Raw genomic sequence first — 56178 nt, forward strand, 5'->3', positions numbered from 1 at the left:
CCGGCCGTTCTTGTTCGTGGGATGGAGCAGGACTAGCCCGCGCCGAGATCCCGGCGCGCCGAGATGGCGGTCACCGTGAAACCGGCCACCACATCCAGCAGCGCCATCACGATCAGAAGGAAGAAGGTCGAGGTCGCAAAGACCGGCACCAGCAAGAACAGCAGGATGCCGATCAGCAACGTCGCCATGGACAGGCCGTGATTAAGCAGCGAGGACGTCCCCGAGCTGGCCGAGCCGATCATCTCGATGAACAGCATCACAAGACCCAGCGTCAGGATCAGGTCGGCCGCCGACACCGCCCAGTCGCCGCTGGGCAGGCCCAGCGTGAACAGCGCATTGGTCAGCATGGACGCGCCTTCAGCGCCGAAGAATGCATCGCTGTACGCCACAAGGGCGTAGACAATCATCGGAATGAGAAGTTTCGGAAAAATCGTGAACATGTTGAGCCCCCCGCTCTGTTGAACTTGCGCTTCAGAGCTGGCGAGCCCCACAGCAACACCTGAACCCGTCGAATCGGCCATGGTCGGCCTCCTATCCCCGTCGCCCGTCCACCACCAGCGCCGGATCAGACCGGAGCCTCTAGATCTCGTCCCAGCCGCCGGGCTGACGCGCACGACTGTTGAGCCACATGATACCTAGCATATCGCTCAAAGAGGCGAAAAGGCGACCCAGATTGGTATATTTCGATTGTCCCGCCATGCGTGGCCTGTGGCCCACATCCCGAAACGCCACATGAAAGCCTTCGCGCTTCATGAGGGCGGGGAGGAAACGGTGCTGATGATCAAAGAAGGGTAGCATCAGATAAGCGTCGCGGCGGAAGGCCTTGAGCCCGCAGCCGGTATCATCGGCATCGTCATTGAGCAGCGCCTTGCGCACGCCATTGCCAATGCGCGAGGCCGTCTTCTTCCACTCGCTGTCCTGACGTCCGACCCGGCGACCCGCCACCATGCCCGTGGTGTCCGGCTCTTCGACCAGAGCATCGACCAGGGTGGGAATGTCGGCAGGCGGGTTCTGGCCATCCCCGTCCAGCATGCACACGATCGGCGCCCTGGCGGCCAGCACGCCCGTGCGGATGGCGCGCGACTGCCCGGCATTCTTGCGATGCGCGACAATGCGCAAAGTCGGAATGGCGTCCTTGGCCTCGATGAGTTCCGACAAGGTGCCATCGGTGCTGGCGTCATTGACCAGCACGATTTCGTGAGAACGGTCCTTCAGCACGCCATAGATTTCTTCGGCAAGGCGTGCAGCATTGCCCGCCTCATTGTGCATGGGGGCGATAATGCTCAGCTCGGGGCGGGAATCGGTCATGAAACGCTACGTCTTGGACGGTCTTGCTTGAAGAATAGCTCGCCGCGTTTCATACCGATTATTGAGACAGACGCACGATCTTTTTCTGTTTTCGAGCGCCCGGGCCGTTCATGTCACTGCAAGACCGCCTGATAAACACCGAACGGGCCAGCCTGTTCATCGCCTTGCTGGCGCTCCTTGCGAGCCTGGCGAGCGTCTTCACCTTGCCGGTCCTGGACCGCGATGAAGCGCGCTTCGCCCAGGCCAGCGCGCAGATGGTTGAAACCGGCGATATCATCGATATCCGCTTCCAGGATCAGCCCCGGCACAAGAAACCCATCGGCATCTACTGGCTGCAGAGCCTGACGGTGGCCGCGACCACAGGACCCGAAGCGCGCGAGATCTGGGCCTATCGCCTGCCGTCCGTGCTCGGCGCCATGCTGGCTGCGCTCAGCGCCTTCTGGATCGGACGCCGTCTCTATGATCACCGCACGGGCGTGTTCGCAGGCGCGCTGGTGTCTGTCACGCTTCTGCTCGCCAGTGAGGGCGGCATCGCCAAGACCGACGCCATGCTGTGCGCGATGACCGGGCTGAGCGTTCTGTCCCTCATCGAGGTCTGGCTGGCGGAGACCGCCGCCAAGCGCCGCAAATGGGCGGTATTGATGTGGGTGTTTGTCGCGCTCGCCGCCCTGATCAAGGGCCCGGTCACGCCGCTGATGATGGGGCTGGCCGTTTTGGCGCTGTGCGCCATCGAACGGCGGGTGATCTGGCTGAAGGTCTTTTTCTACTGGCCTGGGCCGGTGCTGGCGGCGCTGATCATTCTGCCCTGGCTTGTGGGCGTCCAGATGGTTTCGGGCGGCAGCTTTCTGTCCGAAGCGCTGGGCGGGGACATGGCGCCGAAGGTCACATCCGGTCATGAAGGCCATGGCGCGCCGCCGGGCAGCCACCTCTTGCTGCTGCCCATCCTGTTCCTTCCCGCCATTGTCAGCCTGCCCGCCGGTCTGGCGAGCCTGATCCGGGACTGGCGCGAACAAACCCCGGGCGCACAGGCGTCACGCCTGCTGGTCGCTTTCATCGCGCCGGCCTGGCTTGTGGTCGAGCTTCTGCCGACCAAGCTGCCGCACTACCCCCTGCCCATCTATCCCGCACTCGCGGTGGTCGCCGGATTGGGCTTTGTGCGCTGGGGACGCGTGGAGCGGCGCTGGCGGCTTCTGGGGCTGGGCCTGCTGGCGCTGGGCGTCATCGCCGCCGCAGCGGTGCTCATTGCGCTGGGCTGGCGGTTCAATGGCGCGCTCTGGGCGGCGTATCTCGCCACCGGCCTTATGGCGCTGGGCGGTCTCGCCGCCACCTTCGCGCTCTATATGCGCCGATATGATCTGGCGCTGATCGCGCTCGTCGTGCTGGGGCTGAGCTGGCACGGCCTGGGACGCGGCGTGGTGGCGCCGTCGGCGGCCATCCTGTTCCCGTCCAACCCCGCCGCGGTGGAGATCGCCGATTTGCGCACGCAGGCGCCGGATGCGCGCCTGATCTCGACCTATACCGAACCGAGCTTTGTCTTCCTGACCCGAGGCGAGGTGGAGTTGCGCGACGCGGACGCCATCGCTGCACAACTGGCGGCGGGAGACCTCGATTTCTCCGCCCCGCGCCTTTACGTGTTTGATCTGAGCCGCTGGAGCGACCATGCGGCGCAAACCCTTCGTCCACTGGTCCAGCGCGCCTGCGCGGTGCGTCTTGTGGACGGGTTCAACTATTCACGCGGTGACGACACCATCCTGCTCATCGCCGCGACCGGCTGTGGATCAACCACAGCGGAGACTCCAGGGAGTACGCCATGAGCCGCCCGATCGAGATTGTGGAAGTCGGTCCCCGCGACGGATTGCAGAACGACCCGGTCCTGCTGGACACCTCGGTGAAGCTTGAATTCATCGAGCGGCTCATCGAGACCGGCGTCAAACGCATGGAAGCGGCGAGCTTCGTCAATCCCAAGGCCGTGCCGAAAATGGCGGATTCCATCGAGGTGATGGCGCAGGTCCCGCGCGATCGCGGCGTGTCCTTCATCGGATTGGCGCTCAATGAGCGCGGCATGCGCCAGGCGATCGAGTCCCGCTGTGACGAGATCAATTATGTGATGGTCGCCTCTGAGGGCTTTGGCAAACGCAATCAGAACGCCACGCCGCAGGATACCGCCGATCTGCTGGACCGGATCGCCGTGCTGGCTCACGACGCCGCCATCCCGCTGTCCGCCACCATCTCGGTCGCCTTTGGCGATCCGTTCGACGGCGAAGTGGACCCGGTCATTCTGGGCGAGCTGGCGGGACGCGCCGCAGCCGCCGGCGCAACCGAAATCGCCCTGGGCGACACCATCGGCGTGGCGACGCCCTGGCAGGTGGAGAAGGCGGTCGAGATCGCGCGCGAGGCCGCGCCGAAAGCGCGCCTGCGCCTGCATTTTCACAACACCCGCAACACCGCCATCGCCAATGTCTTCGCGGCGGTCGAAGCGGGCGTGGATGTCATCGACGCTTCAGCGGGCGGCATTGGCGGCTGCCCGTTCGCACCCAGGGCGACGGGCAATGTGGCCACAGAAGACGTGGTCTACATGCTCGAGCGTGGCGGGTTCAGCACCGGCATTGATCTGGACAAGATGATCGAGACCGCGCACTGGCTGGAAACGGTGGCGCTCCAGCACCCGATCGAATCCGCCCTGTCCAAGGCCGGTCCGTTTCCACCGCGCTGAGTTCAGGGCGAACCGCCGCACCAGATCGTCCGAACGAGGGAACTTCCTCCCCATCGCCTCGTTGCATGGGCTCGACTTACTTCGAGACGAGGCCTGAAAGATGGACACCAACAGCAATTATTGGCGCTTCGCCGCCATGATCGGGACATCGACCCTGATCATGTTCGCACTCATGTATTTCAATACTTTCGCGTTCGAACATGTGCGCTGGAGCGAGACTCGCTTTTACATGACCTTCGTAATGGGCGCAGCCATGGCCGTGGTCATGCTGTCTTTCATGCTGGGCATGTACAAGAACACGAAAATCAATCTGGGCATTTATGCCGGGAGCGCCGTGGTGTTCATCCTCGCGCTGTTTCTGGTGCGGTCACAGGTCACCGTTGGGGACCAGTCCTACATGAAGGCCATGATCCCGCATCATTCCATCGCCGTCATGACCAGTGAACGAGCGGGCATCGAGGACGCCCGCGTGCGCACGCTCGCCAATGAGATCATTGAAGCCCAGCGTCGTGAGATCAAGGAGATGGAATGGTTGATCCGCGACATCGCCGAGAACGGCGCGGCGACAACCCAGGCCGAAGCTCAATCCCGTCCCGTACCCGACTTTGAAGGCCGCCTGGACCCTGAAGCACCCGCGGGTTCAGACGTGCGCTAACTCCTAGCTAGCCGTACTTTTCACAGCTCGGAGGCCGGCCATTTGCCGGCCGTCCGGGCCTGGATCTGGAACAGCACTGAACGCATCACGGCGCCCAGAAGGAAAACCGGCCCCAGGATAAATCCCTGCAACGGACCGATAATGCCGCCATGCAGGGTGAAATACCGGGCCAGTCCCAGCGCCTTGAAGATTTCGACCTTGATCTGGCTGATCTTGGAGGTGGAGCCCACATGGGCGATCTCCACACGAGGCTCGAAAATCACCTCGCCGCCCGCATCCCGCGCCCGCTTGCAGATATCGATATCCTCCACATGGAGGAAATAGCCCTCATCAAACCCGTCCAGCCGCTCGAAGCCGCGACGGGTCATCAACATGGCGGCGCCGGACACGGTGGGCATTTCAACCGGTTGGGACGGCAATGGTTCGTGTTCGCGATGGAATTTGCAAGACAGGCCCAGAAAGCCGGTCAGCGCAGACCCCAGCGTCAGCGCGCCCCGACGTCCGCCGCGTTGTTCCTTGCCATCGGGGCCAATCAGACGGGCGCCGACAATGGCGGGCTCGTCCCGGCCCTGCACGGTCTTGAGCATGCGACTGGCGTCGCCCGGCTTGAGCACCGCATCGGGGTTGAGGAACAGGAGCGCTTCTCCACGCGCCGATTGCGCGCCGATATTGCAGCCTTTGGAGAAGCCCAGATTGCCGCCCGTATGCACTAGACGCAGCTTGGCGTCATGGCGGGCGCGCTGTTCGAGCTGCTCGATCATTTCGGGCGGGTTGTCGTGATTGACGAGCACCAGCTCGTCCACGTCCGGCGCGGCGAGGACGGAATCCACGCACTCGAGCAGGACGTCACCCGTGCGATACGTCACGATGACGGCTGAAATTCCTGATCGGACTGGTTGATCCACGTCCGTTCCCCCGCTCACTCATCCCCCGGCGCACGTTCCGCCGGAAGAATGTAGCCCTGTTTGTCGCGCGCCGGCCCCTCGCGTAGCGCCCAGACTTTCCACCACGCCGCATTCGGGCGAGGCGGAGGCGCCGGATCATAGCCCCAGGTGCCGCCGGGACGACATCGCAAGACGCGACCGGCCGCCAGCCAGGAGCCCCGCCACAAGCCTTGCTCGCTGACGCAGCCGACTGCGTAATGCGAACAACTGGGCTGGTGACGGCACCGCACGCCTAACGCGTAAAGGACCGGAGACAATCCGATCTGGTAAGCGCGGAGCAGTACCAGTCCTACGCGAGTCGGCAAACGTGATATTCCAGCTCGTTCGCACATTAGAGGCTCAGTTTCACACACGATCAATCCAAAACTGGGGCCCGCAGCCGAGCCGAGGCTCAATTGCGGGCCAGCGCCGCCTCGAAAGCCTCCGTCGCCGCATCAAAGGCCAGCATGATCGAGCCATGACGCTGACGATAGGATGCAGCGGGTTGAAGCGTCTTTAGGGCCGAAAAACGACCATTCGGCGCCGCGCCGCCATCCTTCAGCATAGCCTTAAGCGCCTCTCGCGTCGCGCGAATTTCTTCAAGGTCCGCGCCGATCGCCGATCGCGCGAGCACGCTGGCGCTCGCCTGGCCCAGCGCGCAGGCCTTCACCTCGAGCCCCAAGTCGGAAATCCGGCCCGCTTCAACCCTGAGATCCAGCGTCAGTTCTGACCCGCAAATCCGCGACACCTTGTGAGCGCTGGCGTCCGGCGCGGAGAGACGACCGATATGCGGAATATCGGCCGCCAGCTCCAACAGGTCATGGGAGTAGATCTCGCTCATGATCGCTATGTCCGCACTCGGCGGGACGAAATCAAGACGTCAGTCCTTCAGCCGCCAGGTGGCGCCTTCCGGCCCGTCATCCACCTGGACATTCTTGGCGTTGAGCACATCGCGAATGGCGTCCGCCTTGGCAAAGTCCTTGGCCTGACGCGCCGCGAGCCGTTCGGCCAGCAACTGGTCGATCTCGGCGCGCAGGGCCTCATCCACCTGGTCCAGACCGAACCAGGCGTCCGGATCCTGATCGAACAGGCCCAGAAGACGGCCCGCCGCCAGAAGCTCGCCCTTGGCCTGGGCCTGCTCGGCTTCGGATTGCGCCTTGTTGGCGCGCCCCGTGATCTCGAACAGGGCCGCCAGGGCCTTGGGCGTGTTCAGGTCATCCAGCAGCGCGTTCAGCACCGCTTCGGGCACGTCGGAGCTTGTCGCCTCGACCGCGTTCAGACGCCGCAAGACGCCATAGATCCGGTCCATGGACCGCTGGGTGTTTTCCAGCAACTTGGCGTTCCAGTCGAGCGGAGCACGGTAATGACCGGTCATCAGTGCATAGCGGATGACCTCGCCCTTGATGCCTTTCTGCAGAAGGTCATTGGGTTTGATCACATTGCCAAGCGATTTGGACATCTTCTCGGACGCCATCGACAGGAAGCCATTGTGCAGCCAGTAGTTCGCCAATGGCGCGCCGGCATGGGCGCAGACCGACTGCGCGACTTCGTTTTCATGGTGCGGAAAGACGAGATCGCCGCCGCCGCCATGGATGTCGATGGTTTCTCCGAGCGTCGCCTCGATCATGGCCGAGCACTCAAGGTGCCAGCCCGGACGGCCATTGCCGAACGGCGCTTCCCATTCAGGCTCGCCCGGCTTTGACGGCTTCCACAGCACGAAATCGGCGGGATCCTTCTTGTACGGGGCCACTTCCACGCGCGCGCCCGCAATCATGTCGTCGAGCGAGCGTCCGGACAGCTTGCCGTATTTGTCGTAGCTGCTGACCGAGAACAGCACATGGCCTTCGGCGGCATAGGCGAAGCCGTCCGCCATCAACCGTTCGATCATAGCCATCATCTGGGGCATGTGCGCGGTCGCCGCCGGCTCGAGCGAAGGCGGGGTGATGTTCAGCGCCGCGCTGTCCTCGCGATAAATCCGGGCGTATTTGTCGGTGATCACGGAAATATCAACACCGGCGTCCGCGGCCGCCTTGTTGATCTTGTCATCCACGTCCGTGATGTTGCGCGCATAGACCACATGCTCCGCGCCATAGACGTGACGCAGAAGCCGGAACAAGACGTCAAAGGCCACCGGCGGGCGGAAATTGCCAATATGGGCTTCGGAATAGACCGTCGGGCCACACACATACATCGTCACCCGGTCGGCATCGATCGGAACGAAGTCGCGCTTTTCACGCGCAGCAGTGTCATACAGTTTCAGGACGGTCATTAAAGCGTTTCCAAAGTCTGAGCGCAGCGCAGGGATTTGCGTTGCACCATGGCGCCGGTCTACAACGTCGTCCGCTTGGGAAAAAGACTTGTTACGGCATTGGACATTTCAAAGCCTGAAACTACCTAAGCGCAGGACGCGGTGAAAAACCGCATCCCGGAGGAAAACATCTAGACCCGGCGCGCGCCGACGGCTTTCCCGTCCCGCCCTGCTGGATCCGGAAACCGGTACTTCGTCGTTCTGTTCTTTTGGCAGGACGGCGCCCGTCAACGAAAGGATCCGCCATTCATGGACGCCATGACTGACAAAGAAACCCTGGCCAACCTCCCTGAGGACGCCATCGTTCGCCCGACCCGTGAAGAAGCTGAAGAAGCGGTGCGCACCCTGTTGCGCTGGGCCGGCGACGACCCCCGCCGTGAAGGCTTGCTGGAAACGCCCAAGCGCGTCGTGAACGCCTATAACGACTGGTTCCGCGGCTATGACGAAGACCCGAACAAGATTCTTGGCAAGCGCTTCGAGGATGTTCAGGGCTATGACGACATGGTCATGCTGACCAATATCGATGTGGAGAGCCATTGCGAGCACCACATGGCGCCGATCCTGGGTACGGCCTGCGTGGCCTATCTGCCCGACCGCGCCGTTGTCGGCATCTCCAAGATCGCCAAGGTGGTCGAGGCCTTCTCCAAGCGTCTGCAGACCCAGGAGACCATGACCGCCCAGATCGCCGATGCGATCGAGGAAGCGATGAGCCCGCTGGGCGTCGCCATCTTCGTGGACGCCAAGCACCAGTGCATGACCACCCGCGGCGTGCACCATCCCAACGTCTCCACGATCACCACCATGTTCCGCGGCGAGTTCAAGGCGAACGCCGAACTGCGCCAGCGCTTCATGAATCTGTGTGAGCAGTCCAAGCGCTAGGCGCGGACTGATCCGCAATCAGGCGAAAGCCCGGGAGTTCCGCTCCCGGGCTTTTTTCTGTGTCACAGGCTGGCGCCGAGGGCGTGTGCGCGTCTCAGAGCCGCCTTTATGGACGCCTGATGTCTCGCATCGGCGAATTCCTGGTACTCCACGCCCACATGCTCGAAACGGTCCGCGCCCAGATAGCCCGACACCGCCTTCACATGGCCCACCAGATGGCCCTGGCCGTCCCGCACGCCGCCCGGCTCGAACCCGAACTCGCCCCAGGCCGTGGCCAGGACAAGCGTCTTGCCCGACAGGACCGGTTCCAGCGGGAAGTCGCCCCGCGCCAGATCGAAGGTGAAGGTCTGGTCCTTGCGCACCACGCTATCCACCCAGGCCTTCAGCCCCGCCGGCATGCCGTAATTGTACATCGGCGCGGTGATCAGGATGATCTGCGCCTGACGCAGTTCGGCGATGGCCTCATCGCTCGGCGCCAGAAGCTGCGTCTGCTCAGCGCTCCGGTCATCCTCGGGGGTGAAGGCGGCCGCCACCCAGTCGGACGTGATGATCGGCGGCGGGTTCACGCCCACATCGCGCTCGGTCAGTTCAAGCGTAGGATGGGTTTGCCTCAGCGACTCCATGAAGGCGTCGCCGACCTGTCGGCTCAAGGAGCCGGTTTTGCGCACGCTCGAATCCACTCTCAGGACATGCATATTTCTCACCTCTTTAAGGGTCGGGATTGAAAGAGGCTTATGAATGTCCCCATATCAGGCTGACGCGCCATAGAGATGACTTCACCTGGAGATGAGATTTTCTCATGCCCTCACAGACCTCGCACCGAGCCTTGCGCGGCTTTGAAGCCGCCGCCCGTCATCAAACTCTGGCGCGCGCCGCCGACGAGCTGGGGGTCACCTCGACCGCTTTGTCTCATGCCATCAAGGGGTTGGAAGCCCAGCTTGGCGTGCCCTTGCTGGTCCGGTCCTCGCGCGGCGTGACCGCCACCGCAGCGGGTGAACAACTGGCTCGCCGTCTCGCCGGCGCTTTCGCGGAGGTAGACGCGGCCCTGTCCGACCTCAAACCGCAATCAGGCCGTCTCACCCTGGCCGTCACGCCCGCCTTCGCCAGCCTGTGGCTGGCGCCCCGGCTGGCCCAGTTCGAAGCAGAGCTGCCCGATCTCAGCCTGCGGATCGAGACCTCCCATGCGCCTGTGGACCTCAAGCGCGCCACGCAGATTGACCTTGCCATCCGCTATGGCCCCGCCAGCGCGACTGACGATGTTCTGGTGGAGGACGCCTTTGGCGCCTTCGCCACCCCCGCGATCCGGGACAAGGCGCTGGCGGGGCGCAGCGTGGAAGTGCTCAGCCCGCGATGGCGCATGCCCATAGGCGAAGCGCCCAGCTGGCGAGACCTGTCAGAACAGGCGGGGGCCTCGTTCAAGGTGGCCCATGAACGCGTCTTCGAGGATGAACAATACGCGGTTCAGTGCGCGCTGGCGGGTCAGGGCGTCCTTCTGGGCAGCCCGCATCTGCTCAGCCTTCTGATCCAGAGACACTTGCTGGTTCCGGTGGGCCCCGTGGCCCGGCTGGACGGCCCGGCCTACAAGATTGTCGGACGCGAAGAGGCGCTGCAATCGGGCAAGGTTCGCAAGTTCCTGGGCTGGCTCAGACCCCAATTTCAGGGCTGATCACGAAAAAGGCCCGGCTGATTGAGCCGGGCCTTTCCGCAGTCCGATGTCGCCTGTCTAGCGCGCAGCCCGGAAAGCCGTGCACTCAAAGCAGGTGGCGTAGATGCCGTTGGGATCGTTCATCATGTTGATGGTCTCGATCTCGTCCTGGGCGTCACGCGCCATGTCACCCAGCAGGCCCGAGCCCAGAAGCCCTTCGCCGAACATGGCGGTGCGGGCGCTCTGACCGAACATTTCCAGGAACTGGGCGAACGGATCCACCTCGTCGCGGAATTCGATGACGCGATAATCGCCCTCTTCAAGGCCTGCGCGGGCCACCGCTGCCTGGATGGCTTCATCATAGCCGCCAAGCTGGTCCACAAGACCGCGGTCAAACGCCTGCTGGCCGGTCCAGATCCGGCCCTGGGCCACGGCATCCACCTCGTCGCGGGTCATGTTGCGCGATTCCGCCACGATGGAGAGGAAGCGCTCATAGCCGGCCTCGATGGAGGACTGGATCATGGTGTCCCAGGCATCGGTCACACCGCCGGTGGGAGACGGCTGACGCGCCGTTTCGGTCAGGGCGATGCCGTCTTCAAAGACGCCCACTTCGGCCAGGCTGTCCTCAAAGGTCGGGATGAAGCCGAAAATGCCGATCGAGCCAGTGATGGTGGTCGGCTCGGCCCAGATCTCGTGCGCCGGAGTGGCGATCCAGTAGCCGCCCGACGCCGCCACGCCCGCCATGGAGGCGATGACGATCTTGCCTTCCAGGCGCGCCATTTCCAGCTCTTCGCGGATCAGTTCGGACGCGAACGCCGAACCGCCGCCAGAGTCGATGCGCAGCACGATGGCGCGGACATCATCATCCAGGCGCGCCCGACGGATCAGCTCGGCATGCTGGTCGCCGCCCACGACGCCGCCATCGCCATTGCCGTCGACAATGCCGCCCACAGCCTTGATGACCACGATCTTGTCGGTCGGCAGCAGGTTGAACTCGCGATTGGCCTCGACATAGTCGAAGAAATCGCTGGCTTCGAAGCCCAGCGAGTCTTCCCCGTCATCACGACCAAAACGCTCTTCGAGCATGTCGCGATAATGGCCGCGACCGATCACCTGGTCGACCAGACCCGCATTGAGCGACACCGCAGCGGAATCGCCGTTTTGCGCCAGCATCAGTTCGGGCAACTGGTCCGCATAGTTCTGCAGGGCGCCGTCGGACAGACCGCGCGCAGCCTCGACGCTGTCCTGATAGGCGTCCCAGATATCGCCAAATACATAGCGATTGGCTTCCGCCGCCGGCTCGGACATCTCATCGCCCAGATAGGGCTCGAGCGCCGACTTGAACGTGCCCACGCGATAGACGTTGAGGGTCACTTCCAGACGGTCCAGCAAGGAGCGGAAGAAGGTGCGATACACGGCATAGCCGTTCACCGTCGCCCCGCCCATGTCGTGCAAGTAGATCTGGCTGGCGTGCGAGGCCAGGAAATAGCCGGTCATGGAGAAGTTGTCGCCATAGACGATGATCTCCTTGCCGGCGTCCCGGAAGGCGTCCATCTCGTTTGCGATCTGGTGCAGCGCGGCCGGATAGCCGCCGCCAAAGCGCTCGAGGTTCATCACGATGGTGGTGACATCGTCATCCTCGGTCGCCCGGCGGAAACCCTCGACCACATCGCGCAGCAGGACTTCCTCGCCCGGGCCGCCGCCCAGCAGCGACGCCGTGAAGGCGTCATTGGGAGAGATCGTGGTGGGCTCTTCCACCACCGGCCCCTCCGGCGAGAACACCAGAACGCCGCTATCGGCCATCTCGAACTCGTCGCTCGAGAACAGCCCGCCAATGAAGACGATGAGCAGGAACAGGATCAGGACGATCCCGAACAGGCGCAAGATTCCGTGCTGGAACGCGCCGATATAGCGCCAGATCCGCGCTACGATGTTTTCGTCAGACGACATGGAAACCCCTGTATTTCACCCCCGAGTGGACCGTTAAGGTGGCCCACCCGTCCAGCCCTGTCTAGGCGAGACCGTCTTAAAAGACCGCAATCCTGAACGCGATCAGCTGACCCGTTCCACCTTTGCCACAGGACCGCCCCGGGCCGGCGTGACCCGCCAGCGACTGTCGAGACCGACATCAAACGCGGTATCCTTGATGGTGGAGACCGAAACGAAGTCCGCTATCGCTTCGTCCGGCGTCAGCGTCAGCAGCACATAGCCCTTGGCGTAGACGCTGTGGTGAAGGATGTGCGGATTGGTCTGCACCGTCATCTGGCCGAAGTCGACGCTGGGCGCATTGACGAATTCATAGTCGGACGGGCTGGTCACCGAGGTGACGCCGAACTCCACCCCGACGCGGTCGCCCGCTTCGGTCTGAAGGTCCACCGTCCAGAAATTATGGCTGTCGCCGGTCAGTACGATGAAGTCGGCATTGGCGGCGCGCGCCGCTTCGAACAAGCGTTCACGCTCGGCGGGGAAGCCATCCCAGGTGTCCAGCGTCATGGGCACGCCAAAGCGAGTTTGCTGGGCGAACTCCCAGACGTCACCGCCCACCATGCGCATCCCCCAGCGCAACCAGAGCGGCGGCTCCTTAGTGTAATCGGGCGCGGTGGCCGATCCCATCAGCACCTGGTTGGCGAAGATGCGCCAGGGTTTGCCCGCCGCTGCGGACTGTTCGAGCGTGCGAACGACAAAATCGAACTGTTCAGCGCCGAGCAAGGTCCGGTCCTCGCCGCCCACGCGCAGCTCAAGCCAGTTGCGCACCGTCTCCTGGATCTGCGGATCGTCCGGATCGGAATCGAGCGGCACCGGGAAATCCTCCAGCGTCATCTCATCCGAGCGCGCCAGCAAACGGCTTTCCAGGAAGATGAGCGTCGCCAGATCCCCGATCTCGAGCGCGCCATACCGCGCCCGGCGGTCCTGGGGCTCGCGCACCGGCAGCCAGCCATAATAGGCGCGCAGTGCGGCATCGACCCGGTCTGACCAGGCGCCCTCCCCCTGATCGGGGTCGTGGTTTTCTGCGCCGGTGAGGTGGGCGTTGTTGGCGGTCTCGTGATCATCCCAGATCGTCAGCCAGGGAGCGGCGGCCTTGAGCGCCTTCAGATCCGGGTCGGCCCCATACTGGGCGTAGCGGGTGACGTAATCTTCGTAGGTGACGATCTCATGGGGCGGCTCGACCACCCGGCCCAGGCGTTCATCGTCATCCATGGCGTAACCGCCGCGGCCATATTCATAGATGTAGTCGCCCAGATGCAGGACGAGGTCGATATCCCCCCGCTCGGCCGCTGCGCGATAGGCGTTGAAAAAGCCCGCCGGATAATTCGAACAGGAAAACGCCGCGATATTGAAGCGATCGACGGCGCCGTCAGGCAGGGTGCGCGTGCGCCCGGTCTCGCTGACCGCATCGCCGAAAGAGAAGCGGTACCAGTAATCCCGCCCCGGCTGCAGGCCGTCCGCCAGCAATTTGAACGGGGTCATGTCATTGACCGTCACGGCGGCGGGCGCCGCTTCCGCCGCGAGCACGATCGAGGTGAAGCTCTCATCCTCGGCCAGCTCGACGCGCACGGGCGCATCCAAGGTCTCAGACGTCACAGCGGTCCACAGCATGACCGAACCCTGGTCCGGGTCCCCGCTGGCGACGCCGTGCTTGAAGGGACCATCCGCAGGCGGGCGCGCTTCAAAGCGCGGCTCTTCCCGACTGCAGGCCGAAGCGGCGAGGCCCAGACCCGCGGCGCCGGCGAGCGCCGCCCGACGCGTCAGCTTGAATGGCTCTGACATGACATCCCCCTGTTAAGCGCCCGCTTGGTACGAGCTTGCAAAAAGTAGTGACGAAACAAGAAGGCCGGCGCAAGGCCCCTCTCCCCGCGCCGGCCACAGCCCCGTCCCCCCGGACGGTTCTTGAAACGCCTGCCCTAGAAGCTGGCGCCGATGCGGACGCCATAGGTCAGCGGCGCACCCGCGATGAAGGTCGGCAGACCGAAACCGGCGCCGGTATTGCCGGCATCGATCAGGTATTCCTCATCGAGAAGGTTGTTGCCGTAGACCTCGGCGTAATAGCGCGCGGACGGATCGTCATAACGCAGACGCGCCCGCACGAGGCCGTAGGCGTCCTGACGCACGCCCACAAAGCGGTCATTGTCATTGTCGGTATAGACATGGGACTGCCAGGAATAGCTCGGCAGGACCGACACAACGCCCCAGGGCTGGTTAATGGCTTCCCAGCGCGCGCCCAGCGAGAAGGCGTGTTCCGGCGCATAGCGGAAACGATTGCCGCCCAGCTCCTGCTCGACACCGTTCGAGGTCTCGTCAAACTTGGCGAGGTTGTACGAATAGGTCGTCATCAGATCGAGCGTCTCGGTAATGCGGAAATCCCCTTGAAGCTCCAGACCGCGTTGGGTGGCGGAGCCGGAATTCTGCGGCACGAAGGTGCTGGTCAGCGGATCAAACACCGAGGTGCGGAAGTTGTCGTACTTGGATTCATAGATCGAGGCGGTCAGGGTGCCGTTGTCGAGCGTGAAGAACGCGCCCGCCTCGATGGAGTCCACGATCTCCGCCGGAGACGTGCTGAAGAAGCTCGGATCATTGGAGTCGATCGAGATCAGGTCCGGGCTGCGGCCACGCGCATAGCTGACCCAGGCATTGACCCGGTCATTGAGCTCGTAAGCGGCGTTCACGCGATAGGTCCAGTCGTCAAAGTCTGCGCTGGAGCTCAGCTCGGCGCCGTTCGGCGAGCTGGTCAGGATCAGGGCCGGACCGAAGGTGACGCGGTTCGGACCCATGCTTGTGCCGCCATAACCGGAGGCATTCTTGCTTTCGTCCGTGTAACGCACACCCGCGGTCACGGTCAGACGATCAGTGATGTCGTAGGACGCGTCCGCGAAGACATCGATCGCCTCGGTCGAACCGGAGTTTGCGGCTTCTTCGGTGTAGTTCGGGCGCAGCGGCACGAAGCCCATGCCCTGGGACAGGGCTGCGATGGAGAACGGGAACGGGTTGGCGAGATCGGTCAGCGCCGACGCCGGCACGCCCAGCGCGCCCGCAATGGCGTTCACATCGCCGAACTGGCCCAGACGCACGAAGAGGGCCTGGGTGACGGCCTCGTTGTAGATCGCCGGAATGCGCTGGGTGTTGGCTTCGTAGAAATAGGTAACGCCGCCGAAAGCCGTGAACCGGCCGCCATTATCATAGCTCAGGCGCATTTCATGGCTGGTCTGACGACCCGTCGCGTCCTCGCCGAAATTCAGGGCCTCAAAGCCGATGCCGAGCGGGTCAAAGATCTCGACCGAGTCATATTCGCGATAGCCGGTGACGGTGGACAGGTTCCACGCCGGGTTGAGGTCCCAGCTGGTCAGCGCCGTGATGCCCCAGACGGTGCGGTCAAGGCCCAGGCCCTGGTCGTTTTCAAAGCCGTCGATCACACGCAGATCGGCCGCCGTATAGGGCGAGGTGTCGCCGCCCTGCGGCGCGATCACGCCGGACTTGAACGAGGTGCCCGGCCCGCTGTCTTCCTGCCAGTTGGCGATCAGGTCGAAGTTGAAGAAGCTGGTCGGCTCACCGGAGAAGACCACACGGCCCGCCAGCACGTCGCGGCCTTGCAGGTCGTCGCCATCGCCCAGATTGTCGATATAGCCGTCGCGCACCCGGTTCACGCCGGAGACGCGCAGGCCGTAATTGTCGGAGATGGCGTAGTTCACATGGCCGCCGATTTCATGGGCGCCGTAATTGCCCAGGCCGGCGAAGACGCTGGCGGAATTCTCGAAGGCCGCTTTGTTCTGGATGATGTTGATGCCGCCGATCAGCGCGCCGCGGCCAAACAGGGTCGGTTGCGGGCCCTTGGCGACTTCCAGGCGTTCGATGTCAAAGAGCTCGACATAGGAGCCGCGTGAGCGGGAGATCGACAGGCCGTCCTGGAACATGGCCACGCGCGCTTCGGCGGTGGACACGCCGCTGTCGGTGGTGATGCCGCGCAGGGAGTAACCGGTATTGTTCGGGCTCTGCTCCTGGATGACCAGGCCCGGCGTGAACAGGGCCATGTCTTCCATGTTGCGGATGTCGAGACGCTCGATCAGCTCTTCGTTGAACGCCGCCACATTGATCGGAACATCGGCCAGCAACTGTTCGCGGAACTGGGTGGTCACCGTGATCACGTCGGCAGCCTGGTCGTTCACATCGGTTTGCGCGAAGGCGGTCGAGGCGGGCGCGATTGCGAGAACTGCAGCGCACGCGGTCAAGCGAGCTTTGAACGTCATTGTAAGGACCCCTGAACTTGTTACATAGCGCACGTCAGTGGTGCGCAGACCGGCTGCTGGTAGGGGCCAAGTGTGACGCTTCGCTAACAGGTCGGATAAAGTATGGTTACAGTTCGGCTTAATACAGATGACGTCACCCAAAAGCCACGACATATGCATATACGAATAGGCGTATTCATTTGGAAATGAACAACAAGACCTCACGAGAACAGACCGCGTCCTCCGCCGATGCAGGCGAACGTCTGGATCGCTGGATGGCGGCGCTCTGGGAGGATTTGTCCCGCTCGCGTTGCAAGGCGCTGGTCGAGCAAGGCTGCCTGTTTCTGGATGACGCGCCCCTGACCGATCCCTCCGCCAAGGTGCGCGAAGGCGGCGTCTATCGGCTGGATGTGCCCGCCCCGGTCGAAGCCACGCCCAAGCCCGAGGATATCCCGCTCGACGTGCTCTTCGAGGATGACCAGCTGATCGTCGTCAACAAGCCCGCCGGCATGGCGGTGCACCCGGCGGCGGGCAACTGGACCGGCACCCTGGTGCATGCGCTTCTGTTTCATTGCGCAGGATCCCTGTCGGGCATTGGCGGGGTGGAGCGCCCCGGCATCGTGCATCGCCTGGACAAGGACACGTCCGGCGTCATGGTCGCGGCCAAGACCGACAAGGCGCATCAGGGCCTGTCCGAGCAATTCGCCGCCCATACGGTCGAACGCGCCTATCTCGCCTTCACCCGCTCGGCCCCCAAACCGCGGACCGGCCGGATCGAGACACGGCTGGCGCGCTCCAGCCATGACCGCAAGAAGATGGCGGTGATCGACACGCCCGGATCGGAAGCGGGCAAGCACGCCATCACCAATTACGAAACGCTTGCGACCTTTGGTCAGGAGCCTGGCAAGTCAGTGGGCCATCCCATGAGCGCGCTGGTGCGCTGTCGGCTGGAAACCGGGCGCACCCACCAGATCCGGGTCCACATGGCCCATATCGGCTGCCCGCTTCTGGGCGATCCGGTCTATGGCCGGGGCCGTTCAACCCCGCTGGCGCGGCTGGACAATGGCAAGGACTTCAAGGATTTCCGGCGTCAGGCCCTGCATGCCGCCGTACTGGGCTTTGAGCATCCCGTGACCGGCGAGCCGGTTCGGTTCGAGACCGAGCTGCCCAAGGACATGCAGCGCCTGCAAGGGTTTCTCGAGCGGCTCTAGCCCGCCATGTTCCGAGCCCGCACCGCCGCTTTGGACCAGCGCCTTGCCCACAGGATGAACACGCCCGCCGTCGCGAACATCATCAGGCCGTAGATGGCGGCGGGCATGGCGTAGTCGATATCGCCCAGAAGCGAACTCGCCACGACAATCGCCAGAGTGGCGTTCTGCAGGCCGCATTCCAGCGTCAACGCCACGCGCTGGCGCATCTTGAACGCCAGCCAGCTCGAGACGACGAACGCCACCGCCATGGCGGCCACATTCAGCGCCAGCGACACAGCCCCCGCTTCGGTCAGGCGCCGCAGCGTCTCGGCGATGCCTTCATTCAGGACCGTAGCGATGACCACGGCGGTGAAGACGAGCCCCGACATGAATCGTGAATGGCGCTCCAGCGCCAGGGCCGGTCCCGGAGCCAGCTTGCGCAGGACCATGCCCAATCCGACCGGGATGACTGTCAGCGCGAAAATCACCACGCCGGTGGACACCATGCCCACTTCAGGCGCGTCCGGCCCCATGAACAGGGCCAGCGCCACCATCAGAACCACGGGCACGGTCACCACCGACGCCAGTGAGGTGATCGCGGTCAAGGACACCGACAATGCCACATCGCCGCGCGCCATATGTGTCAGCAGGTTGGAGGTCGTCCCGCCCGGACAGGCCGCCAGCAGCACAACGCCCACTTTCACGATGGGCGGAATGGGCAGAAAGGAAACCAGCGCAATCGCGATCAGGGGCAGGGAAATGAACTGCAAGGCCGTGCCGACCAGAAAGGCCTTGGGCTGCAGCGCGATGCGTTTGAAATCCGCCGGCGTCAGCCCCACCCCGAGCGTGAACATGATGAACGCCAAAGCGAGCGGCAGCAGAACTTGAGCAAACACAGTATCCATGGGCCGCAGGTTAGCCGCCTCGCTGTTGCAGCGATAGGCACAAAACCTTCAAGGTTTTAACAGCATAACTAGCCCAACATGAGCGGCTCGTCCCATACGAAAAGGGCGGCGCCAAATAGCGCCGCCCGTATTGTCGCAAACGCGCCCTGAACGTCAGAAGTTGGCGCGCAGGCCGACCCAGAAGCTGGATTCTTCGCGAGTCGCGCGGTTGGTGCGCACGCCATCGGAGCCGAAATTGACGTTGCGCCCCACAATGGACAGGTTCACATCCTCGTTCACCTGGTAATCGGCCCTGAAGGACAGGGCCAGATAGGCGCTGATATCGCTGTCCGGCGCAGTTCCATTGACGATCACATAACGGTCTGGATAGGTCACCTCGTCCACATAATTCGCGAAGACGCCCAAGCGCAGGTCGTCACGCTCCCAATGCAGGCGCGCATTGACTTTATGGTTGGGTGTTGACTCTTCAAAGCCCGTGTACCGGTTTCGCTGAGTCTGCAGGCCCTCTCCATAATCACGCTCGATGGTGATGCCCACCAGATCATCATTGACGCTCTGATAGGTATAATTCAGGCCCCATTGCAGGTCGAACGGCGCATCGCCCTGCAATTCGAGCTCCATGCCCCAGGCGCTGGATTCGCCCACATTCTCGAACCGGGTCGAGGCGAACGGTGCTTCAGGCGGCAACAGCGTGGCGTGATAAGACAGGAAGGTCTTCAGATCCTCGGACGACTGATAGAACACGCCAAGGCGCATATCCGCCAGGCTTCCCAGTGCCCGATCCCAACCCAGCTCATAGTTTTGTACGATGGTGGGCTCCAACAGTGGATTGCCCGCGTCCAGGATAGACGGGTTGTCAGGATCGCCCGTGAGCTGGGTCAGACCAAATTCAGACAGGGACGGGGTCTGAACTCCGCGCGAAGCATTGGCGCGGAACAGGCCGCGTTCGCCTGCATTCCACACCAAGCCAACATTGTAGCTGACTTCGGTGATCGTACGATCGAAATCCTCGGCGGTGAACCAGTAGATGTCATCCACCTCGCCGGTGCGCTCAAGCTCCAGATTGTCCAGGCGGACCGCCGCAGTCGATCGCAGGTTGGGCGTGATGGCCCGGTCCCACATGGCCGACACTGAGAAGACGTCGTACTGGGTGTCGCCATTGCGCGGATCAGGCGAGGAAGCGAGCGTATTGTTGCGATACTCGCCGCTAAGCCGGAACGTATTCTTGGTGCCAACCGTGAACAGGTTCTGCAGTTGGAACACCGTCACGGTATTTTCGGACGGGACGATGAATTCGGGATCGGCCACCGCGAATGACGAGCCCACAGACGTCAGCTTGCCGCTGTTTTGATAAAGTGATGCGCTGATCAAACCCCAGTCGGTGTCGCGCTCCAGGCGGACCCGGGCCGATGACAGACGATAGCGCGCATCAGCGGTGTAGAAATTGGGCTGCATGTCGAGTTGATTGACATGGGAGTGCGTGAACTCCATCAGGCCTGTCGTCTTGGCGTCAAACTGGAAATAGACCGAGCCCGCCAGCTGGATATCTTCCGCCGCATCATAGGAAATCGTCGAGAAGAAATCATCCGTGGTTTCGTACTGTTCGGTGTAGTCGGTTTCCTTTTCCTGCCCCACGCCGGCGCTGAGCCGCAAGGCGACCCGGTCATTGCGATTAAAGCTGAAGACCGCACCCACCTCGTCCGTGCCGTTGAAATCGGTGTTCACGCTGACGTCAAAACCGGTGGGCTGCTGGAGCGGGTTCTTGGTGATGATGTTCACCACGCCCGACACGGCGTTGAAGCCGTAGAGCGCGCTTTGCGGCCCGCGGATGAGCTCGATTTGCTGAATCTCATCAAGCTGAACCGGCAAGGTGCGCCAGGCCGTATAGCCAAAATGATCCAGATAAACCTGGCGACCGTCCACCAGCACCAGAAGGCGCGGAGACAGTGGCTGGTTGTAGCCGCGAATACCGACATCCTGGGCGCCTGCTGTCCAGCGCACCATGTCCACGCCGGCATAATGACGAAGAATGCCCGGCAGGTCGCGCTCGGGCAGTCGCTGGATATCATCCTGGGTGATGATGACCATGGAGGCCGGCACTTCAGAAGCACGCTGAGGCTTGCCGGTTGCGGAGTTGGTGACCGGCTCGCCGAACAGCTCGCTCATCACGTCGTAATTGAGGGTCTGGGCTTGGGCGCCGCTGCACATTGCGCTGGCGAACAGAACCCCGGCGGTGGTTTTCAAGGTTTTGCGAAACATTGAGATTAGTCCTTTGAAGGGGGTTCGGATCAGATCCGTTCAATCATCATGGAAAAGGCGCTGGTGAAGCTGACTGAAGCACTGCTGGCCGCGCTCTCATTGACGACGATGCGTACAGATGGATTGCTTTGCAGGCTCATGACGCATTGTCCGCTTTGTACGCACACCATGTCGGAGGATACGGTCAGCACGCCATTGCTGGCGGCGGTGCTGGAAATGCCCGCATCGCCTGCACTGAGACCGCCCAGCAAGATCGCCGCGTCCGCGCCCGCTAATCCGCCGGACACATCGCTCAGCGGCACCATCCTCGGCACCATGGTGATGTCTCGTGCGCTATATCCACCAGACATGGCCGCGTTGAGCGCATCCGCCTCGGCTTGTCCGGCATCATCATAAATCAAGGCGACGACGCGCTCGCCGGACTGACTGCCTTCAATAAAGCTCAAGGCACGCCCTACTATGGCGAGGTCGCGTTCAGACATTTGGGCGAAGGCCGCCTCGCCCCACACGAAGGAAAACACTGCAAGGCTTGCAGCTATCGCATTGCGCATCTCATCGCTCTCCTGGCTTCGCGGCGCATCAAATACGCCGCTGCGCTGCCCCATGCCGGAGCCTTTCGCCGAACGGATACGATGAATTGAGTTAATGAATATCTGTATTACTGCGCGAGCCCCCCTACAGCGAGCTTGCTCAGGATTCGTTCAATCCCTGCGCTTCTCACAGCGTCAGTCAGTCAGTCAGATTGCGACAGGCGTGTCTAAAGTCTGCCTGCAACGCCTCACACGCCCAGCGCCAGCACCCAGTCGTCATAGATGCGGCCGCCCACATCGAACTGGCGCGTACCGATGGTTTCAAACCCCATCCGCTCATAAAAGGCGAGCGCGCGGGTATTGCCCTGATAGACGCCCAGCAGCAGACGCGACATGGCGTTGGCGCGGGCATGCTCTGCCGCCTGTTCGACAAAACGTCGCCCCAGGCCAGAGCGATGCAGGCTCGCCAGCACATAGATGCGTTTGATCTCGAGATCGGTCGCCTGGGTCTCCACCGGCAGATCGGGCGGGGTGAGATGCAGATAACCCACCGGCGCCGCGCCCGGCTCCATTTCGGCCAGCCAGAGGGCGTGACCGGGCGTCTTGAGCGCCTGTGCATAGACCGAAGGCGTGTGGCGCTCGGCGCAATGGCGAATGATCGCGCCGCCATCCACAACGCCGGAATAGCTTTCCAGAAACGTCGCCGCGCCCACCAGGGCGAGCGACTCCTGATCGCCCGAACGGGCCTGTCTGACAGAGATGCTCATGCCTCCCTTTTCGCCAAGCTTTGGCGCGAGGGCAATCGTGCAGTAAACTCGATGCGCATCGTGGTGCGGTCCGTCATATATGCATGTACAGCCCTCGCGCCATGATCCGGGATCTGGAGAATCTGACCGGCCCCCTTTATGGAGCCAGAAGGAACCGTCATGAAACTGCAGACCAAGGGCGACAGCGCGGTTCGTGACCGCTTGATCATGCGCGCGGCTGTGCTTGGCGCAATATGCGGCGGCGCTGTCGCCATTCTCTGGCTGGCCCTGACATAGCGCCTGACACAATAACGCACGCCCGGACGGGCTTTCGCGCCAGGGCAATACATTGTTTCCGTTCCACGCCTTAATCCAGGCGCCGTTTTCTGGTTTATTTCAGGGGCTGACAGATTGTGTTTCAGCTTCACTGGCTTGTGACCCCTACCAATCTGCAAATCGGCTACCTAAATGAACGCGGCGCTGGTCATCCCGTCAGCGCCAAGGGCTCACTGGGGAGTGACACGCATGGCAAATATGAAAACGGCGCTGACCATGTCGCCCGAAGCCGGTCTGTCGCGATATCTCGCGGAGATCCGGAAATTCCCCATGCTGGAAAAAGATCAGGAGTTCATGCTGGCCAAGCGCTGGCAGGAGCATGAGGATTCTGACGCCGCACACCAGCTTGTCACTTCGCACCTGCGCCTGGTCGCCAAGATCGCCATGGGCTATCGCGGCTATGGCCTGCCGATCGCCGAGGTGATCAGCGAAGGCAATGTGGGCCTGATGCAGGCGGTCAAGAAATTCGATCCCGACAAGGGCTTCCGCCTTGCGACCTACGCCATGTGGTGGATCCGCGCCTCGATCCAGGAATACATCCTGCGGTCCTGGTCGCTCGTGAAGATGGGGACCACCGCGGCCCAGAAGAAGCTGTTCTTCAATCTGCGTCGGATGAAGAGCCAGATGCGCGCCCTGGAAGAAGGCGATCTGCGCCCTGACCAGGTCGAGGAAATCGCCACCAAGCTGGGTGTGACCGACGATGATGTCGTCTCCATGAACCGGCGCCTGTCCGGCCCCGACGCCTCGCTGAACGCGCCCATGCGCGCCGATGGCGAAGCGGAATGGCAGGACTGGCTCGCCGATGACGACGCCGATGACGCCGAGGACGAGCTGGCGGAATCCGATGAATTCTCCATGCGCATGACGCTCCTTCAGGAAGCCATGGGCGCGCTCAACGAGCGGGAGCAGAACATCATCCAGGAACGCCGCCTGACCGAAGAGCCGAAAACGCTCGAGGATCTGGCGCAGGTCTATGGCGTCAGCCGCGAACGCATCCGCCAGATTGAGGTGCGCGCCTTTGAAAAGCTGCAGAACGAGATGAAGCGGCTGGCCGACGAACGCGGACTGATGCCGGCTTAGGCCGGCGCGTCAGCGTCTTCTCCGGTAATGGCTTGCACGGCCTTGGCGCGCACGACGCCCAGGGTCAAACATAGCTGTGCGCCATAATAGGTCGACCAGACGATCACGCCGCCCCAATCCAGACCATTGTCAAAGACCAGCACGTCGCGGAACCAGCGCATGGCGATGACCGAGTCCGACACGACGAACAGCAAGGCGCCAATGACGATGAGGTTGGGTCCCTTCACCAGGCCCGCGGCCATGGCCATGACCAGGATGATCCCCAGATAGACGCTGGCCGGAACAAGCAGCCCGCCCATGCCGCCATTGATCCAAAGCCACAGCGCCACGCCGTAAACGAACAGACCGCCCGCCAGCACCAGGCCTTCGCGCTTGAGACCGCCGCGCAGGACCATCAGGGCGAAAATGGCGATATAGGTCAGGTGCGCCGCGCCAAAGAAGCCGATCCCGGCTTCCAGCTGGGGCGCGCTCATGGCGAGGGCGTAATCGCCGCCCGCCGACAAGAACAGGGCGACCGCCAGGATCGGGGCGCGCTTGAGCAGTGCAAACACGCCCAGAAGGATGATCCCCAGCGCCTTGGTCAGCGCCAGCCCCGGCATGGAGGCCGTGGTCAGGTCAAGGCCGAGATAGACGACGGCCGCCGCCACGGACACCCACAGATAGACAGGCGCCGCCCAGTCGGGAAACAGCGGTTCAGTGCGGGCATAACGGTCAGAGACAGGGTCGGTCATCGAAGATCTCGTCACAAAGGGGCGCCAATGAGGTCAAAGGCGTGCCGCGTTCCCGCGCGACCGTCAAGTCATGCAGCAGCTTTACAGGCTCAAGGGTTTGTCTACCCGGGTCCAATATGCTTGTTGTCCGCCACTTGCCCGGAGCCTGACGCATGATCCTGACCGCCTTCGCCGCCCTGTCCCTCACCGCCTCACCGGCGGAAGGCCTTGAACCGCCTTTCCAGGAGTTGCTTGCGGCGGCGGCAGCGGAAAACGACGAGGCGGTTTTCGTGAGCGCCGTCAATCTGTTGGCCCTGACTCAATCGGCCGAGCGCATCGCCGCCGGAGCGGGCCGCCTGTCTGATCGTCACGCCATACTGGCGCGCCGGGCGCTGGGCCTGCCCGTGGCGCCCGTAACGCCTGTCCCGCCGCCAGCCATGGTGGCGGTGGACGCCGAGCTTCAAGACGCTGCCGAAGAGAACGCGTTGACCTCTTCGGTCGAGCCGTTCTGGATCGCCGCGCCAACCTCCGCCGTTCTGCTATTGACCCAGGCGGAATCCGATCTTTGGGCCGGCAAGGTCCGGCTCGGTGTGCGTGCGGACAGTGGCGACACGGATCGGCTCGATTACACGCTGGGTCTGGATGCGGAACGCGAGCTTGTCGGCTGGGGCTTTGAAACCAGTGTGATCTATTCCTATTCCGAAGTGGATGACAATGTGGGTCGGGACGAGCTGATCCTGAAGGCGCGCGGCGAGCGCGAAGCGGGCGAGCGCTGGACCCTGTTCACCAATACCGAATGGGAGCGCGACCAGGTTTCAGGCTTTGACTGGACCGGCTTCATGGGCATCGGAGCGGGCTATCGCGCCCTGCAGCGCGACAAGGCGGAATGGACCATCCGGGCCGCCCCAGGGGTGCGCTATATCAGCGAGGTCGGAAACGGAGTCTATTACGAGGGCGCATTCGACCTCTTGTCCGATGTGGAAGTGCAGTTGAGCGAGACCATGCGGCTGGAAGCCGAAACCCGCCTGCTGGCCTCCAACAGCGCTCGCGCGGATCAGCTGTTCAAGCTGAACACTGATCTGGGCGATCTGTGGTCCCTGGAAGTGCGGTACCGCTATCGCTATGAGTTCGATCCCGAACCGGGCTTTGAGGCCGGTGACAGCCGCACCGACCTCGCCCTGGTCCGGGAATTCTAGACGCCAGGCTCTACTTCTTGACCGGCTCGGGTTTACCCGGCTTGCCCGGCCCCTGCGGACGCAAGCCGCCATTGCCGATCCGGCCGGCCGCAAAGTCCGCCACCATGGGCGCCCAGCGGTCCGAACGCGCCGCGATATAGATGAACGGGCCGTCCGGGTTGGACCGGAAATTGGAGTCGGTGGCCACCACACGCCATTCGCCATTACGTTCGATCATGAACGGTGATCCGGAATCTCCGCGCGTGGTGTCGCAATTGTGGGCCATGGTGTTGTCGCCGAAGACTTCCACGATCCGGCAATCGAGATTGCCTGACAGATTGCTTCCGGTATCCCAGGAATAACCCGCCTGACGGATGGGCGCACGCAATGCGGCCTGCGCGCCCTCAAGATCAACCAGCGCCTCGTAGCCTACATGGCCCAGCTCCGCGCCCAGCGGCTGATCGATGCGCAACATGGCCCAGTCGGTGCCGTCGCGATCATCGCCGGCGCTGAACGCCGCTTCATCCCACTCCGGGTCCATCAGATAATCCACCACGCGCGCAGTGCGCGGCCCGCCGGGCAGATTGTCGCCCGTATGGAACACGCCAGACGCATCGATGCGATCATTCTCGGAAACACAGTGCGCCGCCGTCACCAGGACGGCCTCGTCGATCAAGGTGGCGGTGCAGGTGCCGCCCGCGTCAAACTCGATATAGCCCACGACCGACCACGGGAAGACGCCGGTATCCATGAGCACCCGGTCATCATGACCGAAATAATGGTCCTGGATGGTCATGGGACGTTCCCGCCCCACGCAATCGGCGCGATCGGTGCGATCTTCACAGGCGCCGTTGCCCACGCCCGGCTCTTCGCAGACGCCGTTGAACGCGGTGTCGCACCGGTCATTGCGAAAGCGCAGCTCGATGAGCGCGCCGCAATCGGTGCGGTCGGTCGCCTGGGTGCATGCGCCTGTCCCGAAACCGGGTTCGTCACACTCGCCATCATTGGCCCATTGGCATGAATCGTCCTCGACCCCGGCCATCAGACGCCAGCAGTCAGAATGATCCGTGCCCGCCAGACACGCTCCCGTGCCCAGCCCCGGCTCGTCACATTCATTGTCATTGGCGTAGCGGCAGCTGTCATCGCCCGCAACGGCCCCTGCGCCCGTGGCCGGACGCGCGCCGGGCTTGGTCACCTGGTGCAGCAGGTTCTGATAATCGCGGCTGGTGAAGCCTTCATCCGCGCCGTTGGGCCAGCTCAATTCCTGGGCGCTCGCAGCGCCAGACAGCATCACAAGCGCGCTCGCAGCGGCCAATATGGATTTAAACATCTAATCCCCAATCACTTTTCGGCGCATGCCCCTTGCGCCGATCCCGTTCAATATCGTTCATCTGGTTGAATAGAACATGAAAGCCTAACCCAGCATGTGTTCAGATGCGATGCGTCACTCTCGTCCTCATCAGGCCAGAAGGCCAAGGATGAAGGAGAGAGAGAATGCATGTCTTCGCAAAACTGGCTGCAGCCGCCGCCTTCGCCGGACTGGCCGCAACCGCCCTGCCCGCCAACGCTCAGGCGAGCGATCTGACCATATCGGTCAGCGCGTCAACCGCGACGCCCCAGAGCCAGGGCTATCGCCGCGGCTATGAGCCCCATCATCGTGGACATCGCTGGAATGGCCCAGAAGGTCATTTCGTCGTCTATGCCCGCGCCTGCCCGGACCTGCGGGAAGACCGCCGCGACCGTCGTCGCAATACCGGCTGGCGAGACCGTCGCGAAGACCGTCGTGACCGGCGGGTGATCGACTGCCCTGACCGCGCCTGGGATTACATCCCGAGCCGCCGTGAACTGCGCGCGGGCCGCACTGGCGAGCGCCTGCGTCCGGACCGCGCCTATCTCGATCGCCGCACGGGTGGATATTACGTCGAGACCCGCTGGGGCGCTGTTCCGGTCCAGGTCGTCCACGGTCGCCGGTGGCATGACCGCCACGGCCGCGGGCATGGCCGGGGACACAGACGCGACCATTACGGTTATGGCCGTCACTAGGCCAGGCTAGAGCCGGATCACGCCTTCCAGATAGCGCAAGGCGGATCCGACCAGCAGGACCCGGCCCGTGGATCCGGCGCGCACTTCCAGCGCGCCGGAACGCGGGCCGACCTGTCGCGCCTTGAGCGCGGTTTTCTCCAGCTTCTGGAACCAGTAGGGCGCCAGGGTGCAATGGGCCGAGCCGGTGACCGGGTCCTCGTCCACGCCGCTGGCCGGGCCAAAGAAGCGCGAGACGAAATCGGACGCGCGGCCCGGAGCGGTGGCGATGATATTGGTCCGGGTCGCCTCCAGCGCCTTGATGTCCGGATCCAGCCCCACGACCGTGGCTTCATCGGCGAACACCAGCATCTGATAGCGATTGCCGTGCACGCGCTCGATTTCGTAAACCGCTTCGGGCGCGCCCCCGCCCATCGCCTCGACCACCGCCGCATCGGCCTTGCCCGGCTCGTAGCCGATCACCGGGAAATCCATCTGATAGCGCCCATCTTCCAGCCGAGAGACCTTGAGAAGGCCCGACAGGGTGTGAAAACGCGCTTCGGGTCCGATCACGCGCCCGGTCTCAAACAGCCAGGCGGCGGATGCCAGCGTGGCGTGCCCGCACAACTCCACTTCCAGCCCTGGCGTGAACCAACGCAGGGACCATTGGTCCTTCTCGCCCATGGGTTTGAGATAGGCGGTCTCTGACAGATTGTTCGATTGCGCAACGCCCAGCAGGTCCGCGTCCGGCAGGTCGCGATGCAGCATCATGACGCCCGCCGGATTGCCGGTGTGCGGCTTGGCGCCATCGGGAAAGGCGTGAATCTCGGCGTAGGGAAATTCCATCAGTTCTCCACCCTGTAGCGTTGCAGGAAGCGGCCATCGAGCCAGCGCTTCAGCGTCAGGGCCGGTTTGCCCTGATAGGCCAGCTCCCCATAGCGGGCGAGACCGGTGCCGTCACCCACATCCAGGATCGAAAGCCAGCGCGATTGCGGGGTATAGCGGCGTCGCGCCGTGCGTCCGCCCGCTGCATTGATCAGGTTCTGGATCAGGATGGGCGCGGCGCGCACTCCGAACACGCCCAGCTTGGGCCGGGGGTGATCGAGCATGCGGGCGCAATCGCCCACCGCGAACACCGTCCCATCCCCGGTCCAGGACAGGTCCTCATTGACCGGCAAACCCTCTTCGCCCGCATCGAGCCCCTCGGGCAGGTTGGCGCTCAAGCCGGTTGCGGCGACCAGAATGTCGACCGGCGCAATCTTGCGCTGACCGAAATGGATCAGCCCCATCGACAGGTCCTCGACGCGTTGGGGCACGTATTCAACGCCGCAGCGGGCCATGGCGTCCCGGGCCAGATCGCGCGCCTTGTCCGGCCAGCCCGGCAACAGCGTCGTTCCGGCCAGGATCATTTGCGGCTGCGCGCCTAACCGGCGCTGCAGACTGGCCAGCGACAGGGCGATCTCGAGCCCGGTGGCGCCCGCGCCGGCCACCGCCAGGCGCAAACGACCGCCTGCGGTCTCCACGGTGGCGCGCAGTGCAGCCAGCGCACTGACCGGTTTTGCCGGGATGGCGCCCGCCTTCAGAAGGGGTGTTTCGGAGATATGGCTGCCGGTATTGAGCGACAGCACATCATAGGACAACTCCAGCCCGTCCTCGAGGCGGAGCGTTTTCGTCTTCGGCTCCACCGTGCGCACCCGCTGGCGCACATGCAGGAAGGGCCCTGCCATCTCGGCCGGGTTCAGTCGCGCCGCATCCGGCGCCAGGGCGCCCGAGAGCACGCCCGTCGCTGCGCCCGAATACCAGAAAGCGCCCGGATCAATCAGGATCAGCGACAGCCCGGCATTGGCGAAACGCTGCGACTGCCGCAGCGCCTCCATATGGGCATGTCCCGCCCCGACAAGGACGACCTGACGGGTCACGGCGCCGGAACCTCGGCGTAGACGGCGAGGAAATCCGCAAATTCCTGGGGGCGCCGCGTCCGGGCGGTGCGCCAGTCATAGGCGCCGCCGGGATTGATCACCCGGCCATCCGCATCGGCGATGATGATGGCGGGCGCGCCCTCCACCGTCTGCAGCCCATACCCCGCCGCCAGGTCGAGATTCTTGTCATACCGCCCCACATCAATCAGCACGATCTCGTAGCGCTCGGAGAGAAAGTCCTGCAGCTGCGGCGCGGCCAGCACGCTGGCGAAGCGTCGGGCATCGGGGCACCAGTCCGCGCCGAACACGGCCAGCACCCGTTTGCCGTTCCGGGCCGCGTACTCCGCATTGCCCAACGCGCCTTTGGCGTCCGGTGCGGACGCGTAGGGCGTTTCAAGATCGGCGATTGCGATGTCTTCGGGCAGATAAGGACGGTTCATGGCGGCGCTCCGGCGTGTGTCATCTCTTCAGCGGGAAACTGCGCCCTTCCGGCCCAAAGGTCCAGATGACGGACCGCGACGCGTCATCACGCCTGTGTCAGGCGGAAAACATCAGCTCAATCGTCCGCCCTCGCTTGCCCGCAGCGCGCTCGGTCCGCTACCACCACGTCCAGAGACGACGCATTGCCCGCCCGCCGCTGGTCTTCACGCCGGCATCGGGCCATATAGGGCTTTAGAGACGAAGAAGGATATGCACGCATGGCGGCGAAAGAGACCGGCCTCAGCTTCTCCTGGGAAGATCCGCTTCACCTTCAGCAAATGCTGAGCGAAGAGGAGCGCATGATCGCCGACAGCGCGCGCAGCTATTGCCGCGAAAAGCTGCTGCCGCGCGTGGTCGGCGCCTATCGCGAGGAAAGCTTCGACCGCAACATCATGACCGAGATGGGCGAGATGGGCCTTCTCGGCGCAACGGTGGCCGAGGAATACGGCGGCGCGGGCCTGTCCCATGTGGCCTATGGCCTGATCGCCCGCGAGGTCGAAGCCATCGATTCCGGTTATCGCTCGGCGATGAGCGTGCAGTCCTCCCTCGTCATGTATCCGATCGAGGCCTTCGGCACCGAGGAGCAGAAGAAGAAATACCTGCCCAAGCTCGCCACCGGCGAATATGTGGGCTGTTTCGGCCTGACCGAACCCGATGGCGGTTCGGATCCGGGCGCCATGCGCACCACCGCCAAGAAGGTCGATGGCGGTTATGTGCTCAATGGCGCGAAGATGTGGATCACCAACTCGCCGATCTCGGACCTTGCGGTGGTCTGGGCCAAGCTCGACGGCGAGATCCGCGGCTTCATCGTCGACAAGGGAACCGAGGGCTTTGACTGCCCCAAGATCGAAGGCAAGCTGTCGCTGCGCGCCTCGATCACCGGCTCCATCTCGCTCAATGACGCCTTCGTGCCCGAAGAGAACCTGCTGCCGCATGTCAAAGGTCTGCGCGGTCCGTTCTCCTGCCTGAACAAGGCGCGTTACGGCATCGCCTGGGGGGCCATGGGCGCGGCGGAATTCTGCCTGCACGCCGCCCGCGAGTATGCGATGGATCGCGTAGTGTTCGGCAAGCCGATCGCAGGCACCCAGCTGGTGCAGAAGAAGCTCGCCGACATGCAGACCGAGATTGCGCTCGGCTATCAGGGCGCGCTGGCGCTCGGCCGCATGCTCGATCAGGGCGCCTGGGTGCCCGAGGCCATCTCGATGATGAAGCGCAACAATTGCGGCAAGGCCCTGGCCATCGCACGAGAGGCGCGCGACATCCATGGCGGCAATGGCATCGCCGAGGAATACCACATCCTGCGCCACGCCATTAATCTTGAGACCGTGAACACCTATGAAGGCACCCATGACGTGCACGCCCTGATCCTGGGCCGCGCCATGACCGGGCTGCAAGCCTTCGCCTGATCGTCTCCGCAGGCGTAGAACAAAAAACCCCGGCGCCAAGGCGCCGGGGTTTTTTTATCGGGTCTGTCGCCGTGGAAGAGCGCGTTAGCGCGTTTCCCAGTACGGACGCCGTGCCGTCAGGTTCAACGCCAGCGGGTCAGGCCGTGTCAGCCGACCGGTGGCGAAAAGTACGGCCAGAGTCAGCGCCATGCCGACCAGGGCCAGTAGGCTGGTCACTTCTGCAGACGCCAGACGCGGCGCCAGAAGAGCGAAAGCCAACCAGGCGGCAATCAGACCCACACCAACAAGATGAGACATGTGGACCTCCTGTGTTGCTCACCGTTATAAAAGTGTCACCTTTTAAGGCGAGCGTCAAGTTTTTTGACAGGATACGGATAATTTTTTTGATCCGGGGACAATCCGCCTCACCCCTAATTTCTTGACGATTCACCATATTCAGGCGCAAACAACGCTTCGGGCAGTCTACAGTTTCGGGGCAGTTTGATGCACGCAGAACAGATTTATATCTCACGTCACGGCGCCACCGCGTCGCTGGTGCTCAACCGGCCCGCCAAGCACAATGCGCTCACCGAAGCGATGTGGCGCGAAATCCCCGACTTGCTGGCCGAAGCCGAGGCCGATCGCGACATCCAGGTCCTGATTGTCCGGGGCAAGGGCGGCGCTTTTGCGGCGGGCGCGGACATTTCCGAGTTCGAGGATGTCTACGCCACAGAAGAACGCGCGCAGGCCTATTCGCGCGCCATCGGTGAGGCGCTGGACGGCCTGGCCCGCTTTCCCAAGCCCACGCTCGCCAGCATTGAAGGCGCGTGCGTGGGCGGCGGCTGCGCGCTGGCGCTGGCGTGCGATCTGCGCTTCGCCGCCCAGGGCGCGCGCTTTGGCGTCACCCCCGCCAAGCTGGGCCTGGTCTATCCGTTCAACGACATGCGTCGCCTGGTGAGCACGGTGGGCGCGTCAGCGGCGAAGGATCTGGTGTTCACCGCGCGCCTGATCGATGCCGAGACCGCGCTCCAGATCGGCCTGATCAACCGGTTGATGCCCCAGGGCGTCTTGTCCCAGGCGGTGGAGGAGTACGTTCATCACATCACCCAGACCTCCAGCCATACTGCGTCCGTCACCAAACAGATGATCGCGCTGATCGAGGCGGGGCAGGACGAGGATGATGAAGCGACCCGCCAGCTGTTCCTGAACGCCTTTTCCGGCGAACATTTCCAGGAAGGCTACCGGGCCTTTCTCGAGAAGCGCCGACCGAACTTTCCCAAGCCCTGAGAGCCCGTGTTGCTCTGCACCATGCAGGCGCATCTCGCATTCCGTGTCGCAAGGACTATGTTAGCCGCGTCTTTTCAAGGCGGGAGGATCCTGTGTCCGACATTTCAGGCGAACAACCGGTTTCCAGCGCACCGCGCTACATGACGCTGGCGGAAACCCTGCGCGCCGGCATAGCGGCGGGCAATCCGGCCGTGGGCGAATTGCTGCCGACCGAGCATGCCCTGACCGAGCAGTACAGCGTCTCCCGTCACACCGTGCGCGAAGCGCTGCGCATGCTCGCGGAAGCCGGACTGATCGCCCGCCGCCGCGGCGCCGGCACGGTCGTAGTCGCTTCCGAAGCCCGCGCCGGCTTCGCCCAGCGCCTGGGCGGGGTGGACGACCTGATGCAGTACACCCGCACGGCGCGACTCAAACCCCTGCGCCAGCATGTGGGGCCGCTGGACCCGGCTGTCGCGCGCGCTTTCGGCGTCGCACCGGGCGGGGATTACCTGCACGTGCATGGCCTGCGCGGCCAACCCGATCGCGCGCCCGTGGCCCTGACCGACATGTATATCCGCTCGGACCTCGCGCCGCCCGTGGATGTGTTCGTCGAGCTCAATGGCGGGGTGACCGAGTGGATGGCCACCGAGCGCGGCGCGCCGACCGCGCGGATCGAACAGACCATTGCGGGCGGCCTTTTGACCGATAGCGAAGCAGATGTGCTGGATGCCGAGCCCGGCTCCGCCGTGCTGCGAACCATGCGGCGCTATTACGACAAGGGCGGGCGCATCATCGCCCTGTCCGACACGGTGCATCCCGCGGACCGGTTCACCTATGAAATGACCATGCAGCGCGAAGCGGACTGATCATTCCGCAGCCCGGTCTTCGGGCGTGTCGCACAGCATGTCATCGAGAATGTCGCGCGTGTCCTCACCCAGCTTGGGCGCCCGGCAGCTGGGCGCATACGCCCCGTTTATGCGGACCGGATCGCGGACCATTTTCAGCCCTCCGGGCTTGTCGGGATGGGACACGGTTTCGATCATCGCCCGGGCCTGAGGCGCGCCCAGCGCGCCCGACATGGAATTGACCGGCGCGACCGGCGTGACCCCGCCCAGCCGTTTCATCCACTCCGCCGTCGTGCGTTGGGACAGGAAGGCGTCGAGTTCTTCCTGCAGCCTTTCCCGGTTCGCCTTGCGGGCCGCCATGTCGGCATAGGCCGGATTGGCCAAGAGGTCCTCACGTCCGAGCGCGCGGCAGAAGGCGCCCCAGAATTTGGGCGCCTGACACATCACGAATAGCCAGCCATCCGCTGTTCGGAACATCTGACTGGGCGCGACAGACGGGTGCGCCGAGCGTTCATGGCGCTCAGCGCATTTGCCCTCGTTGAGATACCAGGTGGCCGGATAGGAGAGCTGATGCAGGGCCACGTCATACAAGGACACGTCCACATCACAGCCGCGCCCGGAACGGCGAGCGCCCAGAACGGCCGAGACAAGGCCTAGCGCCATCATGGTCCCGCCCATATAGTCGACCATCGACATGCCGAAGCGGGTGGGCGGCGCGTCAGGCTCGCCCGTCATCGCCATCAGGCCCGCTTCCGCCTGCATCAGATGATCATAGCCCGGCCAGTGCGCCCGCTCCCCCTCACGGCCATAGGCGGACAGGTGAGCGCAGACAATATCAGGCTTGATCTGGCCCAGATGTGCGAAATCCACCTTCAGCGCGGCGGGCAGATCGCCCCGCAGATTGTTGGCGCAGGCATCCGCCGTGGACAGCAGACGCTCGAAAATCCGGCGATCGCCGCGATCCTTGAGGTCCAGCGCCATCGAGCGCTTGCCCCGATTGAAGGTCTGATAGAACTCACTGTCATACTCGCCCAGGAAATAGGGGCCGGCGCTGCGGCTGCTATCGCCGCCTGCGGAGGGATTTTCGATCTTGATGACGTCAGCGCCAAGCGAAGCGAGCAATTGCGTGCCATAGGGCCCCGCACCGTTTTGCTCGATGGTGAGAATCCTTAAACCGCTCAGAGGCTGATGCATCGAAGACCCACAGCTCAGTTTCCACTTTCCGCAATTGTTAACGAAAAGACAGACTCTCTCAAGGCGGCATGCGACTTTAGCGTGAACATCTCGGAAACCACACGCACCGACAGCGACTTACTCCAACCGCTCTACTGGACACAGGGTCGCATTCCCCCTGCCATCACCGCCTGACATTCTGGTCCTGCAGACCCATTGAGGGAGGAGACCGCGATGAACCACAAACACAGAAAAACCCTGCACGCCCTGTTCGCTCATCCCGAACCGGCCAATCTGTCACCCACCGATGTCGAGCATGTGCTGACCGATCTGGGCGCCGAGATCAGCGAGCGCTCGGGCGCGAAATTCGCGGTGAGCCTGAACGGGCACACGGCCAATTTCCATCATGCCGGCCATTCTCTGCCCAAGGATGAAGTGCGCCAGCTGCGCAGCTTCCTTCAGACGGCGGGCGTGGAGCCGGAGCGCGATTATCCGCTCTGAAGACAGGCGGACAGGGCCGGATCAGTCGCCCAGCAAACGGCGCGGCCCCGGCCCCTGGGCGCCCAACCGGTCCTGCGGATTGTAAAGCTGACAGGTTTCCAGGGACAGACAGCCGCAGCCAATGCAGCCCTCCAGGCGTGAGCGGATCCGCTCGAGCTCTGAAATGCGCGCATCCACCCGGGCGCGGATGCCGCCTGAAATACGCGACCAGTCCGCCTTTGTCGGTGTTCGCCCGTCGGGCAGGCGCTGCAGGATCGCGCCGATCTCTTCAAGGCTGAGCCCCAATTGCTGGGCGATCAGGATGAAAGAGACCCGCCGGATATCCGCGCGGGCGAACCGGCGCTGGCCGGCATTCGTACGATAGGCGTGGATCAGTCCTGCATCCGCGTAATAGCGGATCGCGGATACCGGCACGCCGGTGCGCGCGGACAGCTCTCCAATCTTCAGAAGTTTCGTCCTCATCGCCATTACATTGATACTTCTCGATTTAATTTCCTTGATCTCAAGTTAGCTTGAGAAAGTAGGCTTGCCAATATCAGACCTAGATCGTTGGAGCCTGCCCATGACCGCCGCCCTTGATTTCGCCCTGTCGAGCCCCCGCAACTGGCATGCTGAACGCGCCCTGTCCCAGGCCGCCGGCAGCGTTCTGAAAGTGCGGGGAGACTATTCCGGCCTCGACGCCGCCTTGCAGCGCCTTGAGGAGGTCTCGGTCGTCCAGACCAACGGGTTCTACAATCACGCCCCCATGGTGGTTGAAGCCCTGTGCGCCATGGGTCAGGGCGATGAGGCCCAGGCCTGGCTTGATCAGGCCGAGGCGCGCTTCACCCCGGCAGAAAGGCGGATGGGGGATCTCGATCCGGACGACTGGTCGTCCTGGATAGGCGTGAAAACCCGGGACGCGGACTGGCGGGCCTTCTTCAGGGCCGAGCTTGAGACCCGGCCCTGGCGCGAAGTGCTGAGCCTGTGGACCCATCGGCTGGCCGACGGCTTTTCCACCTCGGCCTGTCACGCCGTGCTTCAGACCGCGCACATGGCGCGCGCCCTTCATTCCGACATCACGCCGACAAGGCTTCGCGCGCTGGCGAATGCGCTTGCCGCCTGGGCGGATCGTTACACGCCCCTGCCCGTCGAAGCGGCGCCGAACCAGGGCGTGCTGGATTTCCATGCAACGCTGAGCTGGATCACGCCGCTGCCCGAGGCACAAGCGCCCGGAGAAGGCGCGATCACGGCCGGTTACGCTCAGCTCGTCCATGCCGACGATTTCGCCGAAGTGACCAGCCTTGTGGACCTGTCCGGGGAGCTCGACGCCCGGTTTGACGCCCTGATGGAAGAGATGACGCGTGTCTTCCTGGCGCATGCGCGCACACCCTACACAATGATCGTCTTCACCCATGCGGTGACGGCGACGGCGGCGGCCAGAACCTTGTCCCATCATGTGCCCGACGCGGTTGGCCGCAGACTGCTGTTCCGCGCATTCGAGCATGGCGCCGCCCTTGTGGCCGCCTTCTCTCCGCTGGCCCGTCAAAGCCCCGAGCCGATCAGGGCGCTGCCGCCCACTCATCCCGCCCATCGCGCCGTCCAGCATGGCGATGATCATGTCATCAAGCTGACCGAAGCGTTGTTGAGCGCCTACCGGGCAAACCAGACCCCCGTCTATCTGGACGCCATCGCCCGGACCTTTGCGGTTCTGCCCGCTGCAGATCAGGGCTGATCTGTCCCGCCGACTTGGCGAAAACGAACAGGAAGGGGATAAGGGCGGTATGGCCGCCGTCCTCAGCCCCCTCCTGACCCTTGCGCTGTTAGGCGCGCTGACCACCCTGTCGGTGATTGATGCGCGACGCTTCATCCTGCCCGATCGGATCACGCTGCCCTTGATCGCGGGCGGCGTGGTGGCGGCGGCGCTGCTGGGCGGCATCGTCTGGCTGCACGCCCTGGGCGGCATTGTGGGCTATTCCGCCCTCGTCCTGATCGAGAAGAGCTATGAACGCGCGCGCGGACGGCCTGGTCTCGGGCGCGGCGACGCCAAGCTGTTTGCGGCCGGCGGCACCTGGTGCGGCGCGCTGGCCCTGCCTGCGATCTTGCTGTTTTCCAGCCTGGCGGCCCTGATCTTCGCCCTGACGCTGAAATACGTCTTCCGCAAGGATGTCACCGGCGACAGCATGATCGCCTTCGGCCCCTTCCTCGCCTTCGGGATCGGTCTGGTCTGGGTGCTGCAGCGGACAGGCCTGTCCGGCCCCGCCGGCTTCTAGAACCGTCCCGGCGCGACGCGGTTCGCCCCGTCTCGGCACGAATATACCCCGCCCAGGGGCCTGACGGTCTCTGCCCCGTCAATCGCGCGGGTGCGCAACAGCACATTCTCAAGACGCGGGCCCGAGCCCGTCTCCTCGCCCACATCCCCGGTCAGGGTGAACACCAGATTGGCGGGCTGGTCGAGATAGACGCGGCGAAAGCTTTCGCCCTGCACAAAGGCCCCTGGCTGCGGCGTCACGCCCAGCTCATGGATGGCGCCCTGATGCAGGATCAGGACGCGACCGGCGCGATCATTCTCGAACAGGACAAACGGATGAGTTTCGCCCCGTCCGAACAGGAAGATGCCGCACTGCCCATCGGGCAGGCTCTGCGGCGGCAGGCTGTCGACGCGTTCGGACACATTGCGCGCCTGCTCGATAAGCCGGGTGCGCTCGGGCGTGCTTGTCGCACAGGCGCTGACGCCCAGGGCGCAGGCTGAAACCAGTAACCAACGCAAGCTCATCGCCCTTCCCTCATCTCGCTGTCAGCGATCCATTGCGCGCCATCCGCCCGGAAGCCCAGAACGGACAGGATGCGACCGCCCTCCGGGTCACGTGGAGTGGCGACAATCCGATAGCGCGGCGTCGCCGCCTCAAGCGCAATCATGCCTTCCAGCGCCAGAGCCGGGCTCTGCCCCGACACATTCAGCGCCAGATCCTCTCCCGCGCAATACAGTGTCATATCCAGGATCGGCAGATCCACATCATAACGCGCGCCGGCATCCGCGAGGGCCGGGCTCATGACCGCGCCCTCGGCGCTGAGGCAGCGCCCCTGCCGGTCAAGGCGAACCGTAACATCATCCAGCCGCGCGATGCTGCCTGAGGGCAGCGGCAAGCCTTGCAGCATCGGCAGCAGGGAGACCGAAACAATCCCCTCCGCCCCTTCGATCCGGATTTCATCGCCGACGCTCTGAACGCGTGCGCTGAGTTGAACATCCGGGTCCGTAACGGTCATCGCCAGCGCCGGTCGGGCCGAGAGCACGGAGAGCGGCTCAAGCGCCGTCTCCACATGCGTCATCACATGCGTCCCAGCCTGCACGCGCAGGGCTTCGCCCCGCCACACGCTGCCCTGAACCCGGCCCGCTTCGATCCCGGCCGGCGCCAGCGCGTCATAAACCAGTCGCGCCGGGGCCGTGATGATCAGCCCTGATACAAGCGCCGCGCCGAAACCCAGACCCAGAAGTAGACGCATCAGCTCGCCCCTCCGGCGCGCGACAGGGTCAGCTGGGCGCGAACCCGCGCATCGCTTTCCCGGTCCACACTGACACGAACGGCGCTGACGCCATGCTCACGCGACAAGGTGTTCAGCCAGCCCATCATGGCATCTGCATCCGCCTGCTCCAGCCAGACGCCCAGACGCCCGTCCTCCAGCGGTTGGACCCGGCTGATCGACAAGCCCCGCTCTCGCGCGGTCCGGTCCGCCAGCGTCCGCAAGGGCTCCTGGTCTGCGACATTGACCGCACCTTCCGACAGGGCGCGATACCGGGCGGCCTGAACCAGGATCGTTTCATAGCCTTCGGCCGCACTGGCATAGCGCTGGACCGCCTCGGAGCGCCAGTTCAGGGCCGGCGCCAGCACGCCGAACCAGAGCACCGTCAGGGACAGCAGGACGGCCAGACCCGCCAGAAGCGCCTGTTCGCGCGGCGTGCGCGCCAGAAAGGCGGTGCGGATCGGCGTGAAGATCGCGCTCTTGCTCATGGCAGCCTCACCGTAAACTCACCCGCGACGCCGGCCGCGCTTTGCCGCGCGCCGCCATCGTCCAGCACGGCGCCCTGCTCTTCAGCGGCGCTGCGCAACCGTTCAAAATCGCCAAAGCCCGAATAGAGCGCCGTCACCGACAACTCGCCCCGGCTGGCGTCATAGCGCAGGGAGTCCACCCGAACCCCCTCCACATCCGCCACGATCTGCGACAGGACCGAGGCCAGGGGCAGAAAGCCCGTTCCGCCCACGCCGCCGCCGCTGACGCCATTGAGCGCCTGGCGCATCTGGGCGCTGACATTGACGATGCGCGCTTCAGGGAACAGCACGCGAAACTCTGCGTCCTGCGCGGCTTCAAAACGCGCCGCCCGGTCCTCGAGATACGCCGCCTGCCCCATCATCAGGGCGGACGCACCCAGCACCGCCGCCAGCCCGAGCCCGGCCGCCCAGCGCCAGGGCGCCAGAATCCCGGACCAATCGACCTTGGCTGCAAACGTATCGCCAAGGATTACCGGCAAGACCTCCAGGGCATCCACCGGCAAGGCCGCCGCAGCGATCCGCAGATCCGGCGTCTCGATGCGTTTGACCGCAATGGGGGTATCCGCCGGCGCCAGCGGGCCGGGATCAAGCTCCGCACTGATCAGCACGCGCCGCGGCTGCACACGCTGCCCCAGACCGGCCAGGACCGGGGTCAGCAGATGCGGTTCGATCGCGCCACACACCGGATCGGCCAGCGCCGCGTCCAGGTCACGCGCGGCGTCAGGCGTTTCGGTCTTCGCGCCCAGATCCCCGGCTCGGGTCTGGAACACCACACGATCGCCGTAGCCCATTACCGTCAGATCACCGCCATGGCCGGTGAGCACCAACCCGTCCGGCAAGGTATGAAGCTCAGCCACATCGAGCCCGGACAGCAGGGTGCGCCAGCGTCCGAGCAGCGAACGGTCCACAGCCGCGACCCAGCGCGCGCCATCCACGCCGACCGGTCCCAGGCTCACCTCCACATCCTCGAGCGGTTGAGCGATCTGGTCCTCGATCAGAAAGGGCGCCGCGCGGCGCGCATCGCGTTCGGACTGGCCCGGCACCGGAAGGCGGCGCATGAACACGTCTTCGGACGGCAGCACCATGACGGCGTGCGCGATGACAGTATCGGTCGGCGTTTGCACGCTGGCGCCAGACGCGATCTCGCCTTCGGCGACTACGGAGCCGTCCCGGACCACGCTCCACAGCACCGTCTGGTCGCTCCTGGCCGAACCGGGCGGCTGAAGGATCAGCACGTCAGTCATCAAAAGGCTCCAAAGCGCTGGCTGCGACGGCGCAAATCCCCGCCTTCATTCCATTCAACCAGCTGCGTCATCTGAAACTGGGTCTCGGCGAGCCGCACGCTCACCTCCATCTCGAACCATCGGCTGCGCAAGGCAAGCCGCGTCTTCTCCGCATCGGTCAATTCCAGCGCGGCGATCAACGGATCCGCCCACACCGCTTCCAGCGTCTCATACCCGGCAGGGGGCCGCCGGAAAAGCACTGTCTCCGCGTCACGCAGATCAAGATCGTCATCCAGCAGGGCGGACAATAGAAGGCCCTGGTCGAGCGACAGAGTGTTAAGGTTCAAGGGCGGCTGTTCCGGCGTGGGCAGAACGCACAGATAGGGCGCGTACACCTCATACAATGCGGGCGTCATCACCGGCAGGGCGCGCAATTCCTCAAGCTCAGAAAACGGCTGGTTGGCGGCCCGGTAAGGCGGGTCATAGGCGCCATAGGTGCGGTCTTCCGCGCCTGCCGGTTCAGCCGACAGATCCGCATCAATCCAGTCAGTGATTTGCGCCAGCAGGGCCTCGGCCTCCGCGCGCGGCACGCCGATGTCCGAGGACAGGCGCACGAACGCCTGCCGCAGAAAGCGGGTTTCAGAGGCCTGCGCCTCGCTCTCCAGCGGATCGTCCACATCACTGTCCGCTTCAACCAGCGCATTGATGTTCAGGCAATTATTGCGGTCATGGATCTCGCCCACCACCTGACCCGCCTCAAGCGGAAACACGACCGGCCCCGCCAGCCACAGCTCGTCAGACCGCATCACCGAGCGCCCCGGCGCGCCGGCGTTCAGGAACGCCGCCTCGGCCAGGTCCCGCGCCCCGCGCGCCATCCAGACCGCCTGTGTGCGCTGATCGATCTGGCCAGTGCGGAAGGCCGCAAAGCGCGTCACATCCATCAGCTGCACCGCTACCGCCGCCATCAGGGCGACCAGCAGCAGCGCCGCAATCAGCGCCGTGCCGCGTTCTGAGGTCCGCGCGCTCATCGTCCCACCTCTGCGGTTGGCGACAGCGCCACATGCTCCATCTCTCCCAGAGACGCCTGGACATAGGACAGGCGCACGGCGCGCGGGGGCTGCCCCGCCGCTTCGCCATTGCGACCCGGACGCACCTCGACAGCCCCGCTCCAGACGCCGGTCATCAGCGCCTCGATCTGCAAGTCGGTGACATTGTCGGCAATCAGCTGACGCACGGGCGCGGCGCCCTGCGCCAGATCCGGATACAGGCTCGCCTCCCGCCACAGGCGGACGCCGTCATAGATCCAGGCGACGCGCTGAAGCCCCGAGCGCGGCTGCAGGCCGCCGGGATTGGCCCAGCCCGTACGCGTCAGCACCAGGATTTCTCGCGGTTCGTCCTCGCGCGCCGGGTTGAGCGGATCGGCGCCCCTTGCGTCCAGCGCGAACACCCGTTGATCGGTCAAGCCATCTTCATCGCGCACCGGACGCAACACCATCTGGCCCACATCCTCGGTGAGAAGCGCCTGGACCCTTTGGATGGCGGCGAGCTCGGCCATCACCGCCTCAGACGTTTCTTTCGACCGCAGGGCCGTGGTGAGCAGCCCCACGCTGATCGAACTGATCAGGGCGAAGACCATGACCGCCGCCATGACCTCGACCAATGAGAACCCGGCCTCTTGACGCCGCATCATGACGTCCTCCGCAGGGTATCCAGCGTGTACAGAACCGTCTCGGCATCGGGGTCGGAGATCACCAGCCGCACGCGGACAAGGTTGGGCTGGCCCGCGTCATCCACCTCCAGAGCCCAGTCAAAGCGCTGTCCGCCCAGCGCATACTCGCCGCGCTGATCGCGCATCGCGCCGGCGCCCGCATTCAGGATTTCCTCGCTCAGAAGGTTTTGCGCCGCGATCTGCGCCAGCGTCATCTCGCGCGCCAGCGTTGCGGATCGCGCCGACGTGCTCAGCGCATTCATCAGCGCCACGCCGGCGAGCGCCAGAATGGCGAGCGCCGCCAGCATCTCGATCAGGGAAAAGCCGTCCTGCCGCCGCGCAATCATGACGGCGTCTCCGCCTGCGGATCGACCAGGGTCAAACGCCCCGCCCCGTTACGCGCAATCTGACGCACAGCCTCCGGTCCGCGCAGCTCATAGGCGAACGGTTGATCAAAACCGGTGGGATCAAACCAGACTTCCGGGCCGTTCAGCGTCTCACCTGAGTCCTCAAGCGAGGTTTCACTTCGCTGAGCAATGGCGCCTGACTGCACGCTCAGGAACAGGTCCCGATCCTCAAAACGGTGGGCGTCAAAGGCGGGATGGTCCGTGCGCACGCGCCAGGCGCCCTCCTCGAAGCGATAGAACTGATAACCGCGGCCATCAAACCGCGCGCCGAACCCCACATGCTGTCCGGAGACCAGAGCCTCCTGCCGCGCTTCATTGAGCACGCGCACGAGCGCTTCGCCCTCGACCTGGGCCGGGGAATCCTCGGGCTGGAGCATGACCACGGCCACGCCCGTCACCAGCGCGATGATCGCCAGCGCCGCCAGCGTCTCGATCAGCGAGACGCCGGCCTGAGAGGATCGGGACGAAAGAGGCATTAGTCCTGTTCGGCGTTCCAGTTGCCAATATCGGCGTCTTCGCCCTCGCCGCCTTCGCGGCCATCCGCGCCCAGCGTCCAGACGTCGAACCGGCCATGCTCACCCGGATAGAGGTAGAGGAAGTCATTACCCCAGGGATCGGTGGGCAGATTGTTGATGAACCCACCTTCGGGGAAGCGCGTCGCCAGTCGGGCGTCAGAGGGCGGGGTGACCAGTGCGTCCAGCCCTTCATCGGTGCTGGGATAACGGCCCATGCGCAGGCGGTAGGTTTCCAGCGCCTGTTCAAGCTGGCTGATCTGGGTCTGGGCCGTGGAGGAATTGGCCTGGCCCAGCATGGGCAGCACATTGATCGTGATGATGGTGGCCAGAAGCCCGATGATCACCACGACCACCATGACCTCCACGAGCGACAGCCCGGCTTCCTCATCCTCGAGACGGCGCGCGTCATGTTTTTTGAGCAGCATGTCTCAGTCTCCTTGCTGGCCGCGCTATCCCAGCGCAGCAGTGTTCAATTGCAGGATCGGCAGCAGGATCGACAGCACGATCCCGACCACGATCACGGCCATGGCGATGATGATGCCCGGCTCCAGCAGGCTCAGACCCACCGTGATGGCGCCATCGACCTCGGCCTCCATATGCTCGGCGGAGCGCTGGAACATCTCAGCAAGCCGGCCCGAGCGTTCGCCTGCGGCCACCATGTAGACCATCAACGGCGGGAACCAGCGCGCCTGACGCAACGCATCGGCCAAACCCTTGCCGGTTTCGACCTGCTCGATCACCCCGCCCAGCATCGCCTGGAAGGGCAGATTGTCGGACGCCCGCCGCGAGGCGCGCAGGGCTTCGGGCAGCACCGCGCCCGCATTGATCAGGATCGCCATGGTGCGTGCAAAGCGCGCCGCCTCGACCTTGCGCGCGAACCCGCCCAGACCCGGCGCCTTGAGCTGACTGGTCTGGACCGCGCGTTTGACCGGCTCGCGCCGGATCAGCACCGAATACAGCAGACCTGCGCCGAGCAGTGCGGCGAGCAGGATCGGCCAGCTGGCCTGAAGCCCGTTCGACAGACCGATCATTACCCGCGTGATCATCGGCAGGGTCATGTTCATGGTGTCAAACTGCTCGGCGATCTTCGGAACGATGGCCACCAGCAGCACGCAGACCACCAGAAGCGCGACCCCGCCCAGCACGCTGGGATAGATCAGCGCCGCGCCGACCCGGCGTTTCAGCGCGCCCGCCTTTTCAAGGTAATCCGCCAGTCGGTCGAGCACCTGTCCGAGACCGCCCGCGCTTTCACCCGCCGCGACCATGGCGCGGTAGACGCCGGGAAAGCTGTCCGGGTACGCGGCCATGGCCTCTGACAGGCGTTCGCCCTCGGTGACTTTCTCGCGCACGCCCATCAGCACGCGCCCGACCTGGGCCTTGTCCGCCTGACCACCCACGAGCCCCACCGCTTCCTCAACGGGCATGCCCGCATCGATCAGCGTGGCGAGCTGGCGCGTGACGCCCGCCAGGTCGTCTTCGGACAGGCCCTTGGGCTTGAACAGGTTAGCGACCGGATTCGCGCCCGCGCCTTTTTCACTGGCGCGCGACACAGACAGGGGCGCCAGCCGGCGGCGGCGCAATTCCTTGCGCGCGGCGGCTTCGCTATCGGCGGACAGAAGACCCCTGGTGCGCTTGCCCGCCGCGTCGAGGGCTTCGTACTCAAACGCCGCCATCGCGCTCGCCATCCTCGCGACAGACCCGCATCACTTCAGCCAGCGATGTCTCGCCCGCTTTCGCCAGCTCCACGCCCGAGCGCCAGAGCGTATTGCGCTGCGAGAAGGCATGGCGGGCGATCTCGCTCTCGCGCGCATCCTCGTGGATCATCGAGGCGACGGCGTCATCCACCACCAACAGCTCATAGACGCCGCGGCGGCCCTGATAGCCCGACCCGCCACAGCTGTCGCAGCCCTTGGGTTTGTACAGAAGCGCGGTTTCGCCCGGCTCCAGCTCCAGCATGCGCTGCTCGCCCGCATCGGGCTCATAGGCCTCCTTGCAGGACGGGCACAGACGCCGCACCAGACGTTGGGCCACCACCGCCTTGATCGTCGTCGCCAGCAGATAGCTTTCAACGCCCATATCCCGAAGACGGGTGACCGCAGCAGCGGCGGAATTGGTGTGCACGGTAGACAGAACGAGGTGGCCAGTCAGCGAGGCCTGCACCGCAATCTCGGCGGTCTCCACATCCCGGATCTCGCCGACCATGACCACATCGGGGTCCTGACGCAGAATGGCGCGCAGCCCCGCCGCGAAGGTCATGCCGACCTTGGTGTTCACCTGGGTCTGGCCCACGCCCTCGACCGCATACTCCACCGGGTCTTCCACGGTGAGGATATTGCGGGTCTGGTCGTTCAGGAGATTGAGCCCGGCATAGAGCGTAGTGGTCTTGCCCGCGCCCGTCGGACCGGTCACCAGCACCACGCCATTGGGCTGGCTCAGCACCTTGCGGAAGTCTTCAAGCTGGCGCGGCGACATGCCCAGCTGGTCCAGCGTGAAGCGCGCGCTTTCCTTGTCCAGTAGACGCAATACGACGCGCTCGCCATAGCGCGACGGGAGGGTTGAGACCCGCACATCCACGCCCTTGCCCGCCAGCGTCAGGGTCAGTCGCCCATCCTGGGGGATGCGCTTTTCAGCGATGTCGAGCCGGGCCATCACCTTGATGCGGCTGGTCAGCGGCGGCGCGAGCCGCCCGCTCAACGACACCATTTCACGCAGAACGCCATCCACGCGTAGCCGCACGGACACCCGGTCCTCGAACGGTTCGACGTGAATATCGGACGCGCCCGAACGCACAGCCTCGGCGATCAGCCCGTTGATCAGGCGGATGATCGGCGCGTCGGATGCGCTATCGAGAAGATCCGCGGTCTTGGGGATGTCGTTGATGATGTCTGACAGGCTCTCGCCGGCCTCGTCCTCGGCGCTGTCGGACATGGAATGCGCCAGCCCGTCAAAGGCGTAGATCTCCGACAGGGCGCGATCAAAGGCGCGCGCATCCAGTGTGCGCACCTCGCACGCCTGTCCCGCCGCCCGGCGCGCTTCCACCAGCGCCAGCGCATCCGCATCCTCGCGCAGAAGGAAGACCGGAGCCTCTCCGGTCTGAAGCGCGACCCCGCGTTCGCGCGCAAAGGCGTAATTGAGCGGCTTCAAGGCTTACTCCCGGCCTGCATCATCACCCGGCAGGGGGCCGCTGAACGGCTGCTGGCCGCGCATCATCATGTCGACAATGGATTCCAGGCTGGAATTGCCGCCCGTGGCCTCGCGCTGCTGGCCCACGGCGTAATCATAGCTCATGCGGGTGACGTCGCGCATGCTCGCCGCATCCCGCACAATGGTCGGACGGATGAACACCATCAGATTGCGGCGCGTGGTCGAACGGCTGTCATTGCGGAACAGACGGCCCGCGCCCGGAATGCGGCTGAGCCCCGGCACGCCGCTTTCCGCTTCCTGCTCATCGGTCTCGATCAGACCGCCCAGCACGATGATCTCGCCATCATCGGCCAGCACCGTCGTCTCGATCTTGCGCTGATTGGTGATCAGCTCGACGAAATCCGCGCTCACGGGGCCGGCCACGGACGACACTTCCTGGCGGATCTGAAGGCGGATGGCGTCGCCGTCATTGATCTGCGGGCGCACATAGAGCTGCACGCCGACGCTTTCGCGTTCGATCTGGCGGAAGGGATTGGAATTGTTCGAGCCCAGCGATTCCCCGGTGGTGATCGGGATTTCCTGACCCACCATCAGATTGGCTTCCTCGTTATCGAGAACCATCAGCTGGGGCTTGGACAGGACATTGGAATCCGTGTCGCTGTCGAGCGCATTGACGATGACGCCGAACAGCGAGCCGTCATTGAACTCGCCGCCGAAACCGAACGCGCCGCCGCGGGCGTTCACCAGCGAGGACAGCGCCAGATTGCGCAGGTTCACATCCGTGCTGTTGGTCGCTTCACCATCCGAATTCAACCCGCCGGTGAGAAGCGCGCCGGTCAGCGCGAGCAGGTCCGGCTGGCGCGAGGAGCCATAGCGGGTATAGGCGAACGGCGTCGTGTCATCGCCATCGCCCGCCAGCAGGAACTGAACGCCCAGATCACGCGCGGTCTGGTCGGAGATTTCCACCACGATGGCTTCCACCTGCACCTGCGGGCGGCGCACATCCAGGCGGGCGATCACCTGTTCGAGCTCGCGCAGTACATCGGGATCGGCGTTCATGATGATGGAATTGGTCGCCGGGTGATGGGCGATGGAGACCGGGCGGCCCGCGCTCTCAGGACCGCTCATCGCCTCGGCGAATTGCTGCAGGATCGGCAGCAGATCGTCGCCCTGGGCATGGTTGAGCGCCACCACACGGAAGGTCTGGGTCGAGGCGCTGACCGCATCAATGCGGCGCACCAGCGAGATCATCTCGCCAATCGCGGACGGTTCGCCGCGCAGCAAGAGGGCGTTGGACGCGGGCACCGCAGCGACGGTGACATTGGACGGCGCCTGATCCTCCCCGCCCTGATTGCGATCGCGCAGGCGGGCGATGACAGAGGCCATTTCTTCGGCCGGCAGGTTCTCCAGCGTCAGCATCTCGACCGTGGAGGTGTCCCGATCCGCTTCGCGCAAGGCGTCTTCGATGGCGCGAATATTGGACGCGAAATCGACGATCACCACGAGATTGCCGGACTCGACCGGGTTCACCGCGCCCGACGGGCTGAGCATGGGCGTGACAGCCCGGACGGCTGAACGCGCCGAGGTATTGTTCAGGCGATAGACGCGCGTCAGGAAGACATCGCCATCGCGCGTCGCCGACTGCATGGGCGCGCCCGCACGGGCGCCTTCGGCCTGGGGCACGATCTGGAACACGCCCGGCGCGGTCTGCACCGCCGTATAGCCGTTCACGCGCAAGGTGGAGAGAAAGACCTGGAACACCTCTTCATCGGTCAGCGGCGCTTCGGACACGATGGTCACCAGCCCGCGCACCTCAGGGTCCAGCACAAAGGTGAAACCCGTCATCAGGGCGATATCGTCGATCACCGCGCCGATCTCGGCATTGCGATAGTTCAGCGTCTGACCGCCATTGGACTGGGCGAAGGCCGCGCCGATCAACAAGGTCGGAGCCAGGGCGAGAACGAGGATGCGAGACAGCAAGGTCACGGTGCTTACTCCTGTCGGGCGGCGTCAGCCGCGGACGGTGTGAGGGTCAGGCGTTGGCCATCGCGTTCGATGCTCAGGCGATACGCGCCAGAGCTCGAAAGGGCCCGGGCCAGCGCATCAGGCGCGCTGACCGGCGTATCATTGAGCGCCAGGATGAGATCGCCCGGCTCCAGCCCGAAGCGGGCGAGCCAGGTGCGATCGGCGTCCGAGCCGATATCGAACCCGACCAGCGCGCCGTCGCGCAGGCGCGGGCCCAGATCTAGTTCGTCAATCAGCTGGTCGATCTGCGGCGAAGCCGGCGTGTTGGCCTGGGGCGCCGGTGCGGTGCTGGCGACCTGGCGCGCCTGACGGCGTTCGCGGTCGCGCAGATAGAGCGACTCGCGCGCGCCGCGGCGGTTGATTTCGATCCGGTCGGGATGGATGGCCTCGACCGTGATGCCGGGCGCGATCTCGTCACCGACGCGAACAATGCGCTGGCGGCCGTTTTCGGCATCAATGATGGCGGATCCGTTTTGTGCGCCTGCGCCCACGCGGACACCGCGCAGGGCGATATTGAGCCGGCTCTCCGGCGCGGCCTCTTCGGTTTGAACAGCCTGGCCGGCCCGGTTCGCGAACAGGCCGGTGGGCGGCGCCGCCCCCAGGCTCGCATCGCGGCTGGACACGCTTGCAGCCGCGCGCGGCGGATCGATCCGCACATCCAGCGCCGCCGCGCCGAACAGGCCAAACCAGATCGCCCGGGCAATGACCCAGCCCAGCACGATGACCGCTGTCACCGCACACGCCAGCGCCAGTGCACGGTTCACGCGCATCAGGGGGGCGGTTGCAGTGGAGGAAAGCGTGCGGGTCATGGCTCTTGGGGGTCGCCTAGGTCCAAGCGGGCGGACTGTAACGGTAGTTATCACACAATGAGAAGCAGAAAGGCGGACTTTCCCGGAAGAAAGCCCGCCTGCCTGTTTCGAACTGAACCCGGCCCTAGAAGGACTTCTTCAGGCTGATCGAGAACGTGGTCCCCAGATCATAGGATTCATAGATGCGTTCTTCGCCATAGGCTTCCTGGTAGGAGTGATACTCCTCGCCCAGAATGTTGCGGATGGCGAAACGCAGGTCGAGTTCACCGGCGCGCGGGACGTCGATGGTGCGGTTGTGCACCAGGTCCAGCGTGAGCGGCGGCTCTTCGATCACTTCAGGGAAGTACGAAGAGCTTTCCACATTCGGCGTGTTCGGGTTGTCGACCGACACGTTGAACTGAATGGTGCGGACCCGGTCGCTGTTCCAGTTCAGCAAAAGCGCGGTGCGGGTGCCCGTGCTCTTGGCTTCCCAGCCCAGTTGCAGGTTCACGATGTGGTCGGACTGACCGTTCAGGCGCTGGCCGTCCACAATGCGCGAGAACGCCGCCACTTCGTTCGGCACCACCACATCGGTGGAGCCGCCCGCCGGAACGCCGGCCGCGATCACGGTATCGGTCTGATCCACCGAGATCTCGGACTGGCTGTAGGTATAGTTCGTGTTCACGAACACCTCGGCGTCGCTCCAGAAGCCGTCATCGCCGAAGGTGTCGGCCATGTCGAAGGTCTTCTCGAACTCGATCTCGAAGCCCCAGATGTCCGCTTCGGGCGCATTGAGATAGGAATTCACCGGCTCTTCCGCAGCGTTGAAGAGATATTCAACGATCGGGTTTTCCAGCTCTTTGTAGAAGACGCCGGCGGTCACGAACTGATTGCGGCCGAAATACCATTCCAGGCGCGCGTCATAGTTGGTGATCTCGGTGTCCACCAGGTACGGGTTGCCCACGAAACGCTGGTCGAGCTCGGTGTCGGTGAACAGGGCAAAGCCCAGTTCGCGGAATTGCGGGCGGGTGATGGTTTCAGAGTAACCGAAACGCGCCTGCAGGTTATCCGCGAAGGTCCAGGTCAGCGTCGCCGCCGGCAGGATGTAATCCTCTTCGGTGGTCACTTCGGTGAACTGGCCGCGATTGTCCAGGTTGAAGGTGCGGGTGGACAGTTCGCCATTTTCCCAGCGTGCGCCAAGCGCAGCGCGCAGGAAGGGCGTGATCTCCACGTCGGTGGCGATATAGGCGCCCTCGACATCGAGCTCGCCGTCATAGGCGTCAGCCGCGCCCGACGCGCCGCGTTCGCGGATCTGCCAGGTGCCGCCTTCGGACGGAACGCCGATATTGGGATCCGCAAAGATGTAGTCCACGCGCGAGGAGCGGAATTCATCAGACGACGAGCCCGAGAAGGCCATGTCGCGGCTGAACGCCGAACGATCACGGGTGTTGGACGCGTAACCGGCTTTCCATTCCCAGGACAGGCCCAGCGCGTCCACCGGCAGGGTGAAGTCGATGCCGTAATCGGTGACTTCTTCATCCACGCGGCTGAACGAGATGTTGTTGCCGCGGGTGTCCGGACGCAGAACCAGACGATCGGTCCCGTTCACATTGGAGAACTCGTAACGCGCGCGACGCTGGTTCGGCGCATTGCGCGACGCATCGGAGAACGCGGCGCGCCAGGTGGCTTCAAGGCCGCCCAGATCTTCGAACATGTGATCGCCGGAGAGCTGGTAGGTGTAAACCTGACGCTCGAAGAAGGCGGTCTGGTCGTCGCGGAAATCCTCGTCCTCGGACGGCAGCAGATTGCCGAACTCGGTGCGGGTTTCCTTGTCGGTGGAGCGCAGAACCAGAGACAGAAGCTGGATCTCATGGTCACCAAACTCCACGCCCAGGCCCACAAGGCCGTTCAGCGCGATATTGTTGGTGGTTTCCATGAAATCGTACTCGGTGTTCTGAGTAACGGTCTCACCCGAAGACACGGAGCTGGACGCGGTGATATCCCCGCGCGCGCCATCCTTGGTCTGCCATTCATTGTCAAAGCCGACAGAGGCCAGAAGGCCCAGCGAGAAATTGTCGAACTCGAAACGCTGGCCGCCAGCCACCTCGACGCCCCAATCGGGCTCGATATCGCCTTCCTGGACAACCCACAGCTTGGAGTTTTCCAGCGAACGTCCGAACGCGCCCAGGGTCTCATCGGTCCAGACCGTGTTGTCGGCGCCCACACGCGTGGTCTCGAAGATGGTCTTGAAGGCGTCATCCACCTGACGGGTGTTGTCGCCAAAGCCCCAACGGTCATTGGAACCGCCATCGTGCAGCAGGCCGGTGTTCAGGCTGGTCTCGGTGTCCGCAGCTGCGCTGAGGCCCACTTCAAAGAAACCTTCAGCCGGCAGGGCCGAGGTCTCGATGGCCACGAGGCCGCCGCCGAACTCACCCGGGAATTGCGGCGAGAAGGTTTTCTGGACCAGCACGTTGGACACGACGCTGGTCGGGAACAGGTCCAGCGGCGCCGCGCGCAGCAGGGGTTCCGGCGACGCCAGCGGCGAACCGTTTAGAAGCGTGTTGGAGTAACGCTCGTTCAGACCCCGCACGACCGGGAAACGGCCGTCCGAGATGGTGATGCCGGAAACACGGCCCAGCGCGTCAGCAACGCTGGAATCCCCGGTGAGCACGAAATCGTCCGCGGACAGGAAGCTGGCCACCTCGGAGGTGGCGCGCTTGTCGTCCGGCACATATTGGTAACGAACCACCACGACGTCTTCTGCTTGCGAGGCGGCGGTCGCCTCCTGAGCCGAAGCCACCGTCAAAGGCGCCACGCAGACGCCAGACAGCAGAGCCGCGGTGAACGCGATGCGATTGTTGAGCATCATATTCCCCATTTCAAAACTTGCTTAGGAGAGGCCGCCCCGCAGCCCTGCGGAGCGGCCGTCCATCGGCTCTGGATTAGTTCGGTGCGCCGGCCGGCAGCAGGGTCCAGCCTTTGAAGCGCTCGTCAGATGCGTTCTCCACGGCGCCGATATAGGTGACGCTGTCGAAGAAGGCGCGGCGGTTGGCGTCCACCAGGGCGTCGGTGGTCGGGTCGATGACGGTCACAGCCTGTTCGGCGGAGCCCGGCACGAAGACCTGGGTGACGGTGGTGGAGCCGGCCACGTTGTTCACATTGGCGGTATACGGCGCGACGCCGTTGAAGAAGTCCTCTTCAGAGAAGCCGTCGCTGTCGCCAGAGAAGTCGGTGGCGCAATCGAAGAAGGTCGAGCGCAGGGTCAGTTCGCCAGCGGCGGCCTGGTTGTGGCTCGAATTGTCGTCCACATCGAGGCAGGCCTCATCGGGGAAGCCGATCACGATGCCGTTCATCAGATCGCCTGCGGTGCCCTCACGTAGCAGCATGCCGGTGTCCTGGGAGCCAACGAGGGTGAAGTTGGAGATGGTCGGGTTCGAACGCGGAGCGCGATCATCGTCATCTTCAAAGTTGTCGAACTCGAAGCCCTGGTCGCCGGAGCGGGAGCCGTCCAGATCGCCTTGGACCACCAGCACGAACTGGGCGTTGCCCGTCCAGCCATCGGTGTAATCCATGGAGTCGTCGCCGATCTGGGTCAGCAGCAGGTTCTTCACGTTCACGGTGCCGCCGAAGAATTCGACGCCATCGTCAAAGTTGTTGTGGACCTGGACATACTCGACCGTGGTGCCGTTGCCGACGCCCTGGAAGGCGATGCCGTTCAGCTCGTTGTCCGCGGTCACCTCAGCGCCAGCGTACTGGACGCGGGTGTAGCGGATGGAGCCGGAGCTGTCAGACGCGTCTGCGCCGCCGAACAGGCCCGAAGAGCCTTCGCCCGCCTTTTCGCAATCCACGGTGCCGCCGACAGCCGCCGGATCGTCACAGGCGTTGATCGGAGCGCGACCATTGATGATCAGGCCGCCCCATTCGGCGTTGTTGCCGGTGTTGTAGCCGCGATCATTGCCGGCAGCCGCCGCCAGGATGTCCGCACGCGAGGTCATGATGACCGGCGCGCCGCGCGAACCGTTCGATTGCAGTTGCGAGCCGCGGGACACGACCAGGTAGTCTGCAGTCGAACGACCGAACACGGTCACGCCCGGATCGATGGTCAGGGTCGCTTCCAGCGCATTGGCGTTCGGGTTGGCCGCGTCAGCGCCCGCATCGATGCCGACGAAGACGGCGCCGACGAGCTCATAGAGCGGGCCAGCGACCAGACGAACGTCGCGGTCGATGGTGCCGGTGATGCGGCAGACGAACTGGCCGCCAATGGATTCGCCGGAGTCCACCGTGCCGGTCGGGCATTCGGTGACTTCCGGGAACAGGCCGAAGGTCCAGCCGGTGGCCCAGGAGTTACCCGCGGATTCGTTCGGCGAGAAGGCGCCGATGTAATCCACGCTGTCAAAGAAGGCGCGGCGATCCGCGTCGACCAGCGCAGCGGTCGTCGGGTCGGTCGCGGTCACGCCCTGCTCGTTGGAACCCGGGAAGAAGGTGCCGACCAGCGAGGACGAGCCCTCAACATTGTTCTGGTTCGCGGTGTAAGGCGCGACGCCGTTGAAGAAGTCTTCTTCCGAGAAGGACGGGGTGTCGTCCTGGCGGAAATTGGCGTTGGTGCACGAGAAGAAGGTGGAGTTCAGCGTCAACTCACCGGCGCCCGCCTGGGCGTGGGAAGAGCTGTCGTCGATGTCCAGGCAAGCCTCATCGGGGAAGCCGGTGACGATGCCGTTCATCAGGTCGCCCGCGGTGCCCTCACGCAGCAGCATGCCGGTGTCCTGGGTGCCGATCAGGGTGAAGTTGGAGATGGTCGGGTTCGAACGCGGCTGACGGTCATCGTCATCTTCAAAGTTGTCGAACTCGAAGCCCTGGTCGCCGGAGCGGGAGCCGTCCAGCGCGCCCTGCTGGACCAGCACGAACTGGGCGTTGCCCGTCCAGCCGTCGGTGTAGTCCATGGAGTCGTCGCCGATCTGGGTCAGGACCAGGTGCTTGACGTTCACCGTGCCGCCGAAGAATTCGACGCCGTCGTCAAAGTTGTTGTGGACCTGGACGTAATCGACCTCGGTGCCCGAACCGACGCCCTGGAAGGCGATGCCGTTCAGTTCGTTGTCGGCGGTCACTTCCGCGCCCGCATAACGCACCTGCATGTAGTTCAGACGACCGGAGTTGTCGGTGGCGCTGTTGCCGCCGAACAGGCCCGAATTGCCCTCGCCCGCCTTTTCACAATCGGCTGCGCCGCCAATGGCCGCCGGATCGTCACAGGCATTGATCGGTGCGCGACCATTGATGATCAGGCCGCCCCATTCAGCGTTGGCTCCGTCGTCAAAACCGCGCGGGCTGTCAGACAGGGTGGCTTCCAGGTCGTCAGCCGAGGTGAAGACGACCGGGTTGAACTGCTCGCCGTCCACGATCAGCTGGGAGCCGCGCGCCACGGTGAGATAGTCAGCGGTGCTGCCGCCGACCACGGACGCGCCTGCGCCGATGGTCAGGCTGACCGAAGTGGAGCCGGTCAGCGGGTTGGCGGCGTCGCCGCCCGCGTCCGTGCCCACAGAGACCTGACCGTTCAGGAAGTAGATTGCGCCTTGGCCAGCCGTAGCGGACGCGCCCGGAAGGACGGTGTCAGCCAGGAGCGTGCCGGAGGTCTGACACGCGGTCAGTTCAACGCTGCCCAGGGTCTGGGTGATGGACGAGAAACCCGTCGGGCAACCACCGGCCGGACGCGCATCAACCGTCGTGGAGGGCGGGGTCGGGTTGGTCGGATTGGTCGGAGACGGCGGCGTCGGCAGCTGGCCTTCGCCCGGCGAGGAAATGGACGAATCCGAACACGCGGCGATCACGGCGCAAGAGACGCCCGCCAGCAGCAGCTTGAACTTGGACATTTGAACTTTCATCAGAGTACCCCCCGAGGGACTTTAAGTGGCGCAACACTTCAGGCACGCCGCACTGGCCGATGGCGCAGGCGGTCGCTCGGGGCGTGAAAAGACAGCATGTTTGTAACGCCGGGTTTTCAGAACCGTGACGAAGACGTGACACGGGAAAACAGACCCGTTTCGCGCCGCTTCGAAAGGGATGGTTAACCTTTACCCGAAGCCGGATTCGCTAGCTCTGACAGGGGTCCAGCACTGGTGTTGCGTTTGTGCACACCCGGTATTTGTTATTGTGAAACTTGAGTGACACAGGCCGCGCCCAACGAAAACGGCGCGAAATCACCCCTGAGAGGCGTAGCGCATCTCGAACAGGGGCCGGAATTGTGACAGATCATGGCCCGCGCGACTCGCCAGCTCGATGACCTCGTCCGCCGGCAAGTCAGCCGCGCTGGCCAGCGCCCACCCCAGAAGCGAGCGGGCGCCTGAGCGGCAAAAGCCCAGAACCTTGCCGGTCGCACGGGCGGTCAGCGCATGGATGCGCTCCACATCATCAAGCGCGATCTCGGCGCCATGCATGGGCGCGTGAAGATAGTCGAGCCCGGCGGCCCTAGCCGCCGCCTCAATGTCTGCCGAACCGGGCTGGTCCGGCGCTTCCCCGTCGGGGCGGTTGTTGATGAGCGCCACAAAGCCGGCCTCAGCCAGCGCTGTCACATCTTCAGGCCTGATCTGACCGGAAATGGAAAACTGCGCAGTGACCTGGACCGGCGTCATCAACTTCTCTCCTAGAGCGCGTCGAAGGGGATTTTCAGATAGCGCACGCCATTATCCTCGGCGGGCGGCAATTCACCGGCGCGCATGTTCACCTGTACGCTCGGCAGGATCAGATTGGGCATGTCGAGCGTGGCGTCACGCCGTTCGCGCATGGCGACAAAGCTGTCTTCATCAATGCCGCCGCCCACATGGATATTGCTGGCGCGTTCCTCGGCCACCGTGCTTTCCCAGGCGTACTCGTCCCGCCCCGGCGCCTTGTAGTCATGGCACATGAACAGACGCGTCGCGTCCGGCAGGGCGAAGAGTTTCTGGATGGACCGATAAAGGGTCCGTGCATCGCCGCCGGGGAAGTCACAGCGGGCGGTGCCGAAATCGGGCATGAACAGCGTATCGCCCACAAAGGCGGCGTCGCCAATGACATAGGTCATGCAGGCGGGCGTATGGCCGGGCGTGTGCAGGGTGCGCGCCTCGATCTCGCCGATCATGAAGCGCTCATCATCCTCGAACAGATGATCGAACTGGGATCCGTCCCGCTCAAACTCGCTGCCCGCA

Annotated in this window: 54 protein-coding genes (1 of these 54 only partly in view); 15 read left to right on the forward strand and 39 right to left on the reverse strand. The window is 64.1% G+C overall.

Going from position 1 to position 56178, the window contains the following annotated elements; genetic code table 11:
- Positions 1 to 32: 32 nt before the first annotated feature.
- Both RBA95_RS06550 and RBA95_RS06555 read right to left on the reverse strand, forming a co-directional pair.
- Positions 33 to 521: a hypothetical protein gene (locus RBA95_RS06550; RefSeq protein ID WP_306016045.1), complete on the reverse strand. Its 489-nt coding sequence runs from the start codon at positions 519 to 521 to the stop codon at positions 33 to 35.
- Between the two features lie 58 nt (positions 522 to 579).
- Positions 580 to 1308, reverse strand: a complete 729-nt coding sequence (locus tag RBA95_RS06555) for a glycosyltransferase family 2 protein (protein WP_306016046.1) — start codon at positions 1306 to 1308, stop codon at positions 580 to 582.
- 110 nt (positions 1309 to 1418) lie between these two features.
- Between RBA95_RS06555 and RBA95_RS06560 the strand changes: the two genes are divergently transcribed.
- The 3 genes from RBA95_RS06560 to RBA95_RS06570 all read left to right on the forward strand — a co-directional run bounded on the left by RBA95_RS06560 (position 1419) and on the right by RBA95_RS06570 (position 4676).
- A complete protein-coding gene (locus tag RBA95_RS06560; RefSeq protein WP_306016047.1) occupies positions 1419 to 3122 on the forward strand; it encodes a glycosyltransferase family 39 protein in 1704 nt (567 codons plus the stop codon).
- Complete coding sequence (locus tag RBA95_RS06565) at positions 3119 to 4021, forward strand: hydroxymethylglutaryl-CoA lyase (RefSeq protein WP_306016048.1); 903 nt, start codon at positions 3119 to 3121, stop codon at positions 4019 to 4021. The genes RBA95_RS06560 and RBA95_RS06565 overlap by 4 nt, the downstream gene beginning before the upstream one ends.
- 100 nt (positions 4022 to 4121) lie before the next feature.
- Positions 4122 to 4676 carry a DUF305 domain-containing protein gene (locus RBA95_RS06570; RefSeq protein ID WP_306016049.1) on the forward strand — a complete coding sequence of 185 codons (555 nt, stop codon included), beginning with the start codon at positions 4122 to 4124 and terminating at the stop codon, positions 4674 to 4676.
- A gap of 20 nt (positions 4677 to 4696) precedes the next feature.
- On the opposite strand, the gene RBA95_RS06575 is transcribed toward RBA95_RS06570, so the two are convergent.
- Genes RBA95_RS06575 through cysS form a run of 4 tightly spaced genes read right to left on the reverse strand, consistent with a single transcriptional unit; the run spans position 4697 to position 7868 of the window.
- Positions 4697 to 5599 carry a glycosyltransferase family 2 protein gene (locus tag RBA95_RS06575; RefSeq protein ID WP_371933597.1) on the reverse strand — a complete coding sequence of 301 codons (903 nt, stop codon included), beginning with the start codon at positions 5597 to 5599 and terminating at the stop codon, positions 4697 to 4699.
- Positions 5596 to 5952 (reverse strand): membrane protein insertion efficiency factor YidD, encoded by a 357-nt coding sequence (gene yidD / locus RBA95_RS06580; RefSeq protein WP_306016051.1) that lies wholly within the window; start codon positions 5950 to 5952, stop codon positions 5596 to 5598. Before yidD ends, RBA95_RS06575 begins: the two co-directional genes overlap by 4 nt.
- Before the next feature lie 59 nt (positions 5953 to 6011).
- Entirely contained in the window at positions 6012 to 6440 is a 429-nt protein-coding gene (locus tag RBA95_RS06585) for an iron-sulfur cluster assembly scaffold protein (RefSeq protein ID WP_306016052.1), read from the reverse strand.
- Between the two features lie 39 nt (positions 6441 to 6479).
- Positions 6480 to 7868: a cysteine--tRNA ligase gene (gene cysS / locus RBA95_RS06590; RefSeq protein ID WP_306016053.1), complete on the reverse strand. Its 1389-nt coding sequence runs from the start codon at positions 7866 to 7868 to the stop codon at positions 6480 to 6482.
- A 288-nt stretch (positions 7869 to 8156) separates the two neighbouring features.
- Between cysS and folE the strand changes: the two genes are divergently transcribed.
- The gene (folE, locus tag RBA95_RS06595; protein WP_306016054.1) at positions 8157 to 8786 is read left to right on the forward strand and encodes a GTP cyclohydrolase I FolE; all 630 of its coding nucleotides are present in this window, start codon (positions 8157 to 8159) and stop codon (positions 8784 to 8786) included.
- 62 nt (positions 8787 to 8848) lie between these two features.
- Here the strand turns inward: folE and RBA95_RS06600 are convergent, their stop codons facing one another.
- The gene (locus tag RBA95_RS06600) at positions 8849 to 9481 is read right to left on the reverse strand and encodes an FMN-dependent NADH-azoreductase (protein ID WP_306016055.1); all 633 of its coding nucleotides are present in this window, start codon (positions 9479 to 9481) and stop codon (positions 8849 to 8851) included.
- Positions 9482 to 9585: 104 nt separating this feature from the next.
- Here RBA95_RS06600 and RBA95_RS06605 point away from each other — a divergent pair, with 104 nt between their 5' ends.
- On the forward strand, positions 9586 to 10452 hold the full coding sequence (locus RBA95_RS06605; protein WP_306016056.1) for a LysR substrate-binding domain-containing protein: 867 nt from the start codon (positions 9586 to 9588) through the stop codon (positions 10450 to 10452).
- A gap of 57 nt (positions 10453 to 10509) precedes the next feature.
- Here the strand turns inward: RBA95_RS06605 and sppA are convergent, their stop codons facing one another.
- From sppA to RBA95_RS06620, 3 genes are all read right to left on the reverse strand, one after another.
- Positions 10510 to 12381, reverse strand: a complete 1872-nt coding sequence (gene sppA / locus RBA95_RS06610) for a signal peptide peptidase SppA (RefSeq protein WP_306016057.1) — start codon at positions 12379 to 12381, stop codon at positions 10510 to 10512.
- Between the two features lie 102 nt (positions 12382 to 12483).
- Positions 12484 to 14199 (reverse strand): alkaline phosphatase, encoded by a 1716-nt coding sequence (locus tag RBA95_RS06615; protein ID WP_306016058.1) that lies wholly within the window; start codon positions 14197 to 14199, stop codon positions 12484 to 12486.
- Between the two features lie 134 nt (positions 14200 to 14333).
- Positions 14334 to 16670, reverse strand: a complete 2337-nt coding sequence (locus tag RBA95_RS06620) for a TonB-dependent receptor (RefSeq protein ID WP_306016059.1) — start codon at positions 16668 to 16670, stop codon at positions 14334 to 14336.
- Between the two features lie 185 nt (positions 16671 to 16855).
- Between RBA95_RS06620 and RBA95_RS06625 the strand changes: the two genes are divergently transcribed.
- Entirely contained in the window at positions 16856 to 17860 is a 1005-nt protein-coding gene (locus RBA95_RS06625) for an RluA family pseudouridine synthase (RefSeq protein ID WP_306016061.1), read from the forward strand.
- Here the strand turns inward: RBA95_RS06625 and RBA95_RS06630 are convergent.
- The 4 genes from RBA95_RS06630 to RBA95_RS06645 all read right to left on the reverse strand — a co-directional run bounded on the left by RBA95_RS06630 (position 17857) and on the right by RBA95_RS06645 (position 22300).
- Positions 17857 to 18744 (reverse strand): bile acid:sodium symporter family protein, encoded by an 888-nt coding sequence (locus RBA95_RS06630; RefSeq protein ID WP_306016062.1) that lies wholly within the window; start codon positions 18742 to 18744, stop codon positions 17857 to 17859. The genes RBA95_RS06625 and RBA95_RS06630 overlap by 4 nt on opposite strands.
- A 153-nt stretch (positions 18745 to 18897) precedes the next feature.
- Complete coding sequence (locus tag RBA95_RS06635; protein WP_306016063.1) at positions 18898 to 21003, reverse strand: TonB-dependent siderophore receptor; 2106 nt, start codon at positions 21001 to 21003, stop codon at positions 18898 to 18900.
- A gap of 29 nt (positions 21004 to 21032) precedes the next feature.
- Entirely contained in the window at positions 21033 to 21608 is a 576-nt protein-coding gene (locus RBA95_RS06640; protein ID WP_306016064.1) for a hypothetical protein, read from the reverse strand.
- A gap of 173 nt (positions 21609 to 21781) precedes the next feature.
- Positions 21782 to 22300 (reverse strand): N-acetyltransferase, encoded by a 519-nt coding sequence (locus RBA95_RS06645; protein ID WP_306016065.1) that lies wholly within the window; start codon positions 22298 to 22300, stop codon positions 21782 to 21784.
- A gap of 504 nt (positions 22301 to 22804) precedes the next feature.
- On the opposite strand from RBA95_RS06645, the gene rpoH reads away from it, so the two are divergent.
- Positions 22805 to 23695 (forward strand): RNA polymerase sigma factor RpoH, encoded by an 891-nt coding sequence (gene rpoH / locus RBA95_RS06650; RefSeq protein WP_306016066.1) that lies wholly within the window; start codon positions 22805 to 22807, stop codon positions 23693 to 23695.
- Here the strand turns inward: rpoH and RBA95_RS06655 are convergent.
- Positions 23692 to 24426 (reverse strand): lysoplasmalogenase, encoded by a 735-nt coding sequence (locus tag RBA95_RS06655; RefSeq protein ID WP_306016067.1) that lies wholly within the window; start codon positions 24424 to 24426, stop codon positions 23692 to 23694. The genes rpoH and RBA95_RS06655 overlap by 4 nt on opposite strands.
- Positions 24427 to 24578: 152 nt before the next feature.
- Here RBA95_RS06655 and RBA95_RS06660 point away from each other — a divergent pair, with 152 nt between their 5' ends.
- Complete coding sequence (locus RBA95_RS06660) at positions 24579 to 25601, forward strand: DUF481 domain-containing protein (RefSeq protein WP_306016068.1); 1023 nt, start codon at positions 24579 to 24581, stop codon at positions 25599 to 25601.
- Between the two features lie 10 nt (positions 25602 to 25611).
- Here the strand turns inward: RBA95_RS06660 and RBA95_RS06665 are convergent, their stop codons facing one another.
- Positions 25612 to 26910, reverse strand: a complete 1299-nt coding sequence (locus tag RBA95_RS06665) for a serine protease (RefSeq protein WP_306016069.1) — start codon at positions 26908 to 26910, stop codon at positions 25612 to 25614.
- A 164-nt stretch (positions 26911 to 27074) separates the two neighbouring features.
- Here RBA95_RS06665 and RBA95_RS06670 point away from each other — a divergent pair, with 164 nt between their 5' ends.
- On the forward strand, positions 27075 to 27623 hold the full coding sequence (locus RBA95_RS06670) for a hypothetical protein (protein WP_306016070.1): 549 nt from the start codon (positions 27075 to 27077) through the stop codon (positions 27621 to 27623).
- Positions 27624 to 27629: 6 nt separating this feature from the next.
- Here the strand turns inward: RBA95_RS06670 and RBA95_RS06675 are convergent, their stop codons facing one another.
- The 3 genes from RBA95_RS06675 to RBA95_RS06685 are packed head-to-tail and all read right to left on the reverse strand — an operon-like array spanning position 27630 to position 29958.
- The gene (locus tag RBA95_RS06675; protein WP_306016071.1) at positions 27630 to 28445 is read right to left on the reverse strand and encodes a PhzF family phenazine biosynthesis protein; all 816 of its coding nucleotides are present in this window, start codon (positions 28443 to 28445) and stop codon (positions 27630 to 27632) included.
- A complete protein-coding gene (locus tag RBA95_RS06680; protein ID WP_306016072.1) occupies positions 28445 to 29518 on the reverse strand; it encodes an NAD(P)/FAD-dependent oxidoreductase in 1074 nt (357 codons plus the stop codon). The genes RBA95_RS06675 and RBA95_RS06680 overlap by 1 nt, the downstream gene beginning before the upstream one ends.
- Positions 29515 to 29958 carry a thioredoxin family protein gene (locus tag RBA95_RS06685; RefSeq protein WP_306016073.1) on the reverse strand — a complete coding sequence of 148 codons (444 nt, stop codon included), beginning with the start codon at positions 29956 to 29958 and terminating at the stop codon, positions 29515 to 29517. Before RBA95_RS06685 ends, RBA95_RS06680 begins: the two co-directional genes overlap by 4 nt.
- A gap of 258 nt (positions 29959 to 30216) precedes the next feature.
- Between RBA95_RS06685 and RBA95_RS06690 the strand changes: the two genes are divergently transcribed.
- Positions 30217 to 31404, forward strand: coding sequence for an acyl-CoA dehydrogenase (locus RBA95_RS06690; protein ID WP_306016074.1), 1188 nt, complete (start codon positions 30217 to 30219; stop codon positions 31402 to 31404).
- Between the two features lie 84 nt (positions 31405 to 31488).
- On the opposite strand, the gene RBA95_RS06695 is transcribed toward RBA95_RS06690, so the two are convergent.
- Positions 31489 to 31701, reverse strand: a complete 213-nt coding sequence (locus tag RBA95_RS06695) for a hypothetical protein (RefSeq protein ID WP_306016075.1) — start codon at positions 31699 to 31701, stop codon at positions 31489 to 31491.
- A gap of 186 nt (positions 31702 to 31887) precedes the next feature.
- On the opposite strand from RBA95_RS06695, the gene RBA95_RS06700 reads away from it, so the two are divergent.
- The gene (locus tag RBA95_RS06700; protein ID WP_306016076.1) at positions 31888 to 32670 is read left to right on the forward strand and encodes an enoyl-CoA hydratase/isomerase family protein; all 783 of its coding nucleotides are present in this window, start codon (positions 31888 to 31890) and stop codon (positions 32668 to 32670) included.
- A gap of 92 nt (positions 32671 to 32762) precedes the next feature.
- The gene (locus RBA95_RS06705; RefSeq protein WP_306016077.1) at positions 32763 to 33515 is read left to right on the forward strand and encodes a GntR family transcriptional regulator; all 753 of its coding nucleotides are present in this window, start codon (positions 32763 to 32765) and stop codon (positions 33513 to 33515) included.
- On the opposite strand, the gene RBA95_RS06710 is transcribed toward RBA95_RS06705, so the two are convergent.
- Complete coding sequence (locus RBA95_RS06710) at positions 33516 to 34688, reverse strand: CaiB/BaiF CoA-transferase family protein (RefSeq protein ID WP_306016078.1); 1173 nt, start codon at positions 34686 to 34688, stop codon at positions 33516 to 33518.
- 213 nt (positions 34689 to 34901) lie between these two features.
- On the opposite strand from RBA95_RS06710, the gene RBA95_RS06715 reads away from it, so the two are divergent.
- Positions 34902 to 35168 carry a hypothetical protein gene (locus tag RBA95_RS06715; protein WP_306016079.1) on the forward strand — a complete coding sequence of 89 codons (267 nt, stop codon included), beginning with the start codon at positions 34902 to 34904 and terminating at the stop codon, positions 35166 to 35168.
- 21 nt (positions 35169 to 35189) lie between these two features.
- Here the strand turns inward: RBA95_RS06715 and soxR are convergent, their stop codons facing one another.
- A complete protein-coding gene (gene soxR, locus RBA95_RS06720) occupies positions 35190 to 35636 on the reverse strand; it encodes a redox-sensitive transcriptional activator SoxR (protein WP_306016080.1) in 447 nt (148 codons plus the stop codon).
- Between the two features lie 94 nt (positions 35637 to 35730).
- Between soxR and RBA95_RS06725 the strand changes: the two genes are divergently transcribed.
- Positions 35731 to 36879: a questin oxidase family protein gene (locus tag RBA95_RS06725; RefSeq protein WP_306016081.1), complete on the forward strand. Its 1149-nt coding sequence runs from the start codon at positions 35731 to 35733 to the stop codon at positions 36877 to 36879.
- A gap of 49 nt (positions 36880 to 36928) precedes the next feature.
- Entirely contained in the window at positions 36929 to 37417 is a 489-nt protein-coding gene (locus RBA95_RS06730) for an A24 family peptidase (RefSeq protein ID WP_306016082.1), read from the forward strand.
- Here RBA95_RS06730 and RBA95_RS06735 read toward each other — a convergent pair.
- The 17 genes from RBA95_RS06735 to RBA95_RS06815 all read right to left on the reverse strand — a co-directional run.
- Positions 37414 to 37920: a hypothetical protein gene (locus RBA95_RS06735; RefSeq protein ID WP_306016083.1), complete on the reverse strand. Its 507-nt coding sequence runs from the start codon at positions 37918 to 37920 to the stop codon at positions 37414 to 37416. The genes RBA95_RS06730 and RBA95_RS06735 overlap by 4 nt on opposite strands.
- Positions 37917 to 38648: a type II secretion system protein N gene (gspN, locus tag RBA95_RS06740; RefSeq protein ID WP_306016084.1), complete on the reverse strand. Its 732-nt coding sequence runs from the start codon at positions 38646 to 38648 to the stop codon at positions 37917 to 37919. Before gspN ends, RBA95_RS06735 begins: the two co-directional genes overlap by 4 nt.
- Positions 38648 to 39154 carry a type II secretion system protein GspM gene (gene gspM, locus RBA95_RS06745; protein ID WP_306016085.1) on the reverse strand — a complete coding sequence of 169 codons (507 nt, stop codon included), beginning with the start codon at positions 39152 to 39154 and terminating at the stop codon, positions 38648 to 38650. Before gspM ends, gspN begins: the two co-directional genes overlap by 1 nt.
- Positions 39151 to 40437: a type II secretion system protein GspL gene (gene gspL, locus RBA95_RS06750; RefSeq protein ID WP_306016086.1), complete on the reverse strand. Its 1287-nt coding sequence runs from the start codon at positions 40435 to 40437 to the stop codon at positions 39151 to 39153. The genes gspM and gspL overlap by 4 nt, the downstream gene beginning before the upstream one ends.
- On the reverse strand, positions 40437 to 41444 hold the full coding sequence (gene gspK, locus RBA95_RS06755; protein WP_306016087.1) for a type II secretion system minor pseudopilin GspK: 1008 nt from the start codon (positions 41442 to 41444) through the stop codon (positions 40437 to 40439). Before gspK ends, gspL begins: the two co-directional genes overlap by 1 nt.
- Positions 41441 to 42106, reverse strand: coding sequence for a type II secretion system minor pseudopilin GspJ (gene gspJ / locus RBA95_RS06760; protein WP_306016088.1), 666 nt, complete (start codon positions 42104 to 42106; stop codon positions 41441 to 41443). Before gspJ ends, gspK begins: the two co-directional genes overlap by 4 nt.
- Positions 42103 to 42471: a type II secretion system minor pseudopilin GspI gene (gspI, locus tag RBA95_RS06765; protein WP_306016089.1), complete on the reverse strand. Its 369-nt coding sequence runs from the start codon at positions 42469 to 42471 to the stop codon at positions 42103 to 42105. The genes gspJ and gspI overlap by 4 nt, the downstream gene beginning before the upstream one ends.
- Positions 42468 to 43007 (reverse strand): GspH/FimT family pseudopilin, encoded by a 540-nt coding sequence (locus tag RBA95_RS06770; protein ID WP_306016090.1) that lies wholly within the window; start codon positions 43005 to 43007, stop codon positions 42468 to 42470. Before RBA95_RS06770 ends, gspI begins: the two co-directional genes overlap by 4 nt.
- Positions 43007 to 43471: a type II secretion system major pseudopilin GspG gene (gene gspG, locus RBA95_RS06775; RefSeq protein ID WP_306016091.1), complete on the reverse strand. Its 465-nt coding sequence runs from the start codon at positions 43469 to 43471 to the stop codon at positions 43007 to 43009. The genes RBA95_RS06770 and gspG overlap by 1 nt, the downstream gene beginning before the upstream one ends.
- A 24-nt stretch (positions 43472 to 43495) precedes the next feature.
- Positions 43496 to 44719, reverse strand: coding sequence for a type II secretion system inner membrane protein GspF (gspF, locus tag RBA95_RS06780; protein ID WP_306016092.1), 1224 nt, complete (start codon positions 44717 to 44719; stop codon positions 43496 to 43498).
- Positions 44706 to 46190, reverse strand: coding sequence for a type II secretion system ATPase GspE (gene gspE / locus RBA95_RS06785; RefSeq protein ID WP_306016093.1), 1485 nt, complete (start codon positions 46188 to 46190; stop codon positions 44706 to 44708). The genes gspF and gspE overlap by 14 nt, the downstream gene beginning before the upstream one ends.
- 3 nt (positions 46191 to 46193) lie before the next feature.
- Positions 46194 to 48176, reverse strand: coding sequence for a type II secretion system secretin GspD (gene gspD, locus RBA95_RS06790; protein ID WP_306016094.1), 1983 nt, complete (start codon positions 48174 to 48176; stop codon positions 46194 to 46196).
- 5 nt (positions 48177 to 48181) lie between these two features.
- Positions 48182 to 49024: a type II secretion system protein N gene (locus tag RBA95_RS06795; protein WP_306016095.1), complete on the reverse strand. Its 843-nt coding sequence runs from the start codon at positions 49022 to 49024 to the stop codon at positions 48182 to 48184.
- 124 nt (positions 49025 to 49148) lie between these two features.
- A complete protein-coding gene (locus tag RBA95_RS06800) occupies positions 49149 to 51869 on the reverse strand; it encodes a TonB-dependent receptor domain-containing protein (RefSeq protein WP_306016096.1) in 2721 nt (906 codons plus the stop codon).
- A gap of 76 nt (positions 51870 to 51945) precedes the next feature.
- Positions 51946 to 54879, reverse strand: coding sequence for a hypothetical protein (locus RBA95_RS06805; RefSeq protein WP_306016097.1), 2934 nt, complete (start codon positions 54877 to 54879; stop codon positions 51946 to 51948).
- A 315-nt stretch (positions 54880 to 55194) separates the two neighbouring features.
- Positions 55195 to 55626 carry a TIGR01244 family sulfur transferase gene (locus RBA95_RS06810; protein ID WP_306016098.1) on the reverse strand — a complete coding sequence of 144 codons (432 nt, stop codon included), beginning with the start codon at positions 55624 to 55626 and terminating at the stop codon, positions 55195 to 55197.
- Positions 55627 to 55637: 11 nt separating this feature from the next.
- Positions 55638 to 56178, reverse strand: the 3' portion of a protein-coding gene (locus tag RBA95_RS06815) for an MBL fold metallo-hydrolase (protein WP_306016099.1). The gene runs 350 nt beyond the window's last position; 541 of the gene's 891 nt are visible here — the last part of the coding sequence; its start codon lies beyond the right edge, outside the window — the gene reads right to left on this strand; the stop codon is at positions 55638 to 55640.

It is taken from the genome of Oceanicaulis sp. MMSF_3324, assembly GCF_030733545.1.
In the GTDB taxonomy this organism is placed as follows: Bacteria; Pseudomonadota; Alphaproteobacteria; order Caulobacterales; family Maricaulaceae; genus Oceanicaulis.

Excerpts from the sequence above, each read along its gene's own strand:
- RBA95_RS06805 (WP_306016097.1), bottom strand. The coding sequence starts at position 54,879 with ATGAAAGTTCAAATGTCCAAGTTCAAGCTGCTGCTGGCGGGCGTCTCT.
- RBA95_RS06635 (WP_306016063.1), bottom strand. The coding sequence starts at position 21,003 with ATGTTTCGCAAAACCTTGAAAACCACCGCCGGGGTTCTGTTCGCCAGC.
- RBA95_RS06695 (WP_306016075.1), bottom strand. The coding sequence starts at position 31,701 with ATGTCTCATCTTGTTGGTGTGGGTCTGATTGCCGCCTGGTTGGCTTTC.
- RBA95_RS06570 (WP_306016049.1), top strand. The coding sequence starts at position 4,122 with ATGGACACCAACAGCAATTATTGGCGCTTCGCCGCCATGATCGGGACA.
- RBA95_RS06645 (WP_306016065.1), bottom strand. The coding sequence starts at position 22,300 with ATGAGCATCTCTGTCAGACAGGCCCGTTCGGGCGATCAGGAGTCGCTC.
- RBA95_RS06605 (WP_306016056.1), top strand. The coding sequence starts at position 9,586 with ATGCCCTCACAGACCTCGCACCGAGCCTTGCGCGGCTTTGAAGCCGCC.
- RBA95_RS06625 (WP_306016061.1), top strand. The coding sequence starts at position 16,856 with ATGAACAACAAGACCTCACGAGAACAGACCGCGTCCTCCGCCGATGCA.
- RBA95_RS06620 (WP_306016059.1), bottom strand. The coding sequence starts at position 16,670 with ATGACGTTCAAAGCTCGCTTGACCGCGTGCGCTGCAGTTCTCGCAATC.
- RBA95_RS06810 (WP_306016098.1), bottom strand. The coding sequence starts at position 55,626 with ATGACGCCGGTCCAGGTCACTGCGCAGTTTTCCATTTCCGGTCAGATC.
- RBA95_RS06710 (WP_306016078.1), bottom strand. The coding sequence starts at position 34,688 with ATGCATCAGCCTCTGAGCGGTTTAAGGATTCTCACCATCGAGCAAAAC.
- RBA95_RS06585 (WP_306016052.1), bottom strand. The coding sequence starts at position 6,440 with ATGAGCGAGATCTACTCCCATGACCTGTTGGAGCTGGCGGCCGATATT.
- RBA95_RS06615 (WP_306016058.1), bottom strand. The coding sequence starts at position 14,199 with ATGTCAGAGCCATTCAAGCTGACGCGTCGGGCGGCGCTCGCCGGCGCC.
- gspI (WP_306016089.1), bottom strand. The coding sequence starts at position 42,471 with ATGATTGCGCGGCGGCAGGACGGCTTTTCCCTGATCGAGATGCTGGCG.
- yidD (WP_306016051.1), bottom strand. The coding sequence starts at position 5,952 with ATGTGCGAACGAGCTGGAATATCACGTTTGCCGACTCGCGTAGGACTG.
- RBA95_RS06800 (WP_306016096.1), bottom strand. The coding sequence starts at position 51,869 with ATGCTCAACAATCGCATCGCGTTCACCGCGGCTCTGCTGTCTGGCGTC.
- rpoH (WP_306016066.1), top strand. The coding sequence starts at position 22,805 with ATGGCAAATATGAAAACGGCGCTGACCATGTCGCCCGAAGCCGGTCTG.
- RBA95_RS06715 (WP_306016079.1), top strand. The coding sequence starts at position 34,902 with ATGAACCACAAACACAGAAAAACCCTGCACGCCCTGTTCGCTCATCCC.
- RBA95_RS06640 (WP_306016064.1), bottom strand. The coding sequence starts at position 21,608 with ATGGGGCAGCGCAGCGGCGTATTTGATGCGCCGCGAAGCCAGGAGAGC.
- sppA (WP_306016057.1), bottom strand. The coding sequence starts at position 12,381 with ATGTCGTCTGACGAAAACATCGTAGCGCGGATCTGGCGCTATATCGGC.
- RBA95_RS06665 (WP_306016069.1), bottom strand. The coding sequence starts at position 26,910 with ATGTTTAAATCCATATTGGCCGCTGCGAGCGCGCTTGTGATGCTGTCT.
- gspM (WP_306016085.1), bottom strand. The coding sequence starts at position 39,154 with ATGAGCAAGAGCGCGATCTTCACGCCGATCCGCACCGCCTTTCTGGCG.
- RBA95_RS06675 (WP_306016071.1), bottom strand. The coding sequence starts at position 28,445 with ATGGAATTTCCCTACGCCGAGATTCACGCCTTTCCCGATGGCGCCAAG.
- gspK (WP_306016087.1), bottom strand. The coding sequence starts at position 41,444 with ATGAGCGCGCGGACCTCAGAACGCGGCACGGCGCTGATTGCGGCGCTG.
- gspF (WP_306016092.1), bottom strand. The coding sequence starts at position 44,719 with ATGGCGGCGTTTGAGTACGAAGCCCTCGACGCGGCGGGCAAGCGCACC.
- RBA95_RS06730 (WP_306016082.1), top strand. The coding sequence starts at position 36,929 with ATGGCCGCCGTCCTCAGCCCCCTCCTGACCCTTGCGCTGTTAGGCGCG.
- RBA95_RS06630 (WP_306016062.1), bottom strand. The coding sequence starts at position 18,744 with ATGGATACTGTGTTTGCTCAAGTTCTGCTGCCGCTCGCTTTGGCGTTC.
- gspL (WP_306016086.1), bottom strand. The coding sequence starts at position 40,437 with ATGACTGACGTGCTGATCCTTCAGCCGCCCGGTTCGGCCAGGAGCGAC.
- RBA95_RS06670 (WP_306016070.1), top strand. The coding sequence starts at position 27,075 with ATGCATGTCTTCGCAAAACTGGCTGCAGCCGCCGCCTTCGCCGGACTG.
- RBA95_RS06725 (WP_306016081.1), top strand. The coding sequence starts at position 35,731 with ATGACCGCCGCCCTTGATTTCGCCCTGTCGAGCCCCCGCAACTGGCAT.
- RBA95_RS06700 (WP_306016076.1), top strand. The coding sequence starts at position 31,888 with ATGCACGCAGAACAGATTTATATCTCACGTCACGGCGCCACCGCGTCG.
- folE (WP_306016054.1), top strand. The coding sequence starts at position 8,157 with ATGGACGCCATGACTGACAAAGAAACCCTGGCCAACCTCCCTGAGGAC.
- RBA95_RS06565 (WP_306016048.1), top strand. The coding sequence starts at position 3,119 with ATGAGCCGCCCGATCGAGATTGTGGAAGTCGGTCCCCGCGACGGATTG.
- gspN (WP_306016084.1), bottom strand. The coding sequence starts at position 38,648 with ATGCGTCTACTTCTGGGTCTGGGTTTCGGCGCGGCGCTTGTATCAGGG.
- RBA95_RS06655 (WP_306016067.1), bottom strand. The coding sequence starts at position 24,426 with ATGACCGACCCTGTCTCTGACCGTTATGCCCGCACTGAACCGCTGTTT.
- RBA95_RS06735 (WP_306016083.1), bottom strand. The coding sequence starts at position 37,920 with ATGAGCTTGCGTTGGTTACTGGTTTCAGCCTGCGCCCTGGGCGTCAGC.
- RBA95_RS06660 (WP_306016068.1), top strand. The coding sequence starts at position 24,579 with ATGATCCTGACCGCCTTCGCCGCCCTGTCCCTCACCGCCTCACCGGCG.
- RBA95_RS06560 (WP_306016047.1), top strand. The coding sequence starts at position 1,419 with ATGTCACTGCAAGACCGCCTGATAAACACCGAACGGGCCAGCCTGTTC.
- soxR (WP_306016080.1), bottom strand. The coding sequence starts at position 35,636 with ATGGCGATGAGGACGAAACTTCTGAAGATTGGAGAGCTGTCCGCGCGC.
- gspJ (WP_306016088.1), bottom strand. The coding sequence starts at position 42,106 with ATGATGCGGCGTCAAGAGGCCGGGTTCTCATTGGTCGAGGTCATGGCG.
- RBA95_RS06685 (WP_306016073.1), bottom strand. The coding sequence starts at position 29,958 with ATGAACCGTCCTTATCTGCCCGAAGACATCGCAATCGCCGATCTTGAA.
- RBA95_RS06795 (WP_306016095.1), bottom strand. The coding sequence starts at position 49,024 with ATGACCCGCACGCTTTCCTCCACTGCAACCGCCCCCCTGATGCGCGTG.
- RBA95_RS06555 (WP_306016046.1), bottom strand. The coding sequence starts at position 1,308 with ATGACCGATTCCCGCCCCGAGCTGAGCATTATCGCCCCCATGCACAAT.
- RBA95_RS06770 (WP_306016090.1), bottom strand. The coding sequence starts at position 43,007 with ATGCCTCTTTCGTCCCGATCCTCTCAGGCCGGCGTCTCGCTGATCGAG.
- RBA95_RS06690 (WP_306016074.1), top strand. The coding sequence starts at position 30,217 with ATGGCGGCGAAAGAGACCGGCCTCAGCTTCTCCTGGGAAGATCCGCTT.
- RBA95_RS06550 (WP_306016045.1), bottom strand. The coding sequence starts at position 521 with ATGGCCGATTCGACGGGTTCAGGTGTTGCTGTGGGGCTCGCCAGCTCT.
- gspG (WP_306016091.1), bottom strand. The coding sequence starts at position 43,471 with ATGCTGCTCAAAAAACATGACGCGCGCCGTCTCGAGGATGAGGAAGCC.
- cysS (WP_306016053.1), bottom strand. The coding sequence starts at position 7,868 with ATGACCGTCCTGAAACTGTATGACACTGCTGCGCGTGAAAAGCGCGAC.
- RBA95_RS06600 (WP_306016055.1), bottom strand. The coding sequence starts at position 9,481 with ATGCATGTCCTGAGAGTGGATTCGAGCGTGCGCAAAACCGGCTCCTTG.